Here is a 55308-nt window from a genome sequence, read left to right on the forward strand (position 1 = left end):
ATGGTCAGCCCGGTCGATCGCATCATCGGCGACTTCATCGAAGCCGGCGCCACCTACATCACCTTCCACCCGGAAGCTTCGCAGCACATCGACCGTTCGCTGCAACTGATCAAGGATGGCGGCTGCAAGGCCGGGCTGGTGTTCAACCCGGCCACCAGCCTGGACGCCCTGAAGTACGTCATGGACAAGATCGACATGGTGCTGCTGATGAGCGTCAACCCGGGTTTCGGCGGGCAGAAGTTCATCCCTGGCACACTCGACAAGCTGCGTGAAGCGCGTGCGTTGATCGACGCCAGTGGCCGGGATATCCGCCTGGAAATCGACGGTGGCGTCAACGTCAACAACATCCGCGAGATCGCTGCCGCTGGCGCCGACACGTTCGTGGCCGGCTCGGCGATCTTCAATGCCCCGGACTACCAGGAAGTCATCGCCAAAATGCGCGCCGAACTGGCCCAGGCTCGCCCATGAGTGGCTTCGAGCAGCTGTTTCCGGGGACGCTCCCCAGGCTGGTGATGTTCGATCTGGACGGTACCCTGATCGATTCCGTGCCAGACCTGGCCGCCGCCGTGGACCGCATGCTGCTCGAACTGGGGCGCCCGCCTGCTGGCCTTGAGGCGGTACGCCAATGGGTTGGCAATGGCGCCCAGGTGCTTGTGCGCCGCGCCCTGGCCGGTGGCATCGAGCATGAAACCGTGGACGATGCGCTGGCTGAACAGGGCTTGGCGCTGTTCATGGAGGCCTACGCCGAAAGCCATGAGCTCACCGTGGTTTACCCCGGGGTCAAGGACACCCTGCGCTGGCTGCACAAGCAGGGCGTGGAAATGGCCTTGATCACCAACAAACCGGAGCGCTTCGTCGCGCCCTTGCTGGACCAGATGAAGATCGGCCGGTATTTCCGCTGGATCATCGGCGGTGACACCCTGCCACAGAAAAAGCCCGACCCGGCGGCGCTGCTGTTCGTCATGCAAATGGCGGGCGTGAGCCCGCAACAGTCGCTGTTTGTCGGCGACTCGCGCAGCGACGTGCAGGCGGCCAAGGCGGCCGGGGTGCAGTGCGTGGGGCTGACCTACGGCTACAACCATGGCCGGCCCATCAAGGACGAGTCGCCAAGCCTGGTGATCGACGATTTGCGTGCATTGCTGCCCGGTTGCGCAGACCCGGCCACTGGGATAACGTTGGCGGACCTTCAAGCCTCAGCAGACAGAGAGTCCACCGTGGCGGTTACTGGCAAATTCTGGATGAAAGTCATCAAGGCCTTGGCCCGTTGGCGTTGGCGCGCCTGATTTCAGCCTGCCGGCACGTGCCGGCCCGTCCGTTTGCCTGACCCATTGCTGCTTGCCACGAGGCTACTCATGAACCACGAAGAATTCCTGCGCCTGGCTGCTGCCGGCTATAACCGCATTCCCCTGGCCTGCGAAACCCTGGCCGACTTCGATACGCCGCTGTCGATCTACCTGAAGCTGGCCGACCAGGCCAACTCGTACCTGCTCGAATCGGTGCAGGGCGGCGAGAAATGGGGCCGTTACTCGATGATCGGCCTGCCCTCGAGGACGGTGATGCGGGTGCACGGCTATCACGTCAGCATCCTGCAGGACGGTGTCGAGGTTGAACGCCACGATGTCGAAGACCCGCTGGCCTTTGTCGAGACGTTCAAGGAGCGCTACAAGGTCGCCGACATTCCCGGCCTGCCACGTTTCAATGGTGGCCTGGTCGGTTACTTTGGCTACGACTGCGTGCGCTATGTGGAAAAGCGCCTGGGGGCCAGCCCGAACCCAGACCCGCTGGGTGTGCCCGACATTCTGCTGATGGTCTCGGACGCGGTCGTGGTATTCGACAACCTGGCCGGCAAGATGCACGCCATCGTGCTGGTAGACCCTGCGCAAGATCAGGCTTTCGAGCAAGGCCAGGCGCGCCTGCAAGGCTTGCTGGAAACCCTGCGCCAGCCTATTACCCCACGCCGAGGCCTGGACCTGAGCGGCCCGCAGGCTGCCGAGCCGGCATTCCGCTCCAGCTACACCCGTGAGGACTATGAAAGCGCCGTTGGCCGCATCAAGGAATACATCCTGGCGGGCGACTGCATGCAGGTGGTGCCGTCACAACGTATGTCGATCGACTTCAAGGCGGCGCCAATCGACCTCTATCGCGCTTTGCGCTGCTTCAACCCGACGCCTTACATGTACTTCTTCAATTTTGGCGACTTCCACGTGGTTGGCAGCTCGCCAGAAGTGCTGGTGCGGGTCGAGGACAACCTGGTCACCGTGCGCCCGATTGCCGGTACCCGCCCGCGTGGCGCAACCGAAGAGGCCGACCGTGCGCTGGAAGACGACCTGCTGTCGGACGACAAAGAGATCGCGGAGCACCTGATGCTGATCGACCTGGGCCGCAACGATGTCGGCCGGGTGTCCTCCACGGGCAGCGTACGCCTGACCGAGAAGATGGTGATCGAGCGCTACTCCAACGTCATGCACATTGTCTCCAACGTCACCGGCCACTTGCGCGAAGGGCTGACGGCGATGGATGCACTGCGCGCGATCCTGCCGGCCGGTACCCTGTCGGGGGCGCCGAAGATCCGAGCAATGGAGATCATCGACGAACTGGAGCCGGTCAAGCGTGGTGTATACGGCGGTGCCGTGGGGTACTTCGCCTGGAATGGCAACATGGATACCGCCATTGCCATTCGTACGGCGGTGATCAAGGACGGCGAGCTGCATGTGCAGGCAGGTGGCGGTATCGTTGCCGACTCGGTGCCGGCGCTGGAGTGGGAAGAAACCATCAACAAGCGCCGGGCGATGTTCCGTGCGGTGGCCTTGGCTGAGCAGACTTGCGCCAAATAATTCACTAGCCTCTGGGCTGCCGCCTGCAAGGAATCGCATTCACGGCGATTGCGCTTCCCTGTAGGAGCGGCCTTGTGTCGCGAAAGGGCCGCAAAGCGGCCCCAGCCAGCTAGAAATCGACGCTAACCCCCAGACTCACCCCCTGCTGCGTCAGCTCATCACTCTTGCGCCAGTTGTAGTTGCCGCGCAAATGCACCCCCGCCACCACTTCATGGCTTACCCCCAGGCTGGCCCGGGTCAGGTCGCTGTGCGGCGTATACCCGGTCAGGGTGAAGTCATTCGCCGGCAAGCTGGTCAGGTGCATGGTCACGTCCTGCTGGTCATCCTCGAACTCATGCTCTTGCGCCACCTCGGCGAACAGCCGGGTAGAGGGCAGCACCTGCACGCTGCCCAGCAGCCCCACGCCCAGGCGGCGAGACGTGCGCTCCTGGTCATCGAAACCCAGGGCTGTGGAGCGCCCGCTCTTCTCGTCGTAGCCGTCCACCTTGACCCGCGCATAGTCGGCGCTGATGAATGGTGCCAGTTGCCAGTTGCTGCTGTCGGCCGCCAGGTTGTAGCCCAGCCGTGCGGACATAGCCCAGGCTTCACCGTCGGTGTCGCCCTTTTCGCTACGCTCGTTCACGCCCAGGGCAAAGGTGCGCTTGAGGTCGCTGTAGTCCAGGTGCCCGGCTGTCAGCGCTGCATCGGCCCACCAGCGGTCCTGCCGGTACTGGGCGAAGGCGCTGGCCAGGTAGCTGTCGAGCTTGTAGTCCGAGTCTTGCGTGCCTGCTTCCAGCTTCTGCCGGTAGACGCCGCCCGCCAGCCCCAGGCGCCAGGCATCGTTCAGGCGGTAGCTGCCACCCACGGTCAGGTTGTAGCCCCGGCCATCGCCGCTGACCGCGCTGCCCTGGCTGTCGAAGTCCAGGTCCTGGGCGCCGCTGCTGACAAACGCTTGCCACTGGCCGATCGCCTGCCATGGCGTTTGCCATTGGCTGCGCAATTCATCCTGGTGGGCACGCAGGCTGGCGTGGGCCATTTCCGGCAGCAGGGACAGTTCCCAGGGCGCGGACAGGATCGAGTAGGCGTAGTCGGCAATCAGTTGCTGGCCGGCGATGGTCGGGTGCACCGAATCGTTGAACAGTAGCCGGGTCGGGTCTGGCGTGGTGCCGTCGATGCCATGGACCGGGTTGCCCACGCAGCCTTGCCCGCTGTAGCAAGTGCCGACCAGGTTCTGGTCAGGTGCCAGGCCGAACTGGCTGGGGCTGGCCAAGGCCTCGCTCAGCAACACAGGGATGTTCAGGGGGATGACCTGGGCATCGATCTGCCTCAGCTGGCCCAGCAGCGATTGATTGAACGCCCCGGACAGCAACGACAGCGGGTTCTGTTGCGGCGTGCCGCTGAAGTTCGGTGTCTGGCCAAGGTCGGGTAGCAGCCAGACCATGATGTAGCGTGCGCCGCCCTGTTGCAGGGCCTGAGCGCTGGCGGCCAGCCGAGCGCCGGCCGCCACTGCGTCGGCCGGGCTGTTGACCAGGCCTTGCAGAAAGTCGTTGCCGCCGCCGGTCAGGTAGTACAGGGCATTGGGGTCGGCGCGCAGCCCGTTGGCCAGGTAGCCAGGCTTCTCTCGCAACACCGTCCCGGCGCCTGGGTTGCCGGGTGGAATGACGGTTCTGGAGGTTTCGGTGATCGAATCAAGAATCTGTTGCGTGGTGTAGCCCCCTACCGCCCAGTTGTTGCCGTCGGGGCGTACACCGACGGAGGTGGAGGGGTTCAGCGCATTGGGGTCTATGCCCAAACGGCCACCGAGGATCATCGGCGACACCGGGGCAAAATTGCCATCGGCCTCACGGTTGGTGAAGCGTGCGCCGGAGGTGCCACCTGTCAGGTCGGGGAACTGCCCGGCATCTGCCAGGCTGTCGCCGAATACGATCAGCGTGGAATAGGGCGAGGGGGCGGCAAAGGCCTGGCTGCAGGCCAAGGCTAATGAAGCGAAGGCAAAGCGCAAAAGTGGAGCTTTTCTCATCGCGGAACATCCTTTTCTTTGTTTTTATGAGAACAACCTGATCGACATTAGCAAATCGTGGGGCTTCGCTCCCAAGTCCATTCGTTTCCCCGTGTTTACAGGCATATTGCGCCCGCCGCGCCGGTAGGCTACTGTGCCGTGACGTATGAGCGAGACCTACCCTGTGTTGATCGTCAGCAAACTCTTGATGCGCGTAATCAAGGCCCACGCCCGTTGGCGTTGGCGCGCCTGACTTTATCCCCTGCCGGCCAGTCCGGCCCGCCCCTGTTTGCCTTCCTGTTCCTCGCCCTCAAGTGGCACAGCCACCGCTATGGCGGGCAGAGGGAGGTTCGAATTTGAAGTCAGTAAGTTCAAGAGGTTTAACACCATGTTACTGATGATCGACAACTACGACTCATTTACTTACAACGTTGTGCAGTACCTTGGCGAGCTGGGTGCCGAGGTCAAGGTCGTTCGCAATGACGAACTGACCATTGCCCAGATCGAAGCCCTGAACCCCGAGCGGATCGTCGTATCCCCTGGCCCGTGCACGCCGAGCGAGGCGGGCGTGTCCATCGAGGCCATCCTGCATTTCGCCGGCAAGCTGCCGATCCTCGGCGTATGCCTGGGCCACCAGTCCATCGGCCAGGCCTTTGGCGGTGACGTGGTCCGGGCTCGCCAGGTGATGCATGGCAAGACCAGCCCGGTACTCCACCGCGACCTCGGCGTGTTTGCCGGCCTCAACAACCCGCTGACGGTGACCCGCTACCACTCGCTGGTGGTCAAGCGCGACACCTTGCCTGACTGCCTGGAAGTGACCGCCTGGACGGCCCATGCAGATGGTTCGGTCGACGAGATCATGGGCCTGCGACACAAAACGCTGAACATCGAAGGGGTGCAGTTCCACCCTGAGTCGATCCTCACCGAGCAGGGCCACGAGCTGTTCGCCAACTTCCTCAAGCAGACCGGCGGCCGCCGCTAAGGATTGAATATGGACATCAAAAGCGCGCTGAGCCGTATCGTTGGCCAGCTGGACCTTTCGACCGAAGAAATGCGCGATGTGATGCGCCAGATCATGACAGGCCAGTGCAGCGAGGCGCAGATCGGCGCCTTCCTGATGGGCATGCGCATGAAAAGCGAGAGCATCGACGAGATCGTGGGCGCGGTATCGGTGATGCGCGAGCTGGCCGACAAGGTCGAGCTGCGGAGCCTGGAGGGTGTGGTGGATATCGTCGGTACCGGCGGTGACGGTGCCAACATCTTCAATGTTTCCACCGCTTCGTCGTTCGTGCTGGCGGCGGCGGGCTGCCCAGTGGCCAAGCATGGCAACCGCGCGGTGTCGGGCAAGAGCGGCAGTGCCGACTTGCTGGAAGCTGCCGGCATCTACCTGAACCTGACGCCAACGCAAGTGGGCCGCTGCATCGACAGCCTGGGGATCGGCTTCATGTTCGCGCAAAGCCATCACTCGGCAATGAAGCACGCCGCTGGCCCGCGCCGCGAGCTGGGTATGCGTACCCTGTTCAACATGCTCGGCCCGCTTACGAATCCGGCCGGGGTGAAACACCAGGTGGTCGGCGTGTTCGCTCAGGCCCTGTGCCGGCCGTTGGCCGAGGTGCTGCAGCGCCTGGGCAGCAAGCATGTGCTGGTGGTGCACTCGAAGGATGGCCTGGATGAGTTCAGCCTGGCTGCCCCCACTTTTGTGGCCGAGCTGAAGAACGACGAGATCACCGAATACTGGGTCGAGCCGGAAGACCTCGGCATGAAAAGCCAGAGCCTGCATGGCCTGGCCGTTGAGAGCCCGCAGGCGTCACTGGAACTGATCCGTGATGCACTGGGCCGGCGCAAGACTGAAAACGGCCAGAAAGCTGCCGAGATGATCGTGCTCAATGCCGGTGCGGCGCTGTACGCCGCTGACCATGCCATGAGCCTGAAAGCCGGTGTGGAACTGGCCCATGACGTACTGCACACCGGCCTGGCCTGGGAAAAGCTGCAGGAACTGGGTGCATTTACTGCAGTATTCAAGGTGGAGAACGAAGCATGAGCGTGCCGACGGTGCTGGAAAAGATCATTGCCCGCAAGTTCCAGGAAGTGGCCGAGCGCAGCGCGCGGGTCAGCATTCGCGAATTGGAGGGCCTGGCCAAGGCCGCTGACGCTCCCCGGGGCTTTGCCAATGCCTTGATCGAGCAGGCCAAGCGCAAGCAGCCTGCGGTGATTGCCGAAATCAAGAAGGCCTCGCCCAGCAAGGGCGTGATCCGTGAAGACTTCATGCCGGCGGAAATCGCTGTCAGCTACGAGAAGGGCGGTGCTACCTGCCTGTCGGTGCTGACCGATGTGGACTACTTCCTGGGTGCCGATGAGTACTTGCAGCAGGCTCGTGCGGCGGTTTCCCTGCCCGTGATCCGCAAGGATTTCATGATCGACCCCTACCAGATCGTCGAGGCGCGGGCCTTGGGTGCGGACTGCGTGCTGCTGATCGTGTCGGCGCTGGATGACGTGAAGATGGCCGAACTGGCCGCCACCGCCAAGGACGTCGGCCTCGATGTACTGGTAGAAGTGCACGATGGCGATGAGCTGGAGCGTGCGCTGAAAACCCTGGATACACCGCTGGTGGGCGTGAACAACCGCAACCTGCACACCTTTGAAGTCAGCCTGGAAACCACCCTCGACCTGCTGCCGCGCATACCGCGTGATCGCCTGGCAATTACCGAGAGCGGTATCTTGAACCGGGCCGATGTCGAGCTGATGGCGATCAACGACGTTTATTCGTTCCTGGTGGGTGAGGCATTCATGCGCGCCGAACAACCTGGGCTGGAGCTACAGCGGCTGTTCTTCCCGGACCAGGTGAAGAAAACTGTTCAGCAACTGGACTGATTGCAATGAAGCCGGCGTGATTGCCGGCTTTTTTACGGGCCCGGCAAGAGGCCCTTGAAAACAACATCCATGGTGGAGCGATGAGCGATCAACCCCTGGCCCTGACTGTCGAGCAGGGCTTGCACGCCGAACAGGACCTGCTGGCCGCCGTTTGCCGTGGCGAACGTGAGAGTGGTGTGCTGTTCTGGCGCCCCACTGACCATGCCTTGGTGATGCCCCGGCGCATGAGCCGGCTAGCCAATTTCGAAACAGCCTGCGCAGAACTGGCGATCGCCGGTTGGCCGGTATTGCTGCGTGAAACCGGCGGTGAGCCGGTCCCGCAGTCGCATGCCACCGTGAACGTGGCGCTGGTCTATGCCGCGCCGCGCAGCGAAGGCGACCATGGCCGCATCGAAACCGCTTATGAGCGCCTGTGCCTGCCACTGTGCGATGTGTTGCGCGAGTGGGGCGGGGTAGCGTCGGTGGGGGAAATCGACGGCGCCTTTTGCGATGGCCGCTACAACGTCAACCTCAATGGCCGCAAGCTGGTCGGTACCGCCCAGCGCTGGCGCCAGGGCCTGGGCGGCAAACGCCCGGTGGTACTGGTGCACGGCGCGTTGTTGCTGGACAACGAACGTGAGGCGATGGTGGCGGCGGTCAACCGTTTCAACGAGTGCTGCGCGCTTGAGCAGCGTTGCCGCGCCGACGCACACATTGCCTTGCACGAAGTGGCGCCCGCAGTGCCCTGGTTCCAGCGCCTCTCGCAAGCTTACGCCAAGGTCTTGGCCGACCTGCCCAGGGATTAGCGGGTACCGTAGACCACCATGGTCTTGCCTTTGACATGGACCAGGCTGCGCTCTTCGAGGTCTTTAAGCACGCGGCCTACCATTTCCCGCGAGCAACCGACGATGCGGCCGATTTCCTGGCGGGTGATCTTGATCTGCATGCCATCCGGATGGGTCATGGCGTCGGGCTGCTTGCACAGCTCCAGCAGGCAGCGGGCGACGCGGCCGGTTACGTCGAAGAACGCCAGGTCGCCGACCTTGCGTGTGGTATTACGAAGGCGTTGCGCCATCTGGCTGCCCAGGGCGTAGAGAATTTCCGGGTCCTGGCGCGCCACTTCGCGAAATTTCTCGTAACTGATCTCGGCCACTTCGCATTCCGTCTTCGCCCGTACCCAGGCGCTGCGCTGCTGCTCACCCTCAACGGGCTCGAACAGCCCCAGCTCGCCAAAGAAATCGCCCGGGTTGAGGTAGGCGATGATCATTTCATGACCGTCATCGTCTTCGATGATGATGGTGACCGACCCCTTGATGATGAACGACAGTGTTTCGGCCCGGTCGCCAGCGCAGATGATGTTGCTTTTTGCGGTGAAGCGGCGGCGCTGGCAGTGCACCAGCAACTTGTCGATGTTCTTGATCTTTGCGGGTAGGGCAGAGGCAACCATCACGAAGTCCTGTTCGATACGAGGCTTGGGTATTTTTGTAGATCGACAGCGGCAGGCGCCAGTCATTTGGCGCCAGCTTATCAGACACTACAAGATGTTTCGGTACTAAACCGAGTCCTCTCGTACTTTTCCCACAGCCACACAAGGTCTAAGCTGACACCCTTTTCCGAATATCAGGAGTCCAGGTAGATGAAGGCACGTATCCAGTGGGCCGGTGAGGCAATGTTTCTCGGCGAATCGGGCAGCGGCCATGTCGTCGTGATGGATGGCCCGCCCGAGGCCGGCGGCCGCAACCTGGGTGTGCGCCCTATGGAGATGCTGCTGTTGGGGTTGGGTGGCTGCAGCAGCTTTGACGTGGTCAGTATTCTGAAGAAGTCGCGCCAGGCGGTGGAGAGCTGCGAGGCGTTTCTGGAAGCCGAGCGCGCCAGTGAAGACCCGAAAGTGTTCACCAAGATCCACATGAACTTCGTCGTTAAGGGGCGCGGGCTGAAAGAAGCGCAGGTCAAGCGCGCGGTCGAGCTGTCGGCAGAGAAGTACTGCTCTGCGTCGATCATGCTCGAGCGTGCCGGGGTCGAGATTACCCACGGGTACGAGATTGTAGAGTTGGGTTGAAGCCGGGTTTTTTGGGGCCGCCAAGCGGTCCCGACACCATCAGTTGCGCAGTGCCGGCAATGCAGAGCGAAGCCATGCTGGCAAGCCGCTGCGCATTGCGCGGCTCAACCGCTCCCGGCGCTTCTGGTAGACCAGCCCCAGCCAGATGACCCCCAGCCCGATCAGCGTCACCACGACCGGGAACAGCAGCGATTGCGCGAATACCTCATACGCCAGGTAGCCCAGGTAGGCCGCAACCCCCAGCGCGCCGAACACCATGAACACCGGCCGGCGCAGCAGCACTGCCATGCCCATCAGCGCAATGTTTATCAGGCAGTACAGCGCCTTGCCCAGCTCGCTGCCGCTGTCCAGTAGCGTCAGCCCGCCCCAGAATGCCGCCAGCCCTGCCAGGTACCCCCAGCGGGCATAGTCCTCGCGTGTACGGCCGTCCACCAGCAGGAACACCACCAGCATTCCCAGGCCGAACCACAGCGAAACCTCACGGCGCTGCGCCCAGCTGAACGGCGAGCCGAAGAACCACTCAGTCAGGTCCATCGACATGAACCATAGGGCCACGGCGATCGGCATGACGATGAACGGGTAAGGGATCAACCGCAGCATCAGCAAACCGGCCACTACCGTGGCCGCCTCCATCGCCAGCCAGCCGCCTTGCACGTAGGTGTAGTAGTGGTGGTAGTTGGCCTGGGTGTCATCCATTGGCCACCAACCCGCCAAGCGTTCGATGGCGAACACTGCCAGCGGCACGATACTGACCGCGACGGCGGCCAGTACCCCGGCGGCTACGGGCTGCGCACGCCGCTGCAAGTTGAGGGCAAACAAGGTGATCAGCCCGATGTACAGGCTGGCGATGACCAGCAGTGCGGCGTCGCCGATGCTCATCCAGGCCTCGGTGAGCAACCAGCCCATGGCGGCCATGATCAGCATGGCGCCGAAGTAGAAGGCGACATGGGCCAGCTGAAAGGTACCGCGTGCTGGCGGTTGCTGGCGCAGGAACGCCAGCAGGGCCTGGTCCTGGCCAGGCTGGAGAACGCCGGCTTGCACAGCACGCGCCAGGTCCTTGGCGTCGATTCGGTCCGTCATGGGGCAGCCTTCAGATGCGGTAGGTGCTCTTGGTCATGACCTTGGCCAGCAAGCTCATACCGAAGCGCACAGGAGCAGGGAAACGGTAGCCACCGGCTTCCAGGGCGGACTCGGCGTGCTGCTCTTCGTCGACGCGCATCTGCTCAAGAATGGCGCGGGACTTTTCGTCTTCTTGCGGCAACTGCTCAAGGTGTTCGTCCAGGTGCTTGCATACCTGGTGCTCGGTGGCGGCGACGAAACCCAGGCTGACCTTGTCGCTGACCAGCCCGGCCAGTGCGCCGATGCCGAAGGACATGCCATAGAACAGGGGGTTGAGCACGCTTGGGTGGCTGTTCAGCTGGCGAATGCGTTGCTCGCACCACGCCAGGTGGTCGATTTCTTCCTCGGCGGCATGTTCCATGGCCTTGCGCACTTCGGGCAGCTTGGCCGTCAGGGCCTGGCCTTGGTACAGGGCCTGGGCGCAGACTTCACCGGTATGGTTGATGCGCATCAGCCCGGCAATGTGGCGGGTTTGCTGTTCGTCCAGGTTGGCGTCTGGCTGGATGATGGCCGGTGACGGCCGGGCGGGTTGGCCGCTGAAGGGCAGCAAGGTGCGCATGGCGGTATCGGCCTGCAGCAACAAGCGGTCGAGCGGCGAGTAGTGACGTTCGGTAGCCATCGGGCACCTCCGCAAGAATGTGCCCGACAGTTTACCGCAATAGCGGCGGGGTCGCTTGCCGTGGATCAGCCCGGCGGCCAGTTCATCTGGCGCTGGCCAAGCACGTGCATGTGGATGTGGTAGACGGTCTGGCCGCCTTTGGGGTTGCAGTTCATTACCACGCGGAAGCCTTCCTCGCAGCCTTGTTCGACTGCCAGGCGCTGGGCAGTGAACAGGATGTGGCCTGCCAGGGCCTTGTCCTCTTCTGTGAGGTGATTGAGGGTAGGAATGTGCTTTTTCGGGATGACCAGGAAATGCACCGGCGCCGCGGGAGCAATGTCCTTGAACGCCAGGACCTGGTCGTCTTCGTAGATGATATCCGCCGGAATTTCCCGGTTGATGATTTTGAGGAATAGATCGTCCACAGCACTGCTCCATGGTGAAGGTCGGGCCGAGTGTACTCAGCCAGGCGCCAATCGCCCAGTGGCTATTCCATGCCGGCCGGGCAATAGCGGCGGTGAATGGCGCCGGCCAGTTTGCGTACCAGCCAGCGTGGCAGCAGACGGGGGGCGAAGGCCAGCCAGCGGTTGCGCCGCCCTGGCATGATCAGGGCGCGGTTCTTGTCCAGCGCCCGCACCGTGTACAGGGCCACTTCCTCGGGGCTCAGGCAGCGTGGCTTGCCATCCAGGCGGGGGATGCGCCGCCGTGCAGAGCGTACCGGGCCGGGGCACAGTACCGAGACCTTGATGCCGGCGCGCTTGAGCTCCTCGCGCAGTGCCTGGGAAAAGCTCAGCACGTAGGCTTTGCTGGCGGCATAGGCCGCCATCCATGGCCCAGGTGCGACCCCGGCCAGGCCTGCAACGTTGAGGATCTGCCCGCCACCCTGCACGGCCATCAGGTTGCCGATTGCATGGCATAGCCGGCTCATGGCCAGCACGTTGACCTCGAGCAGGTCTTGCTCGTCGGCCCACTCATGGGCCAGGAATGGGCCGTAGGTGCGCAAACCGGCACAGTTGACCAGCAGGTCGATGCGCCGCTCGCCTTCTTCCAGCTCCAGCACGAAACCTGACAGGCGCAGCGGCTGGCTGAGGTCGCAGGCGCGGAACAGTACCTCTACACCAAAGCGTTGGGTCAGCTCGAGGGCGACCGGTTCCAGCGTTTCGCGCTGGCGTGCCACCAGGATCAGGTTGCGTCCACGCCGTGCCAGCGCTTCCGCCAGGGCCAGGCCCAGGCCGCTGGAAGCACCAGTGATCATGGCGTAACGGGACATGCAAGGCTCCTGGGGGCGGAAGAGGGCGCCTAGTGTACAGCTTGCCCGTGCCAGGTGCTGCGTTTTGCTACAAGGCCCGGGGGCCAATGGCCTTGCAGCGCGGCTGGGCTTGCTGATAGTTGAGGTGGCTGTGTCAGAACGGCTTGACCACCACCAGAATCACGATGCCCAGCAGGATGAGCACGGGCACTTCGTTGAACCAGCGATAATAGACGTGGCTGCGTGTGTTGGTGCCGCTGGCGAAGCGTTTGCGCTGGGCGCCACACACGTGATGGTAGCCGGTGAGCAGGATTACCAGGGTCAGCTTGGCATGCAGCCAGCCCTGGCTCAGCCAGCCGGGGTTGAGGTAGAGCATCCAGGCGCCAAATACATAGGTGGCGATCATTGCCGGGTTCATGATGCCGCGGTAGAGCTTGCGCTCCATGGTCACGAAGCGTTCCTGGCTGATGCTGTCCTGGCTCTGGGCGTGGTACACGAACAGCCGCGGCAGATAGAACAGGCCGGCGAACCAGCAGACTACGCTGACGATATGCAGCGCTTTGATCCATAGGTAAAACATGGAGGGTGTTCCTTCAGGTAATCACGGTCGTCAGATAGTAGTGGTCGGGCGCCGGAAGGGACACCCGGAGAGTTGTTACAGGCGCCTCGCGCCCCTATTATCGTGCGCTTTCCAGACGGCTCGTTGATAAGGGGCAAGCGTTATGATCAAGGTCGGTATTGTTGGCGGCACCGGTTACACCGGCGTCGAACTGTTGCGTCTGCTGGCACAGCATCCACAGGCCGAAGTGGCTGTCATCACTTCGCGCTCGGAGGCGGGCGTGGCGGTGGCAGACATGTACCCGAACCTGCGCGGCCACTATGACGGGCTGGCGTTCAGCGTACCCGACAGCAAGGCGCTGGCTGCTTGCGACGTCGTGTTCTTCGCCACACCGCATGGCGTTGCCCACGCACTGGCCGGCGAATTGCTGGCGGCGGGTACCAAGGTGATCGACCTGTCGGCTGACTTCCGTCTGCAGGATGCCACCGAGTGGGGCAAGTGGTACGGTCAGCCGCATGGCGCGCCTGAACTGCTCAAGGATGCCGTGTATGGCCTGCCCGAAGTGAACCGCGAGAAGATTCGCCAGGCGCGCCTGATTGCCGTGCCGGGTTGCTACCCGACCGCCACCCAGCTCGGTTTCCTGCCGTTACTGGAAGCGGGTCTGGCCGACCCCGCGCGGCTGATCGCCGACTGCAAGTCGGGTGTCAGCGGCGCCGGGCGTGGTGCGGCAGTGGGTTCGCTGTTCTGCGAAGCCGGTGAAAGCATGAAGGCCTATGCCGTCAAGGGGCATCGCCACTTGCCGGAAATCAGCCAGGGCCTGCGCCAGGCGGCCGGCAAGGACATCGGCCTGACGTTCGTGCCGCACCTGACACCGATGATCCGTGGTATCCACGCTACCCTGTACGCGAACGTGGCCGATACTTCGGTCGACCTGCAGGCGTTGTTCGAGAAACGCTACGCCGATGAGCCGTTCGTCGACGTGATGCCGGCTGGTAGCCACCCGGAAACCCGCAGCGTGCGCGGTGCCAACGTTTGCCGCATTGCCGTTCATCGCCCGCAGGGCGGGGACCTGGTAGTGGTGCTCTCGGTGATCGACAACCTGGTGAAGGGCGCTTCGGGGCAGGCAGTGCAGAACCTCAACATCCTGTTTGGCCTGGATGAGCGCATGGGCCTGTCCCACGCAGGCTTGCTGCCGTGACAGACGCCGCGAGCTGCACACCTGCGGGCCGAGCTTGCGGCGTGTAGGTTGTCGCTTGCGGCTTACGTATTGTTGACCAATTTTCTCGGGAAAGCGGATAATGCGCGTCATCGAGAGTTATATGGCGGCTACCGCGCCGGGAGAATCAACATGAGCGTCGAAACCTTCACCCCTACCGGCCTGGAATTCACCCATGGCGCAGCCCAGAAGGTGAAGAACCTGGTCAATGAGGAAGGCAATGAACGTCTGAAGCTGCGGGTGTTCGTGACCGGGGGCGGTTGCTCGGGCTTTCAGTACGGCTTCACCTTCGATGAAGACGTGGCTGAAGACGACACCATCGTCGAGCGCGAAGGCGTTTCCCTGGTGGTCGACCCGATGAGCTTCCAGTACCTGGCCGGTGCCGAAGTGGACTACCAGGAAGGCCTGGAAGGTTCGCGCTTTGTGATCAAGAACCCGAATGCCGCCACCACCTGCGGTTGCGGGTCGTCGTTCTCGATCTGAATTCGGGCCGATACGAAAACGCCGCGCAATTGCGCGGCGTTTTGCTTTCTGGCCTGGGTGTCATGCCGGATAGATTGCACCGAGTATGCGCAGGCCCCTGGCGGCAGTGACGCTGGGGCGGTTGGCGGCGATGCCCTCCAGGCAGCAATGGGCCAGCCAGGCGAAGGCCATGGCTTCGACCCAGTCAGGGTCTACGCCATGGGCACTGGTGCTTGTAACACGTGCAGTGGGCAGCAGTTGGCCGAGGCGGGCCATCAGCGCACCGTTGCGGGCTCCTCCACCGCAGACCAACAGTGCTTCGGTGCCTTGTTGCGCGTTTTCCAGCGAGTCGATGATGCTGCGTGCGGTCAACTCCAGCAGTGTCGCCTGCACATCCTCGTCCCGGTAGGCGGGCAGGCCGGCGAGGTGGCGGTCGAGCCAAGGCAGGTTGAACACCTCACGGCCGGTACTCTTGGGGCCGCTGCCCGCGAAGAACGGGTCGCTCATCAATGCGTGCAGCAAATCGGCCTGCACCACGCCGGTGGTAGCCCAGGCACCGTCGGCATCGTAGGCCTGGCCGCGTTTGCGCTCGACCCAGGCATCCAGCAAAACATTGCCTGGGCCGCAATCAAAGCCATGCACCGGTGCATCCCGCTCGATCAGGCTGAGGTTGCTGAAACCGCCCACATTGAGAATCGCTACCCGTTGGCCCAGGTGGCTGAACAGGGTTTCGTGGAAGGCTGGGACAAGTGGCGCGCCTTGCCCGCCGGCGGCCACATCGCGGCGGCGGAAGTCGGCTACCACGCTGATACCAGTAAGCTCGGCGAGCAGCGCGGGGTTACCGATCTGTACGGTGAAGCCGCGGGCGGGTTCGTGACGGACCGTCTGACCATGGCTACCAATGGCGCGTATGGCGTCAGCCTGCAGGCCCTGCTGAGCGAGCAGCTGGCGTATACCCTCGGCCGCAAGGGTGGCCCAGTGATTTTCCGCCAATGCTGCCCGGGCGATTTCGTCAGGGCCGCTGCTGCACAGGGCAAGCAAGTCCTGGCGCAGGCTGGCGGGCATTGGCAGGTAGAGCGTGGCGAGCAGTTCAAGCTGCTCGCCTTGTTCGACCAAGGCGATGTCCAGGCCATCCAGGCTGGTACCGGACATCACCCCCAGGTAAAGCGCCATGGCTTAGCGCTTGTTCGCGGCGAGCAGGGTGGCCTTTTCCTGATCCATGCGGGCGATCAGTGGCTGGCTCTGCTGCAAGAAGCGTTGACGCTCGTTCTTGGCGATCGGGTCGGCCATTGGCACCTTCTGGCTCAGGGGGTCGACATGCACGCCATTGACCTGGAACTCATAGTGAAGATGAGGCCCGGTGGAAAGGCCGGTGGTGCCGATGTAACCGATGATCTGGCCCTGCTTGACGGTGCTACCGGTCTTGATGCCTTTGGCAAAGCCCTGCATGTGGCCATACAGCGTCTTGTAGCGGTTACCGTGCTGGATGATCACGGTGTTGCCGTAGCCGCCGCGGCGCCCGGCCAGTTCGATGCGGCCGTCGCCTGCTGCCTTGATAGGCGTGCCGCGTGGGGCTGCGTAGTCAACGCCCTTGTGCGCGCGAATCTTGTTCAGGATCGGGTGCTTGCGGCCGGCGGAGAAGCGCGAACTGATACGGGCGAAGTCCACCGGGGTGCGGATGAAGGCTTTGCGCAGGCTGTTGCCGTCGGCGGTGTAGTAGGTAGTGTTGCCCTGCTTGTTGGTGTAGCGCACGGCAGTGTAGGTTTTGCCACGGTTGGTGAAGCGCGCCGAAAGGATATTGCCCGTGCCGACGACCTTGCCATCCATCACCTTCTGCTCGTAGACCACGTCGAACTCGTCGCCTGGGCGAATATCCTGGGCGAAGTCGATGTCGTAGCCCAGCACGCGCGCCATGTCCATGGTCATGCTGTGGGAAAGGCCGGCACGCTGGGCAGATGCTGACAGCGAGCTTTTGATGACCCCGTGGGCATAGGCAGTACGCACCACCGGCTTGCTGATTTCACGGTTGAAGGTAAAGCCTTTGGCGCTTTTGCTCAGGCTGATGGTTTCAAGGTTGCTGACCTTGCTGTGCAGGCTGGCCAGTTGGCCATCCTTGTCGAGTTCGAACTGCAGGACCTGGCCGTGCTTGAGTTGGGTGAACTGCTTGGCCTGCTTGTTGCTGGCCAGCAAGTCGTGCACGGCATTGGCTGGCAGGCCGACCTTGGCAAACAGCGTGGACAGGGTATCGCCGCGCGCTACGGTAACCTCGCGGTGGCCTGGTTGCTTGGCGGCTTCGGCGACCTGTTTGGCGTCTTGCGTTGGCTGCTCGGCTTTCTGGGTTTCGGGTGTGGCTGCTTCTATCTGGGCGAAAGGTGAGCCTTGCTCACCCTGTGCCTGCACCATGGGCGCAGCGCGGGCTTCGTCCTTCAATTGTTCGGCAGGGCTTTCCAGCTCGAGGTTTAGGGTGGTTTTCTTGGCTTCCACTTCGCTGGACGGAAATACCAGCAAAGCCAGGCTGAGCAGGGCGGCAATGCCGCTGGCGGCCAACAGGTGGCTCTTCGGATAAAGCGGTGGCGCTTTAGGCGGTTCGTTGGTCATGGGTAAGGTGACTTTGAAAAAGGTGAAATGGAATAGATGAATGACATGATGAAGATGAAATAACTGTATAAAATATAACCAAATCCACTTTCACGCAAGGGCGCGTAGACGTCGCAAGCCTGTGCCCGGGTCACATTCCTTTGCAAAACTTGTATTTGACGGCCGATCTTGTATGGTTGGCTCCCCCTGAATCTGAGCCTTGCGGGTTTGTCTATGAAGTCGGTTGAAGAGCAGCTGGCGCTTATCAAGCGCGGTGCGGAAGAAGTACTGGTCGAGTCGGAACTGGTTGAGAAGCTCAAGCGCGGCCAGCCTCTGCGCATCAAGGCCGGCTTCGACCCGACCGCCCCGGACCTGCACCTGGGGCACACGGTGCTGATCAACAAGCTGCGTCAGTTCCAGGAGCTGGGCCACCAGGTCATCTTCCTGATCGGCGACTTCACCGGCATGATCGGCGACCCAAGCGGCAAGAGCGCAACGCGTCCGCCGCTGACTCGTGAGCAGGTGCTGGACAACGCCGAGACCTACAAACAGCAGGTGTTCAAGATTCTTGATCCGGCCAAGACCGAAGTCGCCTTCAACTCCACCTGGATGGACAAGCTGACCCCGGCCGACTTTATTCGCCTGGCCTCGCAGTACACTGTGGCGCGCATGCTCGAGCGTGATGACTTCGACAAGCGCTACACCACCAACCAGCCGATTGCCATTCACGAGTTCCTCTACCCGCTGGTGCAGGGCTACGATTCGGTCGCGCTGAAAGCAGACGTCGAGCTGGGTGGTACCGACCAGAAGTTCAACCTGCTGATGGGGCGCGAACTGCAGCGTGCGTATGGCCAGGAAGCGCAGAACATCGTGACCATGCCGTTGCTCGAAGGGCTGGACGGTGTGAAGAAAATGTCCAAGTCGCTGGGCAACTATGTCGGTATCCAGGAAGCGCCGGGCGTGATGTACAGCAAGCTGGTGTCGATCCCGGATACGCTCATGTGGCGTTACTTCGAGCTGCTGAGCTTCCGCTCCATGGAAGAGATTGAGCAGTTCCGCGCCGATGTGGCCAATGGCGCCAACCCGCGAGACATCAAGATCAAGCTGGCGGAAGAGATAGTCGCGCGTTTCCATGGTGAGGAGGCTGCCGCCAATGCGCACCGTGCTGCGGGCAACCGTATGAAAGAAGGCGAGCTGCCTGAAGACCTGCCGGAGGTAGAGGTGGTTTCGGCGGAAGGCTTGCCTATCGCTGCGGTTCTGAACCGTGCTGGCCTGGTGAAGAACTCGGCGCAGGCGCGTGACTTACTGAGTGCTGGTGCAGTGAAAGTGGATGGTGTGGTGGTCGACAAGGATTTCCTGTTTGGTCTGGGTGCTACGCATGTGTGCCAGGCGGGTAAGAAGTCCTTCGGGCGGGTTACGCTGAAGGCTGAGTGATTGCCTGGCGGTGTACCTATATAGAAGCGGGGAGGCCGAAAGGCCTCCCCGCTTTGCTTTTCAAGCGCCCTGAAAGTTTATTTGAATTAAAGGTTGACGCCCTCTCGAATCCCCTTATAATGCGCCCCACTTCCAGCGACAACGGAACGACAAACTCCTTGAAATTCAATGAGTTAATCGATTCGGAAGGTGCTGTAAGGGCTACGATCGAATGATCGAATGCGGTTGAGATGATGGTTGACAGCGCTTCTAAACGCTGTATGATTCGCCTCCCGCTACGAGAGATCGCAGCGAGTCAAGTGTTTGAAGCTAAACGAGTTTCTCGCAAAAAACTTCAAAATAAACGCTTGACAGCAAATGAGGAAAGCGTAGAATGCGCGCCTCGGTTGAGACGAAACGCTCTTAACCACCGCTCTTTAACAAATCGAATCAAGCAATTCGTGTGGGTGCTTGTGAGTACGGACTGATAGTCAAAAAGATTATCAGCATCACAAGTGGCCATGCGAGAAATCACATAGTCATTTGAGATTGCTGAGCCAAGTTTAGGGTTTCTTAAAAACCCAAGCAGTATTGAACTGAAGAGTTTGATCATGGCTCAGATTGAACGCTGGCGGCAGGCCTAACACATGCAAGTCGAGCGGATGACGGGAGCTTGCTCCTTGATTCAGCGGCGGACGGGTGAGTAATGCCTAGGAATCTGCCTGGTAGTGGGGGACAACGTTTCGAAAGGAACGCTAATACCGCATACGTCCTACGGGAGAAAGCAGGGGACCTTCGGGCCTTGCGCTATCAGATGAGCCTAGGTCGGATTAGCTTGTTGGTGAGGTAATGGCTCACCAAGGCGACGATCCGTAACTGGTCTGAGAGGATGATCAGTCACACTGGAACTGAGACACGGTCCAGACTCCTACGGGAGGCAGCAGTGGGGAATATTGGACAATGGGCGAAAGCCTGATCCAGCCATGCCGCGTGTGTGAAGAAGGTCTTCGGATTGTAAAGCACTTTAAGTTGGGAGGAAGGGCAGTAAGTTAATACCTTGCTGTTTTGACGTTACCGACAGAATAAGCACCGGCTAACTCTGTGCCAGCAGCCGCGGTAATACAGAGGGTGCAAGCGTTAATCGGAATTACTGGGCGTAAAGCGCGCGTAGGTGGTTTGTTAAGTTGGATGTGAAAGCCCCGGGCTCAACCTGGGAACTGCATCCAAAACTGGCAAGCTAGAGTACGGTAGAGGGTGGTGGAATTTCCTGTGTAGCGGTGAAATGCGTAGATATAGGAAGGAACACCAGTGGCGAAGGCGACCACCTGGACTGATACTGACACTGAGGTGCGAAAGCGTGGGGAGCAAACAGGATTAGATACCCTGGTAGTCCACGCCGTAAACGATGTCAACTAGCCGTTGGAATCCTTGAGATTTTAGTGGCGCAGCTAACGCATTAAGTTGACCGCCTGGGGAGTACGGCCGCAAGGTTAAAACTCAAATGAATTGACGGGGGCCCGCACAAGCGGTGGAGCATGTGGTTTAATTCGAAGCAACGCGAAGAACCTTACCAGGCCTTGACATGCAGAGAACTTTCCAGAGATGGATTGGTGCCTTCGGGAACTCTGACACAGGTGCTGCATGGCTGTCGTCAGCTCGTGTCGTGAGATGTTGGGTTAAGTCCCGTAACGAGCGCAACCCTTGTCCTTAGTTACCAGCACGTTATGGTGGGCACTCTAAGGAGACTGCCGGTGACAAACCGGAGGAAGGTGGGGATGACGTCAAGTCATCATGGCCCTTACGGCCTGGGCTACACACGTGCTACAATGGTCGGTACAGAGGGTTGCCAAGCCGCGAGGTGGAGCTAATCTCACAAAACCGATCGTAGTCCGGATCGCAGTCTGCAACTCGACTGCGTGAAGTCGGAATCGCTAGTAATCGCGAATCAGAATGTCGCGGTGAATACGTTCCCGGGCCTTGTACACACCGCCCGTCACACCATGGGAGTGGGTTGCACCAGAAGTAGCTAGTCTAACCTTCGGGAGGACGGTTACCACGGTGTGATTCATGACTGGGGTGAAGTCGTAACAAGGTAGCCGTAGGGGAACCTGCGGCTGGATCACCTCCTTAATCGACGACATCAGCCTGCTGATGAGCTCCCACACGAATTGCTTGATTCATTGTAAAAGACGATCAAGACCCAAAGTTATACCATTAGGTCTGTAGCTCAGTTGGTTAGAGCGCACCCCTGATAAGGGTGAGGTCGGCAGTTCAAATCTGCCCAGACCTACCATTTTTGGTTGGAATGTTGAGCACCCCATGCCTCTGGATAAAGAGTGGTGAGGACGGCTCTTCTGCAGTTCAAATCTGCCCAGACCTACCATTACATGGTTCAGCCGTAGAATACGGGGCCATAGCTCAGCTGGGAGAGCGCCTGCCTTGCACGCAGGAGGTCAGCGGTTCGATCCCGCTTGGCTCCACCACTTTCTGCGGTAGATGTTGCTCCTGCTCAGAAATTAGAAATGAACATTCGTCGATGAATGTTGATTTCTGACTTTTGTCAGATCGTTCTTTAAAAATTCGGATATGTGATAGATATAGACTGACATGCACTTTCACTGGTGTGTGATCAGGCTAAGGTAAAATTTGTGAGTTCTGCTCTTAACTGAGCGAAATGCGAATTTTCGGCGAATGTCGTCTTCACAGTATAACCAGATTGCTTGGGGTTATATGGTCAAGTGAAGAAGCGCATACGGTGGATGCCTTGGCAGTCAGAGGCGATGAAAGACGTGGTAGCCTGCGATAAGCTTTGGGGAGTCGGCAAACAGACTGTGATCCAGAGATCTCTGAATGGGGGAACCCACTCAGCACAAGCTGAGTATCTTGTACTGAATACATAGGTGCAAGAGGCGAACCAGGGGAACTGAAACATCTAAGTACCCTGAGGAAAAGAAATCAACCGAGATTCCCTTAGTAGTGGCGAGCGAACGGGGACCAGCCCTTAAGTTGATTTGAGATTAGTGGAACGCTCTGGAAAGTGCGGCCATAGTGGGTGATAGCCCCGTACACGAAAATCTCTTATCAATGAAATCGAGTAGGACGGAGCACGAGAAACTTTGTCTGAATATGGGGGGACCATCCTCCAAGGCTAAATACTACTGACTGACCGATAGTGAACCAGTACCGTGAGGGAAAGGCGAAAAGAACCCCGGAGAGGGGAGTGAAATAGAACCTGAAACCGTATGCGTACAAGCAGTGGGAGCCTACTTTGTTAGGTGACTGCGTACCTTTTGTATAATGGGTCAGCGACTTATATTCAGTGGCGAGCTTAACCGAATAGGGGAGGCGTAGCGAAAGCGAGTCTTAATAGGGCGTTTAGTCGCTGGGTATAGACCCGAAACCGGGCGATCTATCCATGGGCAGGTTGAAGGTTAGGTAACACTGACTGGAGGACCGAACCGACTACCGTTGAAAAGTTAGCGGATGACCTGTGGATCGGAGTGAAAGGCTAATCAAGCTCGGAGATAGCTGGTTCTCCTCGAAAGCTATTTAGGTAGCGCCTCATGTATCACTGTAGGGGGTAGAGCACTGTTTCGGCTAGGGGGTCATCCCGACTTACCAAACCGATGCAAACTCCGAATACCTACAAGTGCCGAGCATGGGAGACACACGGCGGGTGCTAACGTCCGTCGTGAAAAGGGAAACAACCCAGACCGTCAGCTAAGGTCCCAAAGTCATGGTTAAGTGGGAAACGATGTGGGAAGGCTTAGACAGCTAGGAGGTTGGCTTAGAAGCAGCCACCCTTTAAAGAAAGCGTAATAGCTCACTAGTCGAGTCGGCCTGCGCGGAAGATGTAACGGGGCTCAAACCATGCACCGAAGCTACGGGTATCATCTTATGATGATGCGGTAGAGGAGCGTTCTGTAAGCCTGTGAAGGTGAGTTGAGAAGCTTGCTGGAGGTATCAGAAGTGCGAATGCTGACATGAGTAACGACAATGCGAGTGAAAAACTCGCACGCCGAAAGACCAAGGTTTCCTGCGCAACGTTAATCGACGCAGGGTTAGTCGGTCCCTAAGGCGAGGCTGAAAAGCGTAGTCGATGGAAAACAGGTTAATATTCCTGTACTTCCAGTTATTGCGATGGAGGGACGGAGAAGGTTAGGCCAGCCTGGCGTTGGTTGTCCAGGTTTAAGGTGGTAGGCTGGAATCTTAGGCAAATCCGGGATTTCAAGGCCGAGAGCTGATGACGAGTTGCCTTTAGGCGACGAAGTGGTTGATACCATGCTTCCAAGAAAAGCTCCTAAGCTTCAGATAACTGGGAACCGTACCCCAAACCGACACAGGTGGTTAGGTAGAGAATACCAAGGCGCTTGAGAGAACTCGGGTGAAGGAACTAGGCAAAATGGCACCGTAACTTCGGGAGAAGGTGCGCCGGCGAGGGTGAAGGACTTGCTCCGTAAGCTCATGCCGGTCGAAGATACCAGGCCGCTGCGACTGTTTATTAAAAACACAGCACTCTGCAAACACGAAAGTGGACGTATAGGGTGTGACGCCTGCCCGGTGCCGGAAGGTTAATTGATGGGGTTAGCGCAAGCGAAGCTCTTGATCGAAGCCCCGGTAAACGGCGGCCGTAACTATAACGGTCCTAAGGTAGCGAAATTCCTTGTCGGGTAAGTTCCGACCTGCACGAATGGCGTAACGATGGCGGCGCTGTCTCCACCCGAGACTCAGTGAAATTGAAATCGCTGTGAAGATGCAGTGTATCCGCGGCTAGACGGAAAGACCCCGTGAACCTTTACTATAGCTTTGCACTGGACTTTGAATTTGCTTGTGTAGGATAGGTGGGAGGCTTTGAAGTGGGGACGCCAGTTCTCATGGAGCCATCCTTGAAATACCACCCTGGCAACTTTGAGGTTCTAACTCAGGTCCGTTATCCGGATCGAGGACAGTGTATGGTGGGTAGTTTGACTGGGGCGGTCTCCTCCCAAAGAGTAACGGAGGAGTACGAAGGTGCGCTCAGACCGGTCGGAAATCGGTCGTAGAGTATAAAGGCAAAAGCGCGCTTGACTGCGAGACAAACACGTCGAGCAGGTACGAAAGTAGGTCTTAGTGATCCGGTGGTTCTGTATGGAAGGGCCATCGCTCAACGGATAAAAGGTACTCCGGGGATAACAGGCTGATACCGCCCAAGAGTTCATATCGACGGCGGTGTTTGGCACCTCGATGTCGGCTCATCACATCCTGGGGCTGAAGCCGGTCCCAAGGGTATGGCTGTTCGCCATTTAAAGTGGTACGCGAGCTGGGTTTAGAACGTCGTGAGACAGTTCGGTCCCTATCTGCCGTGGACGTTTGAGATTTGAGAGGGGCTGCTCCTAGTACGAGAGGACCGGAGTGGACGAACCTCTGGTGTTCCGGTTGTCACGCCAGTGGCATTGCCGGGTAGCTATGTTCGGAAGAGATAACCGCTGAAAGCATCTAAGCGGGAAACTTGCCTCAAGATGAGATCTCACTGGGATCTTGAATCCCCTAAAGGGCCGTCGAAGACTACGACGTTGATAGGTTGGGTGTGTAAGCGCTGTGAGGCGTTGAGCTAACCAATACTAATTGCCCGTGAGGCTTGACCATATAACACCCAAGCAATTTGCTAGCGCAGATTGCGGTGGTGAAGATGACATGAACCGAAAGTTCGCAAGGCATCACAAACATCACATATCCGAATTCGCTGGGCTGTCCATCTGGACATTCTGGCTACAGAATTTCTTGACGACCATAGAGCATTGGAACCACCTGATCCCATCCCGAACTCAGTAGTGAAACGATGCATCGCCGATGGTAGTGTGGGGTTTCCCCATGTGAGAGTAGGTCATCGTCAAGATTCATTTCGCAAAACCCCTATCTGCGCATGCAGGTAGGGGTTTTGTCTTTGTGCTCCAAAAAAGTCCCCTGGCTCACCACAATCCCTGTGGGAGCGGGCGTGCCCGCGAACAACGGCGCAGCCGGAGCCATCACAGCGCCTGCTCCTCGGCGCCATTATCGTCAGGCTGAGCGTTTAAGCCCGAGGCATTCGGCCCTTTTCCTATGCAATCCCCCAGCCCATAGCTATCATGCCTGCCTTATTCCAAGTCGAGACTGGCATGCTGAAGTTGTTGAATCTCCTCAAGGACGGCCGGTTCCATTCCGGAGAAGCTCTGGGGGCGGCCCTCGGGGTGAGTCGTAGCGCCGTTTGGAAGCAGCTGCAGCACCTGGAGAGTGAACTGAACCTCACCATTCACAAAGTTCGTGGGCGTGGTTACCAATTGGCTGCGCCGCTGGTGTTGCTTGAGGCACAAGCAATCGCCGGGTTCGCCGACGGCGAGCAGTGGCCAGTATTCATCCACGACACGATCGACTCGACCAACGCCGAAGGCCTGCGCATGGCGGGTGAGGGCCAGGCAGCACCCTTTTTGGTTTTGGCCGAGCGCCAGAGCGCTGGCCGTGGCCGACGTGGTCGGCAATGGGTCAGTCCGTTTGCCGAGAACCTGTACTACAGCCTGGTGCTGCGGGTTGACGGCGGCATGCGCCAGCTTGAAGGCTTGAGCCTGGTGGTAGGGTTGGCAGTAATGCGCACCTTGCAGGGCTTTGGTGTAAAAGATGTAGGGCTGAAGTGGCCTAACGATGTCCTGGTTCGCGGGATGAAGATCACCGGCATTCTGCTGGAACTGGTGGGAGATCCAGCCGATGTCTGCCATGTTGTGCTGGGTGTCGGCATCAATGTGAACATGCAGGCGAACGAGCAGGTCGACCAGCAGTGGACGTCGATGCGACGCGAGCTGGGTGGGGCAATAGACCGGAATCACCTGGTGGCGTCGCTCACCCAGCATTTGCAGCATGAACTGGCACGTCATCGGCGCTATGGTTTCGCTGCATTCCAGGAGGAATGGGAGCAGGCGCACCTTTGGCAAGGCCGGAGTGTATCGCTGATTGCCGGTAACACGCGTATTGATGGTGTTGTTCTTGGCGTCGACGGGCAGGGCGGCTTGCGCCTTGAGGTGGATGGAGTGGAGAAGAGCTTCAGCGGTGGTGAGCTCAGTTTGAGGTTGCGTGATGATTCTTGAGCTCGATTGCGGAAACAGCTTTATCAAATGGCGGGTCATCCATGTCGCCGATGCAGTGATCGAGGGCGGCGGGATTGTCGACTCCGATCAGGCATTGGTGGCCGAAGTGGCCGCACTCGCCTCGGTGCGTCTTACGGGCTGTCGCATTGTGAGTGTGCGTAGCGAGGAAGAGACCGATGCGCTTTGCGCGGTTATCGCCCAGGCCTTTGCCGTTCAGGCCCGGGTAGCGCACCCCGCCCGGGAAATGGCAGGCGTGCGCAACGGTTATGAGGATTACCAGCGTTTGGGGATGGATCGCTGGCTGGCCGCGTTAGGTGCATTTCATGTTGCCAAAGGGGCTTGCCTGGTCATCGATTTGGGGACTGCCGCAAAAGCCGACTTCGTGGCTGCGGATGGCGAGCACCTGGGCGGGTATATCTGCCCGGGCATGCCATTGATGCGCAGTCAGTTGCGCACCCACACCCGGCGCATTCGTTATGACGATGCCTCCGCCGAGCGCGCGTTGACGAGCCTGTTGCCAGGGCGCTCAACCGTCGAGGCAGTCGAGCGCGGTTGTGTTCTGATGCTGCAGGGTTTTGCCCGCACGCAGCTCGAGCAGGCACGCGCCCTGTGGGGTGAAGATTTCACCGTATTCCTCACTGGGGGCGATGCGCCGCTAGTGAGGGAGGCCGTGCCCCAGGCGCGTGTCGTGCCCGACCTGGTGTTCGTGGGGCTGGCCATGGCTTGTCCATTGGATTGAGGTGCCTATGCGTTGGTTGTTTCTGCTGTTACTGGTGCTCAACGTCTTCTACTACGTGTGGCATCAGCAGGAAGCCCCGCTGAAGGTCAAGGAAGTCGCCCCCTTGTCTCTGTACAAGGGGAGTCAGCAAGAAATCCGGCTTTTGCGTGAAACGGGTGTATCAACACCCACAAAGCGCCGGGATGAATGCCTGGTAATCGGTGGGGTAATGGTGCAGGCGCAGCTCGAAGCCCTGCGCCAGCGCCTGCTTAGCCTCGATATTGCGACGGTGCCGGTGGTAGGGCAGTTGCCTGGTGCCGATGGTCGTTGGCTCAAGGTAGCCCCGGAAAGCGAGCGATTGCTGGATGAAACGGTGCTCTCATCTCTTTCCAATGATTTCAAAGACTTAAAACATAAAATTATTTTCTGCCAGGGTATTGCAACTGACGAATAGCTTGATAGAATGGCGCCCGCTTCACAGGGAACACCACTTAGGTGGTAGAGCTGGAAGCGGTGTCAAAGCAGCTAAGTTTCAGATTTGATTGAAAAAATTTGAAAAAACGCTTGACACTAGGACGGCAGACAAATAGAATGCCGGCCACATCTGGAGGGATTCCCGAGCGGTCAAAGGGGACGGACTGTAAATCCGTTGCGAGAGCTTCGAAGGTTCGAATCCTTCTCCCTCCACCAGTTTTAGCGAGAGCCACAAGCTCCGCGGGTATAGTTTAGTGGTAGAACCTCAGCCTTCCAAGCTGATGATGCGGGTTCGATTCCCGCTACCCGCTCCAAGTTTGCTGGATTTTGCACAAAGTGTTTCGCTCTTGTAGCTCAGTTGGTAGAGCACACCCTTGGTAAGGGTGAGGTCAGCGGTTCAAGTCCGCTCAAGAGCTCCATACAAACAAGGCAGATATGAAAATATCTGCCTTTGTTTTATCAGCGCAAGACTATTCTTCTGCGAGGGTTGTATCGATGGCTAAGGAAAAGTTTGATCGTTCCCTTCCCCACGTTAACGTCGGCACCATCGGCCACGTTGACCACGGTAAGACCACTCTGACCGCAGCTCTGACTCGCGTCTGCTCCGAAGTTTTCGGTTCGGCAGTCGTTGAGTTCGACAAGATCGACTCGGCTCCGGAAGAAAAAGCGCGCGGTATTACCATCAACACCGCTCACGTCGAGTACAACTCGAACATTCGTCACTACGCTCACGTTGACTGCCCAGGTCACGCTGACTACGTGAAGAACATGATCACCGGTGCTGCCCAGATGGACGGCGCGATCCTGGTTTGCTCGGCCGCCGATGGTCCGATGCCACAAACCCGTGAGCACATCCTGCTGTCCCGTCAGGTTGGCGTTCCGTACATCGTGGTCTTCCTGAACAAGGCTGACCTGGTAGACGACGCTGAGCTGCTGGAACTGGTCGAGATGGAAGTTCGCGACCTGCTGTCCACCTACGACTTCCCAGGCGACGACACCCCGATCATCATCGGTTCGGCTCGTATGGCGCTGGAAGGCAAAGACGACAACGAAATGGGCACTACCGCTGTCAAGAAGCTGGTAGAAACTCTGGATGCCTACATCCCTGAGCCAGTTCGTGCCATCGACCAGCCATTCCTGATGCCAATCGAAGACGTATTCTCGATCTCGGGTCGTGGTACCGTTGTTACCGGCCGTATCGAGCGTGGTATCGTCCGCGTTCAGGATCCGCTGGAAATCGTTGGTCTGCGTGACACCTCCACCACCACCTGCACCGGTGTTGAGATGTTCCGCAAGCTGCTGGACGAAGGTCGTGCTGGCGAGAACTGCGGCGTTCTGCTGCGTGGTACCAAGCGTGACGACGTTGAGCGTGGCCAGGTTCTGGTCAAGCCAGGTTCGGTCAAGCCGCACACCAAGTTCACCGCAGAAGTCTACGTTCTGTCGAAGGAAGAAGGCGGCCGTCACACTCCGTTCTTCAAAGGCTACCGTCCTCAGTTCTACTTCCGTACCACTGACGTGACCGGTAACTGCGAACTGCCGGAAGGCGTTGAAATGGTAATGCCAGGTGACAACATTCAGATGACTGTTACCCTGATCAAGACCATCGCAATGGAAGACGGTCTGCGCTTCGCTATCCGTGAAGGCGGTCGTACCGTCGGCGCTGGCGTCGTAGCAAAAATTATTGAATAAGTAGTTGATTTACTTGATCAGGCCGGTATAATGGCCGGCCTGATACAGCGTTACAGGTCAGTAGCTCAATTGGCAGAGCGACGGTCTCCAAAACCGTAGGTTGGGGGTTCGATTCCCTCCTGACCTGCCATTTCACCTCGGTGTGATGGCTTTCTTCTTACAGGATCCTCCTCGATGACCCCCAAAACTGAAGCCCAAGAATCGCGTTTTGATCTGTTCAAGTGGCTGGCTGTAGTGGCTTTGGTGGTTGTTGGCGTAGTGGGTAACCAGTATTACTCCGCCTCCCCAATCCTGTATCGCGTTCTCGCACTTCTCGTCCTGGCTGCTGTCGCGGGCTTTGTAGCTCTGCAGACTGCGAAGGGAAAGTCGTTCTTTACGTTGGCGAAGGAAGCTCGTGCCGAGATTCGTAAAGTCGTGTGGCCGACCCGCCAGGAAACCACCCAGACCACGCTGATTGTCGTGGCTGTTGTGCTGGTTATGGCACTGCTGCTGTGGGGGCTCGACTCCCTGCTCGGCTGGGCGGTCTCCCTGATCGTTGGCTAAAGGTGTCCCGTGGCTAAGCGTTGGTATGTTGTGCATGCTTACTCGGGTTACGAGAAGCATGTAATGCGCTCCCTGATTGAGCGCGTCAAGCTGGCTGGCATGGAAGACGGTTTCGGCGAGATCTTGGTTCCGACCGAAGAAGTCGTCGAAATGCGTAACGGCCAGAAGCGCAAAAGTGAGCGCAAATTCTTCCCTGGCTATGTACTGGTCCAGATGGAGATGAACGAAGGGACTTGGCACTTGGTCAAGGACACCCCTCGTGTGATGGGTTTTATCGGTGGTACTGCAGATAAGCCTGCGCCGATCACTGATAAAGAAGCCGAGGCTATCCTGCGTCGCGTTGCCGACGGTAGCGACAAGCCGAAGCCGAAGACGCTGTTCGAGCCAGGTGAAGTGGTTCGTGTCATTGACGGTCCGTTCGCTGACTTCAATGGCAGTGTCGAAGAGGTTAACTACGAAAAGAGCCGCCTGCAGGTTGCAGTGCTCATTTTCGGTCGCTCTACTCCGGTGGAGCTCGAGTTCAGCCAGGTCGAAAAGGTCTAGGCGGACAAAGCATCCCATACCCCGCAGCCCTGTGTGCTGCGGGGTTTTGTCGTCACTGGGATAAAACGCAAGTCATCCGGGGAGCCAGCAGGCGTTCGTACCCGATTTTGGAGTAGCTCATGGCTAAGAAGATTCAGGCTTACATCAAGCTGCAAGTTAAGGCCGGCCAGGCCAACCCAAGCCCACCCGTTGGTCCAGCACTGGGTCAACATGGTGTGAACATCATGGAATTCTGCAAGGCCTTCAACGCCCGTACCCAGGGTCAAGAAGCCGGCCTGCCGACTCCAGTGATCATCACTGTCTACAGCGACCGTAGCTTCACCTTCGAGACCAAGAGCACCCCTGCCTCGGTTCTGCTGAAGAAAGCTGCTGGCCTGACCAGTGGTTCGGCTCGCCCGAACACCGTTAAAGTCGGTACCGTTACCCGTGCTCAGCTGGAAGACATCGCGAAAGCCAAACAGGCTGACCTGACTGCCGCTAACCTGGACGCTGCTGTACGCACCATCGCTGGCTCTGCCCGCAGCATGGGCCTGAACGTGGAGGGTGTGTAATGGCTAAGCTGACCAAACGCCAAAAGGCAATCGCCGAGAAAATCGAAGCAGGCAAGGCCTACAACTTCGAAGAAGCGGCAACTCTGCTGGCCTCGCTGCCTGCTGCCAAGTTCGTCGAGTCCTACGACATCGCCGTAAACCTCGGTGTTGACCCGCGTAAATCCGACCAGGTCGTACGTAGCGCTACTGTGCTGCCGCACGGCACTGGCAAGACCGTTCGCGTTGCCGTTTTCACCCAGGGCCCAGCTGCTGAAGCTGCTCTGGCTGCAGGCGCTGACCGCGTAGGTATGGACGATCTGGCTGCCGAAATGAAAGGCGGCGACCTGAACTATGACGTCGTCATCGCATCGCCTGATGCCATGCGCGTTGTAGGTCAGCTGGGTCAGGTTCTGGGTCCTCGCGGCCTGATGCCTAACCCGAAAGTTGGTACCGTGACTCCAGACGTAGCCACTGCCGTGAAAAACGCCAAGGCTGGTCAGGTTCGCTACCGTACCGACAAGAACGGTATCATCCACACCTCCGTTGGCAAGGTCGGCTTTGAAGCTGGCAAGCTGAAGGAAAACGTTGAAGCCCTGATCGCTGACCTGAAGCGTATCAAGCCAGCTTCTTCGAAAGGTATCTACGTTAAGCGCGTTACCCTGAGCACCACCATGGGCCCAGGTCTGGTCATCGATCAGAGCTCGCTGAACGTGTAAGAACATGGTGGTGCGACATGTCGCGCCACCAGCAAAAATTGGGGTCCCTGCCTGGCGGGGGCTATCCAAGACCGTAGGCGGCGCAAGCCTTAAAAACCCAGCCCACGCAGATGGTGCTCCCGATTCGTTACCGAATCAGACACCAAAACGACATCAGGCTTCGGCCAGATGAAACGGTAAAAACCAGGAGTAAACCCGTGGCAATTAAACTCGAAGACAAGAAGGCCATCGTCGCTGAAGTCAACGAGGCTGCCAAAGTCGCTCTGTCCGCTGTCGTGGCTGATGCCCGTGGTGTGACTGTAGGCGCAATGACCGGACTCCGTAAAGAGGCCCGCGAAGCTGGCGTTTATGTACGTGTCGTACGTAACACCCTGCTCAAGCGCGCTGTTGAAGGCACCGAATTTTCGATCCTCAACGACGCGTTCAAAGGCCCGACCCTGATTGCTTTCTCCAACGAACACCCGGGCGCTGCTGCTCGTCTGTTCAAAGAGTTCGCCAAGGGTCAGGACAAGTTCGAGATCAAGGCAGCTGCGTTTGACGGCAATTTCATTGCAGCGAACCAGATCGACGTGTTGGCTACCCTGCCGACCCGCGACGAAGCTATTGCGAAACTGATGAGCGTTATTCAAGGCGCCACCAGCAAGCTGGCTCGTACTCTGGCAGCCATTCGCGACCAGAAAGAAGCTACCGCCGCCTAAGGCGTGCGAATTCTTTCAAAATCATACGTTTAATTTGATGGCTGCGTAGGCTGTCACCCCAATACAGGATTTAAGTCATGTCCCTGACTAACGAACAAATCATCGAAGCAATCGGCCAGAAAACCGTTCTGGAAGTTGTTGAGCTGATCAAAGCAATGGAAGAAACCTTCGGCGTTACCGCTGCTGTTGCCGCTGCTGGCCCAGCTGCTGCTGCTGCCGTTGTTGAAGAGCAGACCGAGTTCAACGTTGTTCTGGTTGAAGCCGGCGACAAGAAAGTGAACGTGATCAAAGCCGTTCGCGAGCTGACCGGTCTGGGCCTGAAAGAAGCCAAAGAGAAAGTCGATGGCGCTCCTCAGGTTGTAGCTGAAGGCGTTTCGAAAGAAGCCGCTGAAGACGCTAAGAAGAAGCTGGAAGAAGCAGGCGCTAAAGTCGAGCTGAAGTAATCTCGACCTTGCGATGCCAGCCTGAGCGTTGAGCAAAAGGCTGATGGCTGGTGGCTTATGCCACCGGCCTTTTTCTGTTATTGGTGGCCGGTCATGCCGGCCCCGATAACAAGCTGCAAGACACCCATGTGGGTGGCGCAAACCAAGGGGTTTGCACGATTTTCTGGCTGCTCCCGCCGGGAGAAGCCAAACAAGCAGGTGACCAAGCTGGGGAACGCTGATGGCTTACTCATACACTGAGAAAAAACGTATCCGCAAGGACTTTAGCAAGTTGCCGGACGTCATGGATGTGCCTTACCTCTTGGCCATCCAGCTGGATTCGTATCGCGAATTCCTGCAAGCGGGAGCATCCAAGGATAACTTCCGCGACGTCGGCCTGCACGCGGCCTTCAAATCGGTATTCCCGATCATCAGCTACTCCGGCAATGCTGCCCTGGAGTACGTAGGCTATCGCCTGGGCGAACCCGCCTTCGATGTGAAGGAATGTGTCCTGCGTGGTGTGACCTTCGCGGTACCACTGCGGGTCAAGGTGCGCCTGATCATCTTCGACAAGGAATCGTCGAACAAAGCGATCAAGGACATCAAAGAGCAAGAAGTCTACATGGGTGAAATCCCCCTGATGACTGAAAACGGTACCTTCGTAATCAACGGTACCGAGCGTGTGATCGTTTCCCAGCTGCACCGTTCGCCTGGTGTGTTCTTCGACCACGACCGTGGCAAGACCCACAGCTCCGGCAAGCTGCTGTACTCCGCTCGCATCATCCCTTACCGCGGCTCCTGGCTGGACTTCGAGTTCGACCCGAAGGACTGCGTGTTCGTGCGTATCGACCGTCGCCGCAAACTGCCGGCCTCGGTGCTGCTGCGTGCCCTGGGCTACAGCACTGAAGAAGTGCTGAACACCTTCTACACCACCAACGTGTTCCACATTTCCGGCGAAAAACTTAGCCTGGAACTGGTGCCACAGCGTCTGCGTGGTGAAGTTGCTGTCATGGACATCCATGACGAAACCGGCAAAGTCATCGTCGAGCAAGGCCGCCGTATTACCGCGCGCCACATCAACCAGATCGAAAAGGCCGGCGTCAAGCAGCTGGACGTTCCTATGGAATACGTCCTGGGCCGCACCACCGCCAAGGCTATCGTGCATCCGGCTACCGGTGAGATCCTCGCCGAGTGCAACACCGAGATGACCACCGAGCTGCTGATCAAGGTCGCCAAGGCGCAGGTTGTCCGTATCGAGACCCTGTACACCAACGACATCGACTGCGGTCCGTTCATCTCCGACACGCTGAAGATCGACACCACCAGCAACCAGCTGGAAGCCCTGGTCGAAATCTACCGCATGATGCGTCCAGGCGAGCCGCCGACCAAGGACGCCGCCGAGACCCTGTTCAACAACCTGTTCTTCAGCGCCGAGCGTTACGATCTGTCCGCCGTTGGCCGCATGAAGTTCAACCGTCGTATCGGTCGTACCGAGATCGAGGGTTCGGGTGTGCTGAGCAAGGAAGATATCGTCGAGGTCCTGAAGACCCTGGTCGATATCCGTAACGGCAAAGGCATTGTCGACGACATCGACCACCTGGGTAACCGTCGCGTTCGTTGCGTCGGCGAGATGGCCGAGAACCAGTTCCGCGTTGGCCTGGTGCGTGTAGAGCGCGCGGTCAAGGAACGTCTGTCGATGGCGGAAAGCGAAGGCCTGATGCCGCAAGACCTGATCAACGCCAAGCCGGTTGCGGCGGCGGTGAAAGAGTTCTTCGGTTCCAGCCAGCTGTCCCAGTTCATGGACCAGAACAACCCGCTCTCCGAGATCACCCACAAGCGCCGCGTCTCTGCACTCGGCCCTGGCGGTCTGACCCGTGAGCGTGCTGGCTTTGAAGTCCGTGACGTGCACCCGACCCACTACGGCCGTGTGTGCCCGATCGAGACCCCTGAAGGTCCGAACATCGGTCTGATCAACTCCCTGGCAGCCTATGCCCGCACCAACCAGTACGGCTTCCTGGAAAGCCCGTACCGCGTGGTGAAAGAAGGTGTGGTCAGCGACGACATCGTGTTCCTGTCGGCCATTGAAGAAGCCGATCACGTTATCGCCCAGGCTTCGGCCGCGATGAACGACAAGAAGCAGCTGATCGATGAGCTGGTAGCGGTCCGTCACCTGAACGAATTCACCGTCAAGGCGCCGGAAGACGTCACCCTGATGGACGTTTCGCCGAAGCAGGTTGTTTCCGTCGCTGCCTCGCTGATCCCGTTCCTCGAGCACGACGACGCCAACCGTGCACTGATGGGTTCGAACATGCAGCGTCAGGCTGTACCGACCCTGCGTGCCGACAAGCCGCTGGTGGGTACCGGCATGGAGCGCAACGTTGCCCGTGACTCCGGTGTCTGCGTGGTTGCTCGCCGCGGTGGCGTGATCGACTCGGTCGACGCCAGCCGTATCGTCGTTCGCGTCAATGACGATGAAGTCGAGACCGGTGAAGCCGGTGTGGACATCTACAACCTGACCAAGTACACCCGTTCCAACCAGAACACCTGCATCAACCAGCGTCCGCTGGTCAGCAAGGGTGACAAGGTTCAGCGCAGCGACATCATGGCCGACGGCCCGTCCACCGACATGGGTGAGCTGGCACTGGGTCAGAACATGCGTATCGCCTTCATGGCGTGGAACGGCTTCAACTTCGAAGACTCCATCTGCCTGTCCGAACGTGTGGTGCAGGAAGACCGCTTCACCACGATCCACATTCAGGAACTGACCTGTGTGGCGCGTGATACCAAGCTTGGCCCAGAGGAAATCACTGCGGACATCCCGAACGTGGGTGAAGCCGCACTGAACAAGCTGGACGAAGCCGGTATCGTCTACGTGGGTGCGGAAGTCGGCGCGGGTGACATCCTGGTCGGTAAAGTTACGCCAAAAGGCGAAACCCAGCTGACTCCGGAAGAAAAACTGCTGCGCGCCATCTTCGGCGAAAAAGCCAGCGACGTTAAGGACACTTCCCTGCGCGTGCCAACCGGCACCAAGGGCACTGTCATCGACGTACAGGTCTTCACCCGTGATGGCGTGGAGCGCGACAGCCGCGCCCTGGCCATCGAGAAGATGCAGCTGGACGAGATCCGCAAGGACCTCAACGAAGAGTTCCGCATCGTCGAAGGCGCAACCTTCGAGCGTCTGCGTTCTGCCCTGAACGGCCAGGTGGTCGACGGTGGCGCGGGCCTGAAGAAAGGCACCGTGATCTCCGACGAAGTACTGGATGGTCTGGAGCACGGCCAGTGGTTCAAGCTGCGCATGGCTGAAGATGCACTGAACGAGCAGCTGGAAAAGGCTCAGCAGTACATCGTTGACCGTCGCCGTCTGCTGGACGACAAGTTCGAAGACAAGAAGCGCAAGCTGCAGCAGGGCGATGACCTGGCACCAGGCGTACTGAAGATCGTCAAGGTTTACCTGGCAATCCGCCGTCGCATCCAGCCGGGTGACAAGATGGCCGGCCGTCACGGTAACAAAGGTGTTGTCTCGGTTATCATGCCGGTTGAAGACATGCCGCACGACGCCAACGGTACTCCGGTCGACGTCGTACTGAACCCGCTGGGCGTACCTTCGCGTATGAACGTTGGTCAGATCCTCGAAACCCACCTGGGCCTTGCGGCCAAAGGCCTGGGCGAGAAGATCGACCGCATGCTCGAAGAGCAGCGCAAAGCCGCTGAGCTGCGTGTATTCCTGACCGAGGTCTACAACGAGATCGGTGGTCGTCAGGAAAACCTCGACGAGTTCTCCGACGCCGAGATCCTGGCCCTGGCGCACAACCTGAAGAAAGGTGTGCCTATGGCTACACCGGTCTTCGATGGTGCCAAGGAGCGCGAGATCAAGGCCATGCTGAAACTGGCAGACCTGCCAGAAAGCGGCCAGATGGTGCTGTTCGATGGCCGTACCGGCAACAAGTTCGAGCGTCCGGTGACCGTTGGTTACATGTACATGCTCAAGCTGAACCACTTGGTGGACGACAAGATGCACGCGCGTTCCACTGGTTCCTACAGCCTGGTTACCCAGCAGCCGCTGGGTGGTAAGGCGCAGTTCGGTGGTCAGCGTTTCGGGGAGATGGAAGTGTGGGCGCTGGAAGCATACGGCGCGGCATACACCCTGCAAGAAATGCTCACAGTGAAGTCGGACGACGTGAACGGCCGTACCAAGATGTACAAGAACATCGTGGATGGCGATCACCGTATGGAGCCGGGCATGCCCGAGTCCTTCAACGTGTTGATCAAAGAGATCCGTTCCCTCGGTATCGATATCGATCTGGAAACCGAATAACACGTGACGCGAAGGGGAGTGGGGCAGGTAATGCCCGCTCCCTGCTCCGCCAGGAGGAAAGGCCTTGAAAGACCTACTGAATTTGCTGAAAAACCAGGGTCAAGTCGAAGAGTTCGACGCCATCCGCATCGGTCTGGCGTCGCCTGAAATGATCCGTTCGTGGTCGTTCGGTGAAGTTAAGAAGCCGGAAACCATCAACTACCGTACGTTCAAGCCTGAGCGTGACGGCCTGTTCTGCGCCAAGATCTTTGGCCCAGTCAAGGACTACGAGTGCCTGTGCGGCAAGTACAAGCGCCTCAAGCACCGTGGCGTAATCTGCGAGAAGTGCGGCGTTGAAGTTGCCCTGGCCAAAGTGCGTCGTGAGCGCATGGCGCACATCGAGCTGGCCTCGCCGGTCGCTCACATCTGGTTCCTGAAGTCGCTGCCGTCCCGTATCGGCCTGCTGATGGACATGACCCTGCGTGACATCGAGCGCGTGCTCTACTTCGAGAGCTACGTCGTTATCGACCCGGGCATGACCACCCTGGAAAAGGGCCAGCTGCTGAACGACGAGCAGTACTTCGAAGCGCTGGAAGAGTTCGGTGACGACTTCGACGCCCGCATGGGTGCCGAGGCTGTCCGCGAACTGCTGCACGCTATCGACCTGGAGCACGAGATCGGCCGCCTGCGCGAAGAAATTCCGCAGACCAACTCGGAAACCAAGATCAAGAAGCTGTCCAAGCGCCTGAAGCTGATGGAAGCTTTCCAGGGCTCGGGCAACCTGCCTGAGTGGATGGTGCTGACCGTTCTGCCAGTACTGCCGCCGGACCTGCGTCCGCTGGTGCCGCTGGATGGTGGCCGCTTCGCGACCTCCGACCTGAACGACCTGTATCGTCGGGTGATCAACCGTAACAACCGTCTGAAGCGCCTGCTGGATCTGTCGGCGCCGGACATCATCGTGCGCAACGAAAAGCGCATGCTGCAGGAGGCGGTCGACGCCCTGCTGGACAACGGCCGTCGCGGTCGCGCCATCACTGGCTCGAACAAGCGTCCGCTGAAGTCCCTGGCCGACATGATCAAAGGTAAGCAAGGTCGCTTCCGTCAGAACTTGCTCGGTAAGCGTGTGGACTACTCCGGCCGTTCGGTAATTACCGTAGGCCCGACCCTGCGTCTGCACCAGTGCGGTCTGCCGAAGAAGATGGCCCTCGAGCTGTTCAAGCCGTTCATTTTCGGCAAGCTGGAAATGCGTGGTCTGGCGACCACCATCAAGGCTGCCAAGAAGATGGTCGAGCGCGAGCTGCCAGAGGTATGGGACGTTCTCGCCGAGGTGATCCGCGAACACCCCGTACTGCTCAACCGTGCGCCAACCCTGCACCGTCTGGGTATCCAGGCCTTTGAACCGGTTCTGATCGAAGGTAAAGCCATCCAGCTGCACCCGCTGGTCTGCGCCGCGTACAACGCCGACTTCGACGGTGACCAGATGGCCGTTCACGTGCCGCTGACGCTGGAAGCCCAGCTCGAAGCGCGCGCGCTGATGATGTCGACCAACAACATTCTGTCGCCAGCCAACGGTGAGCCAATCATCGTTCCGTCGCAGGACGTTGTACTGGGTCTGTACTACATGACCCGTGAGGCCATCAATGCCAAGGGCGAAGGTCGCGTATTCGCCGACCTGCAGGAAGTCGACCGCGTATTCCGCGCCGGCGAAGCTGCCCTGCACGCGAAAATCAAGGTTCGTATCAACGAAACCGTGAAAGAGCGTGATGGCTCGGTGGTCAAGAACACCCGTATCGTCGACACCACCGTCGGCCGTGCGCTGCTGTTCCAGGTTGTACCGGCAGGCCTGCCGTACGATGTGGTCAACCAGCCAATGAAGAAAAAGGCGATCTCCAAGCTGATCAACCAGTGCTACCGCGTGGTTGGTCTGAAAGAGACCGTCATCTTCGCTGACCAGTTGATGTACACCGGTTTCGCCTACTCGACCATTTCCGGTGTTTCCATCGGTGTTAACGACTTCGTTATCCCGGACGAGAAAGCCCGCATCATCGGTAACGCTACCGATGAAGTGAAGGAAATCGAGAGCCAGTACGCCTCCGGCCTGGTAACCCAGGGCGAGAAGTACAACAAGGTCATCGACTTGTGGTCCAAGGCGAACGACGAAGTGTCCAAGGCGATGATGGCCAACCTCTCGAAAGAGAAGGTCATCGACCGCGAGGGCAAGGAAGTCGAGCAAGAGTCCTTCAACTCGATGTACATGATGGCTGACTCGGGTGCGCGGGGTTCCGCAGCACAGATCCGTCAGCTGGCTGGTATGCGTGGCCTGATGGCCAAGCCGGACGGCTCGATCATCGAGACGCCGATCACCGCGAACTTCCGTGAAGGTCTGAGCGTACTCCAGTACTTCATCTCGACCCACGGTGCTCGTAAGGGTCTGGCGGATACCGCCTTGAAGACTGCGAACTCGGGTTACCTGACGCGTCGTCTGGTGGACGTTGCCCAGGATCTGGTGGTTACCGAGATCGACTGCGGCACCGACCAAGGCCTGCTGATGACGCCGCACATCGAAGGCGGCGACGTTGTAGAGCCGCTGGGTGAGCGTGTACTGGGTCGTGTCATCGCCCGCGACGTGTTCAAGCCAGGCACCGAGGACGTGATCGTTCCGGCCGGTACCCTGGTCGACGAGCAGTGGGTCGAGTTCATCGAGCTGAACAGCATCGACGAAGTGATCGTGCGTTCGCCGATCAGCTGCGAAACCCGCTACGGCATCTGCGCCAAGTGCTACGGTCGTGACCTGGCTCGCGGTCACCAGGTGAACATCGGTGAAGCTGTCGGCGTTATCGCTGCACAGTCGATCGGTGAGCCGGGTACCCAGCTGACCATGCGTACGTTCCACATCGGTGGTGCTGCAAGCCGTACTTCGGCTGCCGACAGCGTCCAGGTGAAGAACGGCGGTATGGTGCGTCTGCACAACCTGAAGCAGGTCGAGCGTGCCGACGGCAACCTGGTTGCCGTATCGCGTTCCGGTGAGTTGGCCATTGCCGACGAATTCGGCCGTGAGCGTGAGCGCTACAAGCTGCCTTACGGTGCAGTGATTTCGGTCAAGGAAGGTGAAAAGGTCGAAGCTGGCGCCATCGTCGCCAAGTGGGACCCGCACACCCACCCGATCGTTACCGAGCTGAAAGGTACCGTGACCTTCGTGGGCATGGAAGAAAACATCACCATCAAGCGTCAGACCGATGAACTGACCGGCTTGACCAACATTGAAGTACTGGACGTGAAGGATCGCCCTGCCGCAGGCAAGGAAATCCGTCCGGCAATCAAGATGGTCGATGCCGCTGGCAAGGATCTGTACCTGCCAGGTACCGACGTACCTGCCCAGTACTTCCTGCCGGCCAACGCCCTCGTGGGTGTGGCTGACGGTGCCCAGATCGGTGTTGGTGACGTTATTGCGCGTATCCCGCAAGAAACGTCGAAGACCCGTGACATCACCGGTGGTCTGCCGCGCGTTGCCGACCTGTTCGAAGCGCGTCGTCCGAAAGAAGCCTCGATTCTGGCTGAAGTCAGCGGCACCATCGCATTCGGTAAAGAGACCAAGGGCAAGCGTCGCCTGGTGATCACTCCGACCGACGGTAGCGATCCGTACGAAGAGCTGATTCCGAAGTGGCGCCACCTGAACGTGTTCGAAGGTGAGCAGGTAAACCGCGGTGAAGTTATCTCCGACGGCCCGAGCGATCCGCACGACATCCTGCGTCTGCTGGGTGTCAGCGCGCTGGCGAAGTACATCGTCAACGAGATCCAGGACGTTTACCGTCTGCAAGGCGTGAAGATCAACGACAAGCACATCGAGACCATCCTGCGTCAGATGCTGCGCAAGGTCGAGATCTCCGAGTCGGGCGATTCCAGCTTCATCAAGGGCGACCAGATGGAACTGACCCAGGTACTGGTAGAGAACGAGCGTCTCGCCAGCGAGGACAAGTTCATCTCCAAGTTCACCCGTGTGCTGCTGGGTATCACCAAGGCCTCGCTGTCGACCGAGTCGTTCATCTCCGCGGCTTCCTTCCAGGAAACCACCCGCGTACTGACCGAAGCGGCGGTAACCGGCAAGCGCGACTACCTGCGCGGCCTGAAGGAGAACGTGGTTGTGGGTCGTTTGATCCCAGCCGGTACTGGTCTGGCTTACCACAGCGAGCGCAAGCGTCGCCGTGATGCCGACAAACCGTTGCGTGTCAGCGCCAGTGAGGTGGAAGCCGCACTGACCGAAGCGCTGAATTCCAGCGGTAACTAAGTCCAGGGCGGGGCCCCGGCTACCCTCGAACGGGCATCGGTGACATGAAATGTTGCCGATGATCGGGCGAGGAGGGCCGGGGCCTTGTCTTGACTGGGTGCAAGATCCTCTTTAGACTTTTGTACCCTTAAATTTGGTGAGGCTCCGTCTCGCCAATTTTTGGCTTTCTTGCAAGACAATAGAGTCGCAAGACAATCAGTGGAGCTAGTAGATGGCAACTATCAACCAGCTGGTACGTCAGCCGCGTAAGCGTTCGGTCGAGAAGTCCGACGTTCCTGCGCTGCAGAACTGCCCGCAACGTCGTGGCGTGTGCACCCGTGTGTACACCACCACGCCGAAAAAACCTAACTCGGCACTGCGTAAAGTATGCCGTGTGCGTCTGACCAACGGTTTCGAGGTTTCCTCGTACATCGGTGGTGAAGGCCACAACCTGCAAGAGCACAGCGTCGTCCTGATCCGTGGCGGCCGTGTAAAAGACTTGCCAGGTGTTCGTTACCACACCGTTCGCGGCTCTCTGGATACTTCGGGCGTCAAAGGCCGTAACCAGGGTCGTTCGAAATACGGTACCAAGCGTCCGAAGTAATCGGCCGTTTGCAGACATCCATTTTTTTGAGTCGATAAGAGTAAGGTCGGGCAGGGGTCGAAGACCCGCGTCCCGGGCTAACCTGAAGACCGTTTGAGGGCTTATCATGCCAAGACGTCGTGTAGCAGCAAAACGTGAGATCCTTGACGATCCGAAGTACGGATCCCAGATCCTCGCCAAGTTCATGAACCACGTGATGGAAAGCGGCAAGAAGGCCGTAGCCGAGCGCATCGTTTACGGTGCCCTGGATACCGTCAAAGCACGCAAGAACAGCGACCCCCTGGAAATCTTCGAGAAAGCTCTCGACGCCATCGCTCCGCTGGTCGAAGTCAAGTCCCGCCGTGTAGGCGGTGCTACTTACCAGGTTCCGGTTGAAGTTCGTCCATCCCGTCGTAACGCTCTGGCAATGCGCTGGCTCGTAGACTACGCCCGCAAGCGCGGCGAGAAGTCGATGGCTCTGCGTCTGGCCGGCGAACTGCTGGATGCTGCCGAAGGCAAGGGTGCTGCAGTCAAGAAGCGTGAAGACGTGCACCGTATGGCTGAAGCCAACAAAGCGTTCTCGCACTACCGCTTCTAATTCAAGCATCAATCATTTCGCGAGGGCTTTATGGCTCGTACTACAGCAATTAACCGCTACCGTAACATCGGTATCTGTGCCCACGTTGACGCGGGCAAGACTACCACTACCGAGCGGATCCTGTTCTACACAGGTCTGAGCCACAAGATGGGCGAGGTGCATGACGGCGCCGCGACCACCGACTGGATGGTGCAGGAGCAGGAGCGCGGTATCACCATTACCTCCGCTGCCGTTACCACCTTCTGGAAAGGTTCCCGTGGTCAGTACGACAACTACCGCGTAAACGTCATCGATACCCCCGGCCACGTTGACTTCACCATTGAAGTAGAGCGTTCGCTGCGCGTACTCGACGGCGCGGTCGTTGTGTTCTGCGGTACCTCCGGCGTTGAGCCGCAGTCCGAAACCGTATGGCGTCAGGCCAACAAGTACGGCGTTCCACGTGTTGTCTACGTGAACAAGATGGACCGTGCCGGTGCCAACTTCCTGCGCGTTGTAGGTCAGATCAAGAACCGTCTGGGTCACACCCCGGTTCCGGTTCAGCTGGCCATCGGTGCAGAAGATGACTTCCAGGGTCAGGTTGACCTGATCAAGATGAAAGCCATCTACTGGAACGACGACGACAAAGGCACCACCTATCGCGAGGAAGAAATTCCTGCCGAGCTGGTGGACCTGGCCAACGAATGGCGCAGCAACATGGTCGAGGCTGCTGCCGAGGCCAGCGAAGAGCTGATGAACAAGTACCTTGAAGAAGGTGACCTGTCCGTCGAAGACATCAAGGCTGGTCTGCGCGCCCGTACTCTGGCGAGCGAGATCGTTCCTGCTGTCTGCGGTTCTTCGTTCAAGAACAAGGGCGTTCCCCTGGTTCTCGATGCCGTCATTGACTACCTGCCTGCGCCAACCGAGATCCCTGCGATCAAGGGTATCCACCCTGATCTGATCGACGTGCCGAAGGATGAAGTCAAGCCAGAACAGTACGACGAGCGTCCTGCTGACGACGACGAGCCGTTCTCGGCTCTGGCGTTCAAGATCGCTACCGACCCGTTCGTGGGCACCCTGACCTTCGTCCGCGTTTACTCGGGCTTCCTGACCTCTGGTGACTCCGTCATCAACTCGGTCAAGGGCAAGAAAGAGCGCGTTGGCCGTATGGTGCAGATGCACGCCAACCAGCGTGAAGAAATCAAGGAAGTACGTGCAGGCGACATCGCTGCTCTGATCGGGATGAAGGACGTCACCACCGGTGATACCCTGTGCAACCTCGACAAGCCGATCATCCTTGAGCGTATGGACTTCCCTGAGCCGGTAATTTCGCTCTCCGTAGAGCCGAAAACCAAGGCTGACCAGGAGAAGATGGGTATCGCACTGGGCAAGCTGGCCCAGGAAGACCCGTCGTTCCGCGTCAAGACCGACGAAGAAACCGGCCAGACCATCATCTCCGGTATGGGTGAGCTGCACCTGGACATTCTCGTTGACCGCATGAAGCGCGAATTCAACGTCGAGTGCAACGTCGGCAAGCCGCAGGTTTCGTACCGCGAGAAGATCACCAAGTCCAACGTCGAGATCGAAGGCAAGTTCGTTCGTCAGTCGGGTGGTCGTGGTCAGTTCGGTCACTGCTGGATCCGTTTCTCGGAGCCAGACGTCGACGAGAAGGGCAACATCACCGAAGGTCTGGTCTTCACCAACGAAGTCGTTGGTGGTGTGATTCCGAAGGAATTCATCGCCCCGATCCAGAAGGGTATCGAAGAGCAGATGAAAAACGGCGTTGTTGCCGGCTATCCGCTGCTCGGCCTGAAGGCTACAGTGTTCGACGGTTCGTACCACGACGTCGACTCCAACGAAATGGCGTTCAAGATCGCCGCTTCGATGGCGACCAAGCAACTGGCCCAGAAGGGCGGTGGCGTGGTGCTTGAGCCGATCATGAAGGTCGAAGTTGTAACCCCGGAAGACTACCTGGGTGACGTGATGGGTGACCTGAGCCGTCGTCGTGGGATGATCCAGGGTAATGAAGACTCGGTGTCCGGCAAGGTAATCACTGCTGAGGTACCACTCGGAGAAATGTTCGGTTATGCAACCGACGTTCGTTCCATGTCTCAGGGTCGCGCAAGCTACTCCATGGAATTCTCCAAATACGCCGAAGCTCCGTCGAACATCGTCGAAGCACTCGTTAAAAAACAAGGCTAATCCCCTTTAGGCAAGAGGTTCACTGTCGTGGCTAAAGAAAAATTTGATCGTTCCCTTCCCCACGTTAACGTCGGCACCATCGGCCACGTTGACCACGGTAAGACCACTCTGACCGCAGCTCTGACTCGCGTCTGCTCCGAAGTTTTCGGTTCGGCAGTCGTTGAGTTCGACAAGATCGACTCGGCTCCGGAAGAAAAAGCGCGCGGTATTACCATTAACACCGCTCACGTCGAGTACAACTCGAACATTCGTCACTACGCTCACGTTGACTGCCCAGGTCACGCTGACTACGTGAAGAACATGATCACCGGTGCTGCCCAGATGGACGGCGCGATCCTGGTTTGCTCGGCCGCCGATGGTCCGATGCCACAAACCCGTGAGCACATCCTGCTGTCCCGTCAGGTTGGCGTTCCGTACATCGTGGTCTTCCTGAACAAGGCTGACCTGGTAGACGACGCTGAGCTGCTGGAGCTGGTCGAGATGGAAGTTCGCGACCTGCTGTCCACCTACGACTTCCCAGGCGACGACACCCCGATCATCATCGGTTCGGCTCGTATGGCGCTGGAAGGCAAAGACGACAACGAAATGGGCACTACCGCTGTCAAGAAGCTGGTAGAAACTCTGGATGCCTACATCCCTGAGCCAGTTCGTGCCATCGACCAGCCATTCCTGATGCCAATCGAAGACGTATTCTCGATCTCGGGTCGTGGTACCGTTGTTACCGGCCGTATCGAGCGTGGTATCGTCCGCGTTCAGGATCCGCTGGAAATCGTTGGTCTGCGTGACACCTCCACCACCACCTGCACCGGTGTTGAGATGTTCCGCAAGCTGCTGGACGAAGGTCGTGCTGGCGAGAACTGCGGCGTTCTGCTGCGTGGTACCAAGCGTGACGACGTTGAGCGTGGCCAGGTTCTGGTCAAGCCAGGTTCGGTCAAGCCGCACACCAAGTTCACCGCAGAAGTCTACGTTCTGTCGAAGGAAGAAGGCGGCCGTCACACTCCGTTCTTCAAAGGCTACCGTCCTCAGTTCTACTTCCGTACCACTGACGTGACCGGTAACTGCGAACTGCCGGAAGGCGTTGAAATGGTAATGCCAGGTGACAACATTCAGATGACTGTTACCCTGATCAAGACCATCGCAATGGAAGACGGTCTGCGCTTCGCTATCCGTGAAGGCGGTCGTACCGTCGGCGCCGGCGTCGTAGCCAAAATCATCGAGTAATCTCTCGACCGATTGAAAAAACCCCCGCTCAGCGGGGGTTTTTTTTATTGGGTTGACACTAAATGGGGGCGTCTATAGAATCACGCCTCCTTTTAGCGGGCGTAGTGCGTCCGTTGGGAACAGCCTGGAGTCTGAAATCCAATGCAAAATCAGCAAATCCGTATCAGGTTGAAGGCTTTCGACCATCGCCTGATCGACCAATCCACCCAGGAAATCGTGGAAACCGCGAAACGTACTGGTGCACAAGTGCGTGGTCCAATTCCACTGCCTACCCGCAAAGAGCGTTTCACCGTTCTGGTTTCCCCGCACGTCAACAAAGACGCGCGTGACCAGTACGAGATCCGCACTCATAAGCGTGTTCTGGACATCGTCCAGCCAACGGATAAAACCGTTGACGCGCTGATGAAGCTTGATCTGGCGGCAGGTGTGGAAGTACAGATCAGCCTCGGCTAAGACTTCGGTCTAGTCGTGTAACGCTCTGAAATGGGCGGCCATAGCGGGTGAAAGCCCCGTACACTCATGAGGTTTACAACATGACTATTGGTGTAATCGGTCGCAAGTGCGGTATGACCCGCATTTTCACCGAAGAAGGTGTCTCCATTCCGGTCACGGTCATTGAGATCGAGCCGAATCGCGTCACCCAGTTCAAAACTGAAGAAACCGATGGCTACCGTGCAGTGCAAGTCACTGTCGGCGAGCGTCGTGCTTCGCGTGTGACTGCCGCTCAGGCAGGCCACTTCGCCAAGGCCAACGTTGCCGCTGGTCGCGGTGTTTGGGAGTTCCGTCTTGAAGAAGGCGATTTCCAGGCTGGCGATCTGATCAAAGCTGAACTCTTCACTGCAGGCCAGCTGGTTGACGTTACTGGTCAGTCCAAAGGTAAAGGCTTTGCCGGTACCATCAAGCGCTGGAACTTCCGTGGTCAGGACAACACCCACGGTAACTCCGTGTCGCACCGTGTTCCTGGTTCCATCGGCCAGTGCCAGACTCCTGGTCGTGTGTTCAAGGGCAAGAAAATGTCCGGTCACATGGGCGCCGAGCGCGTGACTGTTCAGTCCCTGGAAGTAGTTCGCGTAGACGCTGAACGCAACCTGCTGCTGATCAAAGGTGCCGTACCTGGCGCTACTGGTGGCGACGTGGTTGTACGTCCAGCTGTCAAGGCTCGCGGTTAAGGGGAAACTGACATGCAACTTAATGTAAATGACGCTCAGGCGATCGAAGTTTCCGAACTGACTTTCGGTGGCGAATTCAACGAGACGCTGGTTCACCAAGCAGTCGTGGCCTACATGGCTGGCGGCCGTCAGGGTACCAAGCAGCAGAAGACCCGTTCCGACGTGGCTGGTGGCGGTAAGCGCCCATGGCGTCAGAAGGGTACTGGCCGTGCTCGTGCTGGTACCACTCGTGGTCCGATCTGGCGTGGCGGTGGTGTAACCTTCGCAGCTCGCCCTCAAGATCACTCGCAGAAGCTCAACAAGAAGATGTACCGCGCAGCACTGCGCTCCATCCTCGCTGAGCTGGTGCGTAGCGACCGTCTGGTCGTGGTTCAGGACTTCGCTGTTGAAGCGCCAAAAACCAAAGATCTGCTGAACAAGCTGAACGGCATGGGTCTGAGCGATGTTTTGATCGTTTCCGACGCTGTTGATCAGAACCTGTACCTGGCTGCTCGTAACCTGCCGCACGTCGATGTACGTGACGTACAAGGTTCCGACCCGGTCAGTCTGATCGCATACGAGAAAGTGTTGATCACTGTCTCGGCCGTGAAGAAATTCGAGGAGCTGCTGGGATGAACCAGGAACGCGTATTCAAAGTCCTCCTTGGCCCGCACGTTTCCGAGAAGGCTACCGTTCTGGCTGAGAAAAAAGGCCAGTTCGTATTCAAGGTTGCTACCGATGCAACCAAGCTGGAAATCAAGAAAGCTGTCGAAGGCCTGTTCAACGTAAAAGTTGAAAACGTGTCGACTGTTAACGTTCTGGGTAAAACCAAGCGTACCGCACGTGGTCTGGGCAAGCGTAATGACTGGAAGAAGGCGATCGTCTCCCTTCAGCCAGGCCAAGATCTCGATTTCAGCAGCAGTGCTGAGTAAGGAAGGGGTGCATCATGGCAATCGTTAAATGCAAACCGACTTCCCCTGGCCGCCGTTTCGTGGTCAAGGTGGTCAACAAGGAGCTGCACAAAGGCGCTCCTCACGCACCGCTGATCGAGAAAAAATCGAAGTCTGGTGGTCGTAACAACAATGGCCGCATTACCACTCGTCACGTTGGTGGTGGTCATAAGCAGCATTACCGTCTGGTCGACTTCCGTCGCAACGACAAAGATGGCATCCCAGCCACTGTCGAGCGTATCGAATACGACCCGAACCGTACTGCTCACATCGCCCTGCTGTGCTACGCAGACGGTGAGCGTCGCTACATCATCGCCCCTAAAGGCGTGAGCGCTGGCGACCAGCTGATCGCAGGTGCACTGGCCCCAATCAAGGCCGGTAACTCCCTGCAGCTGCGCAACATTCCAGTAGGTAGCACCATCCACGGCATCGAACTGAAGCCGGGTAAAGGTGCACAGATCGCTCGTTCCGCTGGTGCTTCGGCTCAGCTGATCGCTCGCGAAGGTGTCTACGTGACCCTGCGTCTGCGCTCTGGTGAAATGCGTAAAGTCCTGGCTGAGTGCCGTGCGACCCTGGGCGAAGTCTCGAACTCCGAGCACAGCCTGCGTTCGCTGGGTAAAGCTGGTGCCAAACGCTGGCGCGGCGTTCGCCCAACCGTTCGTGGTGTTGCCATGAACCCGGTTGACCACCCACACGGTGGTGGTGAAGGTCGTACCTCCGGTGGTCGTCATCCGGTATCGCCATGGGGCTTCCCAACCAAGGGTGCTAAAACCCGTGGTAATAAGCGTACCGACAACATGATCGTCCGTCGTCGCAAGTAACTAGAGGGATACGACAGTGCCACGTTCTCTGAAAAAAGGTCCTTTTATCGATCTTCACCTGCTGAAGAAGGTCGAAGTGGCGGTGGAGAAGAATGATCGCAAGCCAGTTAAAACCTGGTCGCGTCGTTCGATGATCCTGCCACAAATGGTCGGTCTGACCATCGCGGTACACAACGGTCGTCAACATGTCCCAGTTCTGGTGAACGAAGACATGGTCGGCCACAAACTGGGCGAGTTCGCCGGTACCCGCACCTATCGCGGGCACGTGGCTGACAAGAAAGCCAAGCGTTAAGGGGTAAGGAAATGGAAGTAGCCGCTAAGTTGTCGGGCGCTCGAATCTCCGCCCAGAAAGCCCGCTTGGTCGCCGACCAGATCCGCGGGAAGAAGGTGGGCGAAGCGCTCAACCTGTTGGCCTTCAGCAGCAAAAAAGCTGCTGAAATCATGAAGAAAGTCCTCGAGTCGGCCGTAGCCAACGCCGAACACAACGAAGGCGCAGACGTTGATGACCTGAAGGTCTCCACCGTCTTCGTCAACGAAGGGCGTTCGCTGAAGCGCATCATGCCACGTGCCAAAGGCCGTGCTGATCGCATCGTCAAGCGGTCTTGCCATATCACTGTCAAGGTTGCGGACAAGTAACGGAGTCGATCAGATGGGTCAGAAAGTACATCCCACTGGCATTCGCCTGGGAATCGTCAAGGAGCACACCTCCGTCTGGTACGCAGACGGTGCTACTTACGCAGATTACCTGTTGAAGGATCTGAAAACGCGTGAGTACCTCCAAGACAAACTAAAAAGCGCGTCCGTAAGCCGTATCGATATTCATCGTCCGGCTCAAACTGCACGCATCACCATCCACACCGCTCGTCCAGGTATCGTTATCGGGAAGAAAGGTGAAGATGTCGAGAAGCTGCGTCAGGACCTGACCAAGCAGATGGGTGTGCCTGTGCACATCAACATCGAAGAGATCCGCAAGCCGGAACTCGACGCTATGCTGGTTGCGCAGAGCGTAGCTCAGCAGCTGGAACGCCGCGTAATGTTCCGTCGCGCCATGAAGCGCGCCGTACAGAACGCCATGCGTATTGGTGCCAAGGGCATCAAGATCCAGGTGAGCGGTCGTCTCGGCGGTGCTGAGATTGCTCGTACCGAGTGGTATCGCGAAGGTCGTGTGCCGCTGCACACCCTGCGTGCCGATATCGACTACAACACCTACGAAGCTCACACCACTTACGGTGTGATCGGTGTGAAGGTTTGGATCTTCAAAGGCGAAGTGATTGGTGGTCGCCAAGAAGAACTGAAACCACAAGCACCAGCGCCTCGTAAAAAAGCTGCTAAGTAAGGGGTACGCCAAATGTTGCAACCAAAGCGTACAAAATTCCGCAAGCAGATGACTGGCCACAACCGTGGTCTGGCACTGCGCGGTAGCAAAGTCAGCTTCGGCGAATTCGCCCTGAAAGCTGTTGCTCGCGGTCGCCTCACCGCTCGCCAGATCGAGTCAGCACGTCGTGCGCTGACCCGTCACGTTAAGCGTGGCGGCAAGATCTGGATCCGTGTGTTCCCGGACAAGCCGATCTCCAAGAAGCCTCTCGAGGTTCGTATGGGTAAAGGTAAGGGTTCCGTGGAGTACTGGGTTGCCCAGATCCAGCCAGGCAAAGTCCTGTACGAGATCGAGGGTGTTTCTGAAGAGCTGGCGCGCGAAGCTTTCGCCCTGGCTGCTGCAAAGCTGCCTCTCGCCACCTCCTTTGTTAAGCGGACGGTGATGTGATGAAAGCGAATGAACTTCGTGAAAAATCGGCACAGCAACTGAACGAGCAACTGCTCGGCTTGCTGCGCGACCAGTTCAATCTGCGTATGCAGAAAGCAACTGGCCAGTTGGGGCAGTCGCACCTGCTCTCGCAAGTTAAGCGTGACATCGCTCGCGTGAAAACTGTGCTCAACCAGCAGGCAGGTAAGTGATCATGGCTGAAGCTGAAAAAACCGTCCGTACGCTGACTGGCCGTGTCGTCAGCGACAAAATGGACAAGACCATCACCGTTCTGATCGAGCGTCGCGTCAAGCACCCGATCTACGGTAAATACGTTAAGCGTTCGACTAAGCTGCACGCGCACGACGAAACCAACCAGTGCAAAATCGGCGACAAGGTTTCCATTACCGAAACCCGTCCGCTGGCCAAGACCAAGTCCTGGGCACTGGTTGAAGTCCTCGAACGCGCTGTTGAAGTCTAAGGGCTAGGGGTCGGAGAAATTTTATGATTCAGACTCAATCCATGCTCGATGTGGCCGATAACAGCGGCGCTCGTCGCGTCATGTGCATCAAGGTGCTCGGCGGCTCGCACCGCCGTTACGCCGGCATCGGTGACATCATCAAAGTAACCGTCAAGGAAGCAATTCCGCGCGGTAAGGTCAAAAAAGGCCAGGTGATGACTGCTGTTGTCGTCCGTACCCGTCACGGTGTACGTCGCGCTGACGGTTCCATCATTCGTTTCGACGGCAACGCTGCTGTTCTGCTGAACACCAAGCAAGAGCCGATCGGCACTCGCATCTTCGGGCCAGTGACCCGTGAACTTCGTACCGAGAAGTTCATGAAGATCGTCTCGCTCGCCCCTGAAGTGCTGTAAGGAGATCCGACATGCAAAAGATTCGTCGTGACGACGAGATCATCGTGATCGCCGGCAAAGACAAAGGTAAGCGCGGTAAGGTGCTGAAGGTTCTGGCTGATGACCGTCTGGTCATCGGTGGCGTGAACCTGGTCAAGCGTCATACCAAGCCTAACCCGATGGCGGGCGTACAGGGCGGTATCGTCGAGAAAGAAGCGCCTCTGCACGCTTCCAACGTTGCCATCTTCAACGGTGAAACCAACAAGGCTGATCGCGTTGGCTTCAAAGTAGAAGACGGTAAAAAAATTCGTGTCTTCAAGTCGACCCAAAAAGCGGTTGATGCTTGAACACTGCTAGGTAGAAGACCATGGCACGACTGAAAGAGATTTACCGGAACGAAATCGCTCCTAAGCTTAAGGAAGAACTTAAGCTGTCGAACGTGATGGAAGTTCCGCGCGTTACCAAGATCACCCTGAACATGGGTCTGGGCGAAGCGATCGGCGACAAGAAAGTCATCGAGCACGCTGTTGCCGACCTGGAAAAGATCACCGGTCAAAAGCCGGTTGTGACTTTCGCTCGCAAGTCCATCGCTGGCTTCAAAGTCCGCGAAGGCTGGCCGATCGGCGTCAAGGTGACCCTGCGTAGCGACAAGATGTACGAATTCCTGGACCGCCTGCTGGCGATCTCCCTGCCTCGGGTCCGCGACTTCCGCGGCCTGAATGCCAAGTCCTTCGATGGCCGTGGCAACTACAGCATGGGCGTGAAAGAGCAGATCATTTTCCCGGAAATCGACTACGACAAGATCGATGCTCTGCGCGGTTTGGACATCACCCTGACCACCACTGCTCGTTCGGACGACGAAGGCCGCGCTCTGCTGCGTGCTTTCAAGTTCCCGTTCCGCAACTGATTGGAGTAGGAAAATGGCCAAGAAGAGCATGAAAAACCGCGAGCTGAAGCGTCAGCTCACGGTAGCCAAGTTCGCTAAGAAGCGTGCTGAACTGAAAGCGACCATCGTCAACGTCAACGCCTCTCCTGAAGAGCGTTTCGCTGCCGTAGTCGCTCTGCAGAAGCAGCCACGCGACGCTAGCGCTTCGCGCCTGCGCAACCGTTGCCGCCTGACCGGTCGTCCTCACGGTGTATACCGTAAGTTCGGCCTGGGCCGTAACATGCTGCGTCAAGCTGCAATGCGCGGTGACGTACCAGGTCTGGTCAAGGCCTCCTGGTAATCGCTGCAGGCAAGATCCCGGCGCAAGGGGAGCAATCTTCCGACCGCCGGTGACCTTGCCAGCAAACAAGCCCCTACATGGGGCTTGTTTCGTTTCTACCTTGTGTCTAGAATGACCGGCTCACCTGAGCCTGGGGTTTTCCCCTGCCTGTTCGGGTGGTTGTGATAGCCGCAAGGCTAATAATTCTTGTATCAGGAGCATCTAGCCCATGAGTATGCAGGACCCGTTAGCGGACATGCTAACTCGCATCCGTAATGCCCAGATGGCTGAAAAGTCCGTCGTAAGCATGCCTTCCTCCACCCTGAAGGTCGCGGTTGCCAAAGTTCTGAAAGACGAAGGTTACATCGCTGGCTACCAGGTAACTGGTGAGGCCAAGCCTTCCCTGTCGATCGAACTGAAGTATTTCGAAGGCCGTCCGGTCATCGAAGAACTGAAGCGCTCCAGCCGTCCAGGCCTGCGCCAGTACAAGTCCGTCGCAGAGCTGCCGAAAGTACGTGGCGGTCTGGGCGTGTCTATCGTCTCCACCAACAAAGGTGTGATGACTGATCGCGCTGCGCGCGCTGCCGGTGTCGGCGGCGAAGTTCTGTGCACAGTGTTCTAAGGGGAGATAGGCATGTCTCGCGTCGCTAAGAACCCCGTTAAGCTGCCAGCAGGCGTCGAAGTCAAATTCGCCGGCCAGCAGCTTTCGGTGAAGGGTGCCAAAGGCACTCTCGAACTGAACGTTCACTCGTCTGTTGAAGTTACCGAAGAATCTGGCGAGCTGCGTTTCGTCGCTCGCAACGGTGACCAGCAAGCTCGCGCCATGGCCGGTACCACCCGCGCTCTGGTGAACAACATGGTCCAAGGCGTAAGCCAAGGCTTCGAGCGCAAGCTCCAGCTGGTCGGTGTTGGTTACAAGGCACAGGCTAAAGGCACCGTCCTGAACCTGGCTCTGGGCTTCTCGCACCCAGTGGACTACGAACTGCCAGCCGGTATCACCGCTGAAACCCCAAGCCAGACCGACATCCTGATCAAGGGTATCGACAAGCAGCTGGTGGGTCAGGTGGCCGCTGAAATCCGCGACTTCCGTCCGCCAGAGCCTTACAAAGGTAAAGGTGTGCGTTACGCGGACGAAGTAGTCCGTCGTAAAGAAGCCAAGAAGAAGTAGGGCCTAGTAAATGACCGACAAAAAAGTTATTCGACTGCGTCGCGCTCGCAAAGCACGTCTCAAGATGCACGAACTCGAAGTCGTGCGCCTGTGCGTGTTCCGCTCCTCGCAGCACATCTACGCCCAGGTCATTTCGGCCGACGGCAGCAAGGTTCTGGCAAGCGCCTCGACCTTGGACAAAGAACTGCGTGATGGCGCCACTGGCAACATCGACGCGGCCACTAAGGTTGGCAAGCTGGTAGCTGAGCGTGCGAAAGCCGCCGGTGTATCTCAAGTTGCCTTTGACCGTTCCGGCTTCAAGTACCATGGCCGCGTCAAAGCGCTGGCTGATGCTGCTCGTGAAGGCGGGCTGGAGTTCTAAGTTATGGCAAATAACGATCAAAAGCGCGACGAAGGCTACATCGAGAAGCTGGTTCAAGTTAACCGCGTTGCCAAAACCGTAAAAGGCGGCCGTATCTTCACCTTCACCGCGCTGACCGTGGTAGGTGATGGTAAAGGTCGTGTCGGCTTCGGCCGTGGCAAATCGCGCGAAGTACCAGCCGCGATCCAGAAAGCCATGGAAGCTGCCCGTCGCAACATGATCCAGGTTGACCTGAAGGGCACTACCCTGCAGTACGCCACCAAGGCTGCCCACGGCGCCTCGAAGGTTTACATGCAGCCTGCTTCGGAAGGTACCGGTATCATCGCCGGTGGCGCAATGCGTGCTGTCCTGGAAGTTGCTGGTGTTCAGAACGTTCTGGCCAAGTGCTACGGTTCGACCAACCCAGTGAACGTGGTTTACGCCACCTTCAAGGGTCTGAAAGCCATGCAATCTCCTGAATCCATTGCTGCCAAGCGCGGCAAGAGCGTCGAGGAGATCTTCTGATCATGGCAACCGTAAAAGTAACGCTGATCAAGAGCGTCTCGGGCCGTCTGCCTAACCACAAACTGTGTGTTAAAGGCCTGGGTCTGCGTCGCATCGGTCACACTGTAGAAGTCCAGGATACTCCCGAGAACCGCGGGATGATCAACAAGGCTTACTACATGCTGAAGGTCGAGGGCTAATCGATGAAACTCAATGATCTGAGTCCAGCGCCGGGTTCCCGTCGCGAGAAGCATCGTCCAGGTCGTGGTATCGGTAGCGGTCTGGGTAAGACCGGCGGCCGTGGCCACAAAGGTCAGACTTCCCGTTCGGGTGGTTCGATCGCTCCTGGCTTCGAAGGCGGTCAACAGCCGCTGCACCGTCGTCTGCCGAAGTTCGGCTTCGTTTCCCTGAAAGCCATGGACCGCGCTGAAGTGCGTCTGTCCGAGCTGGCCAAAGTGGAAGGCGACGTGATCTCCGTGCAATCCCTGAAGGATGCCAACGTGATCAACCAGCACATTCAGCGTGTGAAAATCATGCTGTCTGGCGAAGTTACTCGCGCAGTCACCATCAAGGGTATCGCAGCCACCAAGGGTGCGCGTGCGGCTATCGAAGCAGCTGGCGGCAAATTCGAGGAATAAATGGCTAAGCAAGGTGCTCTCTCTTCGCTCGGTAAGGGCGGGATGTCGGAACTCTGGGCTCGTCTGCGCTTTCTGTTCATGGCGATCATCGTCTATCGGATAGGCGCACATATCCCGGTGCCTGGCATCAATCCGGACCGTCTGGCGGATCTGTTTCGGCAGAATGAGGGGACCATTCTTAGCTTGTTCAACATGTTTTCCGGTGGCGCGCTCGAGCGCATGAGCATCTTTGCACTGGGGATCATGCCGTACATCTCGGCATCGATCATCATGCAGCTGATGACTGCGGTCAGCCCGCAACTGGAGCAGTTGAAGAAGGAAGGTGAAGCTGGCCGTCGCAAGATCAGCCAGTACACCCGCTACGGCACCGTTATCCTGGCACTGGTTCAAGCCATTGGCATGTCCATTGGCCTGGCCAACCAGGGCGTGGCGTTTTCTGTAGGCCTGGGCTTCCATGTCGTC

59 protein-coding genes, 6 tRNA genes and 3 rRNA genes (2 of these 68 cut by a window edge) are annotated in these 55308 nt (G+C 58.5%); 59 read left to right on the plus strand and 9 right to left on the minus strand.

The genetic code is table 11. From position 1 onward, the window contains the following. From rpe to trpE, 3 genes are all read left to right on the plus strand, one after another. Positions 1 to 468 carry the 3' portion of a ribulose-phosphate 3-epimerase gene (gene rpe / locus L1P09_RS01955; protein ID WP_009685252.1) on the plus strand. 207 nt of this gene lie to the left of the window's left edge, so only the last 468 of its 675 coding nucleotides appear in the window; its start codon lies off the left edge, out of view; its stop codon occupies positions 466 to 468. After that, a complete protein-coding gene (locus L1P09_RS01960; RefSeq protein WP_029885955.1) occupies positions 465 to 1283 on the plus strand; it encodes a phosphoglycolate phosphatase in 819 nt (272 codons plus the stop codon). The genes rpe and L1P09_RS01960 overlap by 4 nt, the downstream gene beginning before the upstream one ends. A gap of 69 nt (positions 1284 to 1352) precedes the next feature. Beyond that, positions 1353 to 2834, plus strand: a complete 1482-nt coding sequence (gene trpE, locus L1P09_RS01965; protein ID WP_009685254.1) for an anthranilate synthase component I — start codon at positions 1353 to 1355, stop codon at positions 2832 to 2834. A gap of 109 nt (positions 2835 to 2943) precedes the next feature. Here the strand turns inward: trpE and estP are convergent, their stop codons facing one another. Further along, entirely contained in the window at positions 2944 to 4833 is a 1890-nt protein-coding gene (gene estP, locus L1P09_RS01970) for an esterase EstP (RefSeq protein ID WP_235768389.1), read from the minus strand. A gap of 367 nt (positions 4834 to 5200) precedes the next feature. On the opposite strand from estP, the gene L1P09_RS01975 reads away from it, so the two are divergent. The 4 genes from L1P09_RS01975 to L1P09_RS01990 all read left to right on the plus strand — a co-directional run bounded on the left by L1P09_RS01975 (position 5201) and on the right by L1P09_RS01990 (position 8468). Beyond that, positions 5201 to 5794, plus strand: a complete 594-nt coding sequence (locus L1P09_RS01975) for an aminodeoxychorismate/anthranilate synthase component II (RefSeq protein WP_009681254.1) — start codon at positions 5201 to 5203, stop codon at positions 5792 to 5794. A 9-nt stretch (positions 5795 to 5803) separates the two neighbouring features. Further along, positions 5804 to 6853 (plus strand): anthranilate phosphoribosyltransferase, encoded by a 1050-nt coding sequence (gene trpD / locus L1P09_RS01980; protein WP_054906032.1) that lies wholly within the window; start codon positions 5804 to 5806, stop codon positions 6851 to 6853. Further along, positions 6850 to 7683, plus strand: a complete 834-nt coding sequence (trpC, locus tag L1P09_RS01985) for an indole-3-glycerol phosphate synthase TrpC (RefSeq protein ID WP_192441541.1) — start codon at positions 6850 to 6852, stop codon at positions 7681 to 7683. The genes trpD and trpC overlap by 4 nt, the downstream gene beginning before the upstream one ends. Before the next feature lie 80 nt (positions 7684 to 7763). Next, the gene (locus L1P09_RS01990) at positions 7764 to 8468 is read left to right on the plus strand and encodes a lipoate--protein ligase family protein (protein WP_009681257.1); all 705 of its coding nucleotides are present in this window, start codon (positions 7764 to 7766) and stop codon (positions 8466 to 8468) included. On the opposite strand, the gene crp is transcribed toward L1P09_RS01990, so the two are convergent. Next, positions 8465 to 9109, minus strand: coding sequence for a cAMP-activated global transcriptional regulator CRP (gene crp / locus L1P09_RS01995; protein ID WP_009681258.1), 645 nt, complete (start codon positions 9107 to 9109; stop codon positions 8465 to 8467). The genes L1P09_RS01990 and crp overlap by 4 nt on opposite strands. 189 nt (positions 9110 to 9298) lie before the next feature. Between crp and L1P09_RS02000 the strand changes: the two genes are divergently transcribed. Beyond that, positions 9299 to 9721 carry an OsmC family protein gene (locus tag L1P09_RS02000; RefSeq protein ID WP_004376171.1) on the plus strand — a complete coding sequence of 141 codons (423 nt, stop codon included), beginning with the start codon at positions 9299 to 9301 and terminating at the stop codon, positions 9719 to 9721. 39 nt (positions 9722 to 9760) lie between these two features. Here L1P09_RS02000 and L1P09_RS02005 read toward each other — a convergent pair whose 3' ends face one another. The 5 genes from L1P09_RS02005 to hemJ form a co-directional block, all read right to left on the minus strand. After that, positions 9761 to 10801: a DUF2157 domain-containing protein gene (locus tag L1P09_RS02005; protein ID WP_235768391.1), complete on the minus strand. Its 1041-nt coding sequence runs from the start codon at positions 10799 to 10801 to the stop codon at positions 9761 to 9763. A gap of 10 nt (positions 10802 to 10811) precedes the next feature. After that, positions 10812 to 11459 carry a 2-polyprenyl-3-methyl-6-methoxy-1,4-benzoquinone monooxygenase gene (gene coq7, locus L1P09_RS02010; protein ID WP_029887376.1) on the minus strand — a complete coding sequence of 216 codons (648 nt, stop codon included), beginning with the start codon at positions 11457 to 11459 and terminating at the stop codon, positions 10812 to 10814. 65 nt (positions 11460 to 11524) lie between these two features. Beyond that, the gene (locus L1P09_RS02015; protein WP_054906028.1) at positions 11525 to 11863 is read right to left on the minus strand and encodes a histidine triad nucleotide-binding protein; all 339 of its coding nucleotides are present in this window, start codon (positions 11861 to 11863) and stop codon (positions 11525 to 11527) included. Positions 11864 to 11925: 62 nt separating this feature from the next. Further along, entirely contained in the window at positions 11926 to 12708 is a 783-nt protein-coding gene (locus tag L1P09_RS02020) for an SDR family NAD(P)-dependent oxidoreductase (RefSeq protein ID WP_054906027.1), read from the minus strand. A 133-nt stretch (positions 12709 to 12841) separates the two neighbouring features. After that, positions 12842 to 13267: a protoporphyrinogen oxidase HemJ gene (hemJ, locus tag L1P09_RS02025; RefSeq protein ID WP_235768393.1), complete on the minus strand. Its 426-nt coding sequence runs from the start codon at positions 13265 to 13267 to the stop codon at positions 12842 to 12844. A 142-nt stretch (positions 13268 to 13409) separates the two neighbouring features. Between hemJ and argC the strand changes: the two genes are divergently transcribed. Both argC and erpA read left to right on the plus strand, forming a co-directional pair. Then, positions 13410 to 14444: an N-acetyl-gamma-glutamyl-phosphate reductase gene (gene argC / locus L1P09_RS02030; RefSeq protein ID WP_009681264.1), complete on the plus strand. Its 1035-nt coding sequence runs from the start codon at positions 13410 to 13412 to the stop codon at positions 14442 to 14444. A 150-nt stretch (positions 14445 to 14594) separates the two neighbouring features. Further along, positions 14595 to 14945: an iron-sulfur cluster insertion protein ErpA gene (gene erpA, locus L1P09_RS02035; protein ID WP_003255511.1), complete on the plus strand. Its 351-nt coding sequence runs from the start codon at positions 14595 to 14597 to the stop codon at positions 14943 to 14945. A 60-nt stretch (positions 14946 to 15005) separates the two neighbouring features. Here erpA and L1P09_RS02040 read toward each other — a convergent pair whose 3' ends face one another. Both L1P09_RS02040 and L1P09_RS02045 read right to left on the minus strand, forming a co-directional pair. Next, a complete protein-coding gene (locus L1P09_RS02040; protein WP_192441549.1) occupies positions 15006 to 16097 on the minus strand; it encodes an anhydro-N-acetylmuramic acid kinase in 1092 nt (363 codons plus the stop codon). A gap of 3 nt (positions 16098 to 16100) precedes the next feature. Further along, positions 16101 to 17522 carry a peptidoglycan DD-metalloendopeptidase family protein gene (locus L1P09_RS02045; protein WP_009681266.1) on the minus strand — a complete coding sequence of 474 codons (1422 nt, stop codon included), beginning with the start codon at positions 17520 to 17522 and terminating at the stop codon, positions 16101 to 16103. A gap of 213 nt (positions 17523 to 17735) precedes the next feature. Here L1P09_RS02045 and tyrS point away from each other — a divergent pair, with 213 nt between their 5' ends. The 49 genes from tyrS to secY all read left to right on the plus strand — a co-directional run. Beyond that, complete coding sequence (gene tyrS, locus L1P09_RS02050) at positions 17736 to 18935, plus strand: tyrosine--tRNA ligase (protein ID WP_009681267.1); 1200 nt, start codon at positions 17736 to 17738, stop codon at positions 18933 to 18935. A gap of 572 nt (positions 18936 to 19507) precedes the next feature. Continuing rightward, positions 19508 to 21044, plus strand: a 16S ribosomal RNA gene (locus tag L1P09_RS02055). Between the two features lie 86 nt (positions 21045 to 21130). After that, a tRNA-Ile gene (locus L1P09_RS02060) sits at positions 21131 to 21207 on the plus strand. A gap of 114 nt (positions 21208 to 21321) precedes the next feature. Beyond that, a tRNA-Ala gene (locus L1P09_RS02065) sits at positions 21322 to 21397 on the plus strand. 249 nt (positions 21398 to 21646) lie between these two features. After that, positions 21647 to 24539 (plus strand): 23S ribosomal RNA (locus L1P09_RS02070). A gap of 134 nt (positions 24540 to 24673) precedes the next feature. After that, positions 24674 to 24789, plus strand: a 5S ribosomal RNA gene (gene rrf, locus L1P09_RS02075). Together the 16S, 23S and 5S rRNA genes with 2 tRNA genes alongside form the textbook arrangement of a ribosomal RNA operon. Before the next feature lie 259 nt (positions 24790 to 25048). Further along, positions 25049 to 26008, plus strand: coding sequence for a bifunctional biotin--[acetyl-CoA-carboxylase] ligase/biotin operon repressor BirA (gene birA / locus L1P09_RS02080; RefSeq protein ID WP_235768395.1), 960 nt, complete (start codon positions 25049 to 25051; stop codon positions 26006 to 26008). After that, positions 25998 to 26747, plus strand: coding sequence for a pantothenate kinase (locus L1P09_RS02085; RefSeq protein ID WP_009681393.1), 750 nt, complete (start codon positions 25998 to 26000; stop codon positions 26745 to 26747). The genes birA and L1P09_RS02085 overlap by 11 nt, the downstream gene beginning before the upstream one ends. 7 nt (positions 26748 to 26754) lie before the next feature. Beyond that, entirely contained in the window at positions 26755 to 27180 is a 426-nt protein-coding gene (locus L1P09_RS02090) for a hypothetical protein (RefSeq protein WP_115293307.1), read from the plus strand. 152 nt (positions 27181 to 27332) lie between these two features. Beyond that, positions 27333 to 27416 (plus strand) — tRNA-Tyr (locus L1P09_RS02095). 24 nt (positions 27417 to 27440) lie between these two features. Next, a tRNA-Gly gene (locus tag L1P09_RS02100) sits at positions 27441 to 27514 on the plus strand. Positions 27515 to 27543: 29 nt separating this feature from the next. Next, positions 27544 to 27619 (plus strand) — tRNA-Thr (locus L1P09_RS02105). A gap of 76 nt (positions 27620 to 27695) precedes the next feature. Next, on the plus strand, positions 27696 to 28889 hold the full coding sequence (gene tuf / locus L1P09_RS02110; protein ID WP_054881963.1) for an elongation factor Tu: 1194 nt from the start codon (positions 27696 to 27698) through the stop codon (positions 28887 to 28889). Positions 28890 to 28943: 54 nt separating this feature from the next. Then, positions 28944 to 29019 (plus strand) — tRNA-Trp (locus L1P09_RS02115). A gap of 44 nt (positions 29020 to 29063) precedes the next feature. Beyond that, positions 29064 to 29432, plus strand: coding sequence for a preprotein translocase subunit SecE (gene secE, locus L1P09_RS02120; RefSeq protein ID WP_009681243.1), 369 nt, complete (start codon positions 29064 to 29066; stop codon positions 29430 to 29432). Positions 29433 to 29441: 9 nt separating this feature from the next. Next, positions 29442 to 29975 carry a transcription termination/antitermination protein NusG gene (gene nusG / locus L1P09_RS02125; RefSeq protein WP_003255501.1) on the plus strand — a complete coding sequence of 178 codons (534 nt, stop codon included), beginning with the start codon at positions 29442 to 29444 and terminating at the stop codon, positions 29973 to 29975. Between the two features lie 119 nt (positions 29976 to 30094). Continuing rightward, entirely contained in the window at positions 30095 to 30526 is a 432-nt protein-coding gene (rplK, locus tag L1P09_RS02130; protein ID WP_235768397.1) for a 50S ribosomal protein L11, read from the plus strand. Beyond that, a complete protein-coding gene (rplA, locus tag L1P09_RS02135; protein WP_009681244.1) occupies positions 30526 to 31221 on the plus strand; it encodes a 50S ribosomal protein L1 in 696 nt (231 codons plus the stop codon). Before rplK ends, rplA begins: the two co-directional genes overlap by 1 nt. A 197-nt stretch (positions 31222 to 31418) precedes the next feature. Further along, complete coding sequence (rplJ, locus tag L1P09_RS02140) at positions 31419 to 31919, plus strand: 50S ribosomal protein L10 (protein ID WP_009681245.1); 501 nt, start codon at positions 31419 to 31421, stop codon at positions 31917 to 31919. Positions 31920 to 31996: 77 nt separating this feature from the next. After that, the gene (gene rplL / locus L1P09_RS02145) at positions 31997 to 32362 is read left to right on the plus strand and encodes a 50S ribosomal protein L7/L12 (protein WP_003255496.1); all 366 of its coding nucleotides are present in this window, start codon (positions 31997 to 31999) and stop codon (positions 32360 to 32362) included. Positions 32363 to 32412: 50 nt separating this feature from the next. Then, positions 32413 to 32583: a hypothetical protein gene (locus L1P09_RS02150; protein WP_235768399.1), complete on the plus strand. Its 171-nt coding sequence runs from the start codon at positions 32413 to 32415 to the stop codon at positions 32581 to 32583. Continuing rightward, positions 32583 to 36656, plus strand: coding sequence for a DNA-directed RNA polymerase subunit beta (gene rpoB, locus L1P09_RS02155; RefSeq protein WP_009681246.1), 4074 nt, complete (start codon positions 32583 to 32585; stop codon positions 36654 to 36656). Before L1P09_RS02150 ends, rpoB begins: the two co-directional genes overlap by 1 nt. Positions 36657 to 36720: 64 nt before the next feature. Continuing rightward, complete coding sequence (rpoC, locus tag L1P09_RS02160) at positions 36721 to 40920, plus strand: DNA-directed RNA polymerase subunit beta' (protein WP_009681247.1); 4200 nt, start codon at positions 36721 to 36723, stop codon at positions 40918 to 40920. Between the two features lie 211 nt (positions 40921 to 41131). Continuing rightward, positions 41132 to 41503 (plus strand): 30S ribosomal protein S12, encoded by a 372-nt coding sequence (gene rpsL, locus L1P09_RS02165; RefSeq protein WP_003255492.1) that lies wholly within the window; start codon positions 41132 to 41134, stop codon positions 41501 to 41503. A 106-nt stretch (positions 41504 to 41609) separates the two neighbouring features. Continuing rightward, entirely contained in the window at positions 41610 to 42080 is a 471-nt protein-coding gene (gene rpsG, locus L1P09_RS02170) for a 30S ribosomal protein S7 (RefSeq protein ID WP_003246741.1), read from the plus strand. Positions 42081 to 42110: 30 nt separating this feature from the next. Beyond that, complete coding sequence (fusA, locus tag L1P09_RS02175; protein ID WP_009681248.1) at positions 42111 to 44258, plus strand: elongation factor G; 2148 nt, start codon at positions 42111 to 42113, stop codon at positions 44256 to 44258. A gap of 27 nt (positions 44259 to 44285) precedes the next feature. Next, on the plus strand, positions 44286 to 45479 hold the full coding sequence (gene tuf, locus L1P09_RS02180; RefSeq protein WP_054881963.1) for an elongation factor Tu: 1194 nt from the start codon (positions 44286 to 44288) through the stop codon (positions 45477 to 45479). A gap of 141 nt (positions 45480 to 45620) precedes the next feature. Beyond that, complete coding sequence (rpsJ, locus tag L1P09_RS02185) at positions 45621 to 45932, plus strand: 30S ribosomal protein S10 (protein ID WP_003186070.1); 312 nt, start codon at positions 45621 to 45623, stop codon at positions 45930 to 45932. A gap of 80 nt (positions 45933 to 46012) precedes the next feature. Then, on the plus strand, positions 46013 to 46648 hold the full coding sequence (rplC, locus tag L1P09_RS02190; RefSeq protein WP_003255486.1) for a 50S ribosomal protein L3: 636 nt from the start codon (positions 46013 to 46015) through the stop codon (positions 46646 to 46648). 12 nt (positions 46649 to 46660) lie between these two features. Further along, complete coding sequence (gene rplD / locus L1P09_RS02195) at positions 46661 to 47263, plus strand: 50S ribosomal protein L4 (protein WP_003255485.1); 603 nt, start codon at positions 46661 to 46663, stop codon at positions 47261 to 47263. Next, positions 47260 to 47559 carry a 50S ribosomal protein L23 gene (gene rplW / locus L1P09_RS02200; RefSeq protein WP_003255484.1) on the plus strand — a complete coding sequence of 100 codons (300 nt, stop codon included), beginning with the start codon at positions 47260 to 47262 and terminating at the stop codon, positions 47557 to 47559. The genes rplD and rplW overlap by 4 nt, the downstream gene beginning before the upstream one ends. Positions 47560 to 47573: 14 nt before the next feature. Continuing rightward, positions 47574 to 48398 (plus strand): 50S ribosomal protein L2, encoded by an 825-nt coding sequence (gene rplB / locus L1P09_RS02205; RefSeq protein ID WP_003255483.1) that lies wholly within the window; start codon positions 47574 to 47576, stop codon positions 48396 to 48398. 16 nt (positions 48399 to 48414) lie between these two features. Continuing rightward, positions 48415 to 48690, plus strand: a complete 276-nt coding sequence (gene rpsS, locus L1P09_RS02210; protein WP_003255482.1) for a 30S ribosomal protein S19 — start codon at positions 48415 to 48417, stop codon at positions 48688 to 48690. Positions 48691 to 48701: 11 nt separating this feature from the next. Next, on the plus strand, positions 48702 to 49034 hold the full coding sequence (gene rplV, locus L1P09_RS02215) for a 50S ribosomal protein L22 (RefSeq protein WP_003103908.1): 333 nt from the start codon (positions 48702 to 48704) through the stop codon (positions 49032 to 49034). Positions 49035 to 49047: 13 nt separating this feature from the next. Then, the gene (gene rpsC, locus L1P09_RS02220; RefSeq protein WP_003255481.1) at positions 49048 to 49734 is read left to right on the plus strand and encodes a 30S ribosomal protein S3; all 687 of its coding nucleotides are present in this window, start codon (positions 49048 to 49050) and stop codon (positions 49732 to 49734) included. Positions 49735 to 49746: 12 nt separating this feature from the next. After that, positions 49747 to 50160, plus strand: coding sequence for a 50S ribosomal protein L16 (rplP, locus tag L1P09_RS02225; protein ID WP_003255479.1), 414 nt, complete (start codon positions 49747 to 49749; stop codon positions 50158 to 50160). After that, on the plus strand, positions 50160 to 50351 hold the full coding sequence (rpmC, locus tag L1P09_RS02230; protein ID WP_002555481.1) for a 50S ribosomal protein L29: 192 nt from the start codon (positions 50160 to 50162) through the stop codon (positions 50349 to 50351). Before rplP ends, rpmC begins: the two co-directional genes overlap by 1 nt. Before the next feature lie 2 nt (positions 50352 to 50353). Then, positions 50354 to 50620 carry a 30S ribosomal protein S17 gene (gene rpsQ / locus L1P09_RS02235; RefSeq protein WP_023534981.1) on the plus strand — a complete coding sequence of 89 codons (267 nt, stop codon included), beginning with the start codon at positions 50354 to 50356 and terminating at the stop codon, positions 50618 to 50620. Positions 50621 to 50643: 23 nt separating this feature from the next. Beyond that, positions 50644 to 51012, plus strand: coding sequence for a 50S ribosomal protein L14 (gene rplN / locus L1P09_RS02240; RefSeq protein WP_008089810.1), 369 nt, complete (start codon positions 50644 to 50646; stop codon positions 51010 to 51012). 11 nt (positions 51013 to 51023) lie between these two features. Continuing rightward, complete coding sequence (gene rplX / locus L1P09_RS02245) at positions 51024 to 51338, plus strand: 50S ribosomal protein L24 (protein WP_003255476.1); 315 nt, start codon at positions 51024 to 51026, stop codon at positions 51336 to 51338. 20 nt (positions 51339 to 51358) lie between these two features. After that, positions 51359 to 51898 carry a 50S ribosomal protein L5 gene (gene rplE, locus L1P09_RS02250; protein ID WP_003255474.1) on the plus strand — a complete coding sequence of 180 codons (540 nt, stop codon included), beginning with the start codon at positions 51359 to 51361 and terminating at the stop codon, positions 51896 to 51898. A gap of 13 nt (positions 51899 to 51911) precedes the next feature. Continuing rightward, positions 51912 to 52217 carry a 30S ribosomal protein S14 gene (gene rpsN / locus L1P09_RS02255; RefSeq protein WP_009681970.1) on the plus strand — a complete coding sequence of 102 codons (306 nt, stop codon included), beginning with the start codon at positions 51912 to 51914 and terminating at the stop codon, positions 52215 to 52217. 208 nt (positions 52218 to 52425) lie between these two features. Further along, complete coding sequence (gene rpsH / locus L1P09_RS02260; protein WP_009681971.1) at positions 52426 to 52818, plus strand: 30S ribosomal protein S8; 393 nt, start codon at positions 52426 to 52428, stop codon at positions 52816 to 52818. 12 nt (positions 52819 to 52830) lie between these two features. Then, positions 52831 to 53364 carry a 50S ribosomal protein L6 gene (gene rplF / locus L1P09_RS02265; RefSeq protein WP_009681972.1) on the plus strand — a complete coding sequence of 178 codons (534 nt, stop codon included), beginning with the start codon at positions 52831 to 52833 and terminating at the stop codon, positions 53362 to 53364. Between the two features lie 10 nt (positions 53365 to 53374). Continuing rightward, positions 53375 to 53725: a 50S ribosomal protein L18 gene (gene rplR / locus L1P09_RS02270; protein ID WP_009681973.1), complete on the plus strand. Its 351-nt coding sequence runs from the start codon at positions 53375 to 53377 to the stop codon at positions 53723 to 53725. A 3-nt stretch (positions 53726 to 53728) separates the two neighbouring features. Next, entirely contained in the window at positions 53729 to 54229 is a 501-nt protein-coding gene (rpsE, locus tag L1P09_RS02275) for a 30S ribosomal protein S5 (protein ID WP_003255465.1), read from the plus strand. 2 nt (positions 54230 to 54231) lie between these two features. Continuing rightward, positions 54232 to 54408 carry a 50S ribosomal protein L30 gene (gene rpmD / locus L1P09_RS02280; RefSeq protein ID WP_003255463.1) on the plus strand — a complete coding sequence of 59 codons (177 nt, stop codon included), beginning with the start codon at positions 54232 to 54234 and terminating at the stop codon, positions 54406 to 54408. Between the two features lie 3 nt (positions 54409 to 54411). Next, positions 54412 to 54846, plus strand: a complete 435-nt coding sequence (gene rplO / locus L1P09_RS02285) for a 50S ribosomal protein L15 (protein ID WP_003255461.1) — start codon at positions 54412 to 54414, stop codon at positions 54844 to 54846. Further along, on the plus strand, positions 54847 to 55308 hold the start of the coding sequence (gene secY, locus L1P09_RS02290) for a preprotein translocase subunit SecY (protein ID WP_003257108.1). 870 nt of this gene lie beyond the right edge of the window; the window shows 462 of its 1332 coding nt (coding positions 1-462); its start codon is at positions 54847 to 54849; its stop codon lies off the right edge, out of view.

The organism is Pseudomonas juntendi (assembly GCF_021560075.1).
GTDB classification, from domain to species: Bacteria; Pseudomonadota; Gammaproteobacteria; order Pseudomonadales; family Pseudomonadaceae; genus Aquipseudomonas; species Aquipseudomonas juntendi.

Bases quoted from the DNA above. Each gene is read 5' to 3' on its own strand.
- L1P09_RS01960 (WP_029885955.1), top strand. From the start codon at position 465: ATGAGTGGCTTCGAGCAGCTGTTTCCGGGGACGCTCCCCAGGCTGGTG.
- trpE (WP_009685254.1), top strand. From the start codon at position 1,353: ATGAACCACGAAGAATTCCTGCGCCTGGCTGCTGCCGGCTATAACCGC.
- estP (WP_235768389.1), bottom strand. From the start codon at position 4,833: ATGAGAAAAGCTCCACTTTTGCGCTTTGCCTTCGCTTCATTAGCCTTG.
- L1P09_RS01975 (WP_009681254.1), top strand. From the start codon at position 5,201: ATGTTACTGATGATCGACAACTACGACTCATTTACTTACAACGTTGTG.
- trpD (WP_054906032.1), top strand. From the start codon at position 5,804: ATGGACATCAAAAGCGCGCTGAGCCGTATCGTTGGCCAGCTGGACCTT.
- trpC (WP_192441541.1), top strand. From the start codon at position 6,850: ATGAGCGTGCCGACGGTGCTGGAAAAGATCATTGCCCGCAAGTTCCAG.
- L1P09_RS01990 (WP_009681257.1), top strand. From the start codon at position 7,764: ATGAGCGATCAACCCCTGGCCCTGACTGTCGAGCAGGGCTTGCACGCC.
- crp (WP_009681258.1), bottom strand. From the start codon at position 9,109: ATGGTTGCCTCTGCCCTACCCGCAAAGATCAAGAACATCGACAAGTTG.
- L1P09_RS02000 (WP_004376171.1), top strand. From the start codon at position 9,299: ATGAAGGCACGTATCCAGTGGGCCGGTGAGGCAATGTTTCTCGGCGAA.
- L1P09_RS02005 (WP_235768391.1), bottom strand. From the start codon at position 10,801: ATGACGGACCGAATCGACGCCAAGGACCTGGCGCGTGCTGTGCAAGCC.
- coq7 (WP_029887376.1), bottom strand. From the start codon at position 11,459: ATGGCTACCGAACGTCACTACTCGCCGCTCGACCGCTTGTTGCTGCAG.
- L1P09_RS02020 (WP_054906027.1), bottom strand. From the start codon at position 12,708: ATGTCCCGTTACGCCATGATCACTGGTGCTTCCAGCGGCCTGGGCCTG.
- hemJ (WP_235768393.1), bottom strand. From the start codon at position 13,267: ATGTTTTACCTATGGATCAAAGCGCTGCATATCGTCAGCGTAGTCTGC.
- argC (WP_009681264.1), top strand. From the start codon at position 13,410: ATGATCAAGGTCGGTATTGTTGGCGGCACCGGTTACACCGGCGTCGAA.
- erpA (WP_003255511.1), top strand. From the start codon at position 14,595: ATGAGCGTCGAAACCTTCACCCCTACCGGCCTGGAATTCACCCATGGC.
- L1P09_RS02040 (WP_192441549.1), bottom strand. From the start codon at position 16,097: ATGGCGCTTTACCTGGGGGTGATGTCCGGTACCAGCCTGGATGGCCTG.
- L1P09_RS02045 (WP_009681266.1), bottom strand. From the start codon at position 17,522: ATGACCAACGAACCGCCTAAAGCGCCACCGCTTTATCCGAAGAGCCAC.
- tyrS (WP_009681267.1), top strand. From the start codon at position 17,736: ATGAAGTCGGTTGAAGAGCAGCTGGCGCTTATCAAGCGCGGTGCGGAA.
- birA (WP_235768395.1), top strand. From the start codon at position 25,049: ATGCTGAAGTTGTTGAATCTCCTCAAGGACGGCCGGTTCCATTCCGGA.
- L1P09_RS02085 (WP_009681393.1), top strand. From the start codon at position 25,998: ATGATTCTTGAGCTCGATTGCGGAAACAGCTTTATCAAATGGCGGGTC.
- L1P09_RS02090 (WP_115293307.1), top strand. From the start codon at position 26,755: ATGCGTTGGTTGTTTCTGCTGTTACTGGTGCTCAACGTCTTCTACTAC.
- tuf (WP_054881963.1), top strand. From the start codon at position 27,696: ATGGCTAAGGAAAAGTTTGATCGTTCCCTTCCCCACGTTAACGTCGGC.
- secE (WP_009681243.1), top strand. From the start codon at position 29,064: ATGACCCCCAAAACTGAAGCCCAAGAATCGCGTTTTGATCTGTTCAAG.
- rplK (WP_235768397.1), top strand. From the start codon at position 30,095: ATGGCTAAGAAGATTCAGGCTTACATCAAGCTGCAAGTTAAGGCCGGC.
- rplA (WP_009681244.1), top strand. From the start codon at position 30,526: ATGGCTAAGCTGACCAAACGCCAAAAGGCAATCGCCGAGAAAATCGAA.
- rplL (WP_003255496.1), top strand. From the start codon at position 31,997: ATGTCCCTGACTAACGAACAAATCATCGAAGCAATCGGCCAGAAAACC.
- rpoB (WP_009681246.1), top strand. From the start codon at position 32,583: ATGGCTTACTCATACACTGAGAAAAAACGTATCCGCAAGGACTTTAGC.
- rpsL (WP_003255492.1), top strand. From the start codon at position 41,132: ATGGCAACTATCAACCAGCTGGTACGTCAGCCGCGTAAGCGTTCGGTC.
- rpsG (WP_003246741.1), top strand. From the start codon at position 41,610: ATGCCAAGACGTCGTGTAGCAGCAAAACGTGAGATCCTTGACGATCCG.
- fusA (WP_009681248.1), top strand. From the start codon at position 42,111: ATGGCTCGTACTACAGCAATTAACCGCTACCGTAACATCGGTATCTGT.
- rpsJ (WP_003186070.1), top strand. From the start codon at position 45,621: ATGCAAAATCAGCAAATCCGTATCAGGTTGAAGGCTTTCGACCATCGC.
- rplC (WP_003255486.1), top strand. From the start codon at position 46,013: ATGACTATTGGTGTAATCGGTCGCAAGTGCGGTATGACCCGCATTTTC.
- rplD (WP_003255485.1), top strand. From the start codon at position 46,661: ATGCAACTTAATGTAAATGACGCTCAGGCGATCGAAGTTTCCGAACTG.
- rplW (WP_003255484.1), top strand. From the start codon at position 47,260: ATGAACCAGGAACGCGTATTCAAAGTCCTCCTTGGCCCGCACGTTTCC.
- rplB (WP_003255483.1), top strand. From the start codon at position 47,574: ATGGCAATCGTTAAATGCAAACCGACTTCCCCTGGCCGCCGTTTCGTG.
- rplV (WP_003103908.1), top strand. From the start codon at position 48,702: ATGGAAGTAGCCGCTAAGTTGTCGGGCGCTCGAATCTCCGCCCAGAAA.
- rpsC (WP_003255481.1), top strand. From the start codon at position 49,048: ATGGGTCAGAAAGTACATCCCACTGGCATTCGCCTGGGAATCGTCAAG.
- rplP (WP_003255479.1), top strand. From the start codon at position 49,747: ATGTTGCAACCAAAGCGTACAAAATTCCGCAAGCAGATGACTGGCCAC.
- rpmC (WP_002555481.1), top strand. From the start codon at position 50,160: ATGAAAGCGAATGAACTTCGTGAAAAATCGGCACAGCAACTGAACGAG.
- rpsQ (WP_023534981.1), top strand. From the start codon at position 50,354: ATGGCTGAAGCTGAAAAAACCGTCCGTACGCTGACTGGCCGTGTCGTC.
- rplN (WP_008089810.1), top strand. From the start codon at position 50,644: ATGATTCAGACTCAATCCATGCTCGATGTGGCCGATAACAGCGGCGCT.
- rplX (WP_003255476.1), top strand. From the start codon at position 51,024: ATGCAAAAGATTCGTCGTGACGACGAGATCATCGTGATCGCCGGCAAA.
- rplE (WP_003255474.1), top strand. From the start codon at position 51,359: ATGGCACGACTGAAAGAGATTTACCGGAACGAAATCGCTCCTAAGCTT.
- rpsN (WP_009681970.1), top strand. From the start codon at position 51,912: ATGGCCAAGAAGAGCATGAAAAACCGCGAGCTGAAGCGTCAGCTCACG.
- rpsH (WP_009681971.1), top strand. From the start codon at position 52,426: ATGAGTATGCAGGACCCGTTAGCGGACATGCTAACTCGCATCCGTAAT.
- rplF (WP_009681972.1), top strand. From the start codon at position 52,831: ATGTCTCGCGTCGCTAAGAACCCCGTTAAGCTGCCAGCAGGCGTCGAA.
- rplR (WP_009681973.1), top strand. From the start codon at position 53,375: ATGACCGACAAAAAAGTTATTCGACTGCGTCGCGCTCGCAAAGCACGT.
- rpsE (WP_003255465.1), top strand. From the start codon at position 53,729: ATGGCAAATAACGATCAAAAGCGCGACGAAGGCTACATCGAGAAGCTG.
- rpmD (WP_003255463.1), top strand. From the start codon at position 54,232: ATGGCAACCGTAAAAGTAACGCTGATCAAGAGCGTCTCGGGCCGTCTG.
- rplO (WP_003255461.1), top strand. From the start codon at position 54,412: ATGAAACTCAATGATCTGAGTCCAGCGCCGGGTTCCCGTCGCGAGAAG.